At 69.3% G+C, this 55611-nt stretch carries 53 protein-coding genes, 1 tRNA gene and 2 pseudogenes (2 of these 56 running past the window's edge); 33 read left to right on the top strand and 23 right to left on the bottom strand.

The genetic code is table 11. The features are described 5' to 3' along the window. The 7 genes from sufD to ACIQCY_RS11890 form a co-directional block, all read left to right on the top strand. Nucleotides 1-1094: the 3' portion of a Fe-S cluster assembly protein SufD gene (gene sufD, locus ACIQCY_RS11920; protein WP_400484193.1), read on the top strand. It extends 199 nt beyond the left edge of the window; 1094 of the gene's 1293 nt are visible here — the last part of the coding sequence; its start codon lies beyond the left edge, outside the window; it ends in the stop codon at nucleotides 1092-1094. Then, nucleotides 1094-1453, top strand: a complete 360-nt coding sequence (locus ACIQCY_RS11915) for a non-heme iron oxygenase ferredoxin subunit (RefSeq protein WP_400484099.1) — start codon at nucleotides 1094-1096, stop codon at nucleotides 1451-1453. Before sufD ends, ACIQCY_RS11915 begins: the two co-directional genes overlap by 1 nt. Nucleotides 1454-1515: 62 nt before the next feature. Next, entirely contained in the window at nucleotides 1516-2283 is a 768-nt protein-coding gene (sufC, locus tag ACIQCY_RS11910; protein ID WP_400484098.1) for a Fe-S cluster assembly ATPase SufC, read from the top strand. Nucleotides 2284-2343: 60 nt separating this feature from the next. Then, complete coding sequence (locus tag ACIQCY_RS11905) at nucleotides 2344-2673, top strand: metal-sulfur cluster assembly factor (RefSeq protein ID WP_400484097.1); 330 nt, start codon at nucleotides 2344-2346, stop codon at nucleotides 2671-2673. Nucleotides 2674-2847: 174 nt separating this feature from the next. After that, on the top strand, nucleotides 2848-3789 hold the full coding sequence (locus ACIQCY_RS11900) for an ABC transporter ATP-binding protein (RefSeq protein WP_400484096.1): 942 nt from the start codon (nucleotides 2848-2850) through the stop codon (nucleotides 3787-3789). After that, nucleotides 3786-5522: an ABC transporter permease gene (locus ACIQCY_RS11895; RefSeq protein WP_400484095.1), complete on the top strand. Its 1737-nt coding sequence runs from the start codon at nucleotides 3786-3788 to the stop codon at nucleotides 5520-5522. Before ACIQCY_RS11900 ends, ACIQCY_RS11895 begins: the two co-directional genes overlap by 4 nt. Before the next feature lie 100 nt (nucleotides 5523-5622). Then, nucleotides 5623-7998, top strand: a complete 2376-nt coding sequence (locus tag ACIQCY_RS11890; RefSeq protein ID WP_400484094.1) for an HAD-IC family P-type ATPase — start codon at nucleotides 5623-5625, stop codon at nucleotides 7996-7998. Between the two features lie 40 nt (nucleotides 7999-8038). Here ACIQCY_RS11890 and ACIQCY_RS11885 read toward each other — a convergent pair whose 3' ends face one another. From ACIQCY_RS11885 to ACIQCY_RS11875, 3 genes are read right to left on the bottom strand one after another with little or no spacing between them, the layout of a single operon-like run. Next, nucleotides 8039-8692, bottom strand: a complete 654-nt coding sequence (locus ACIQCY_RS11885) for an energy-coupling factor transporter transmembrane component T family protein (RefSeq protein ID WP_400484093.1) — start codon at nucleotides 8690-8692, stop codon at nucleotides 8039-8041. Next, nucleotides 8689-9390 carry an energy-coupling factor ABC transporter ATP-binding protein gene (locus ACIQCY_RS11880; protein WP_400484092.1) on the bottom strand — a complete coding sequence of 234 codons (702 nt, stop codon included), beginning with the start codon at nucleotides 9388-9390 and terminating at the stop codon, nucleotides 8689-8691. Before ACIQCY_RS11880 ends, ACIQCY_RS11885 begins: the two co-directional genes overlap by 4 nt. Next, complete coding sequence (locus ACIQCY_RS11875; protein ID WP_400484091.1) at nucleotides 9387-10022, bottom strand: biotin transporter BioY; 636 nt, start codon at nucleotides 10020-10022, stop codon at nucleotides 9387-9389. Before ACIQCY_RS11875 ends, ACIQCY_RS11880 begins: the two co-directional genes overlap by 4 nt. Before the next feature lie 171 nt (nucleotides 10023-10193). On the opposite strand from ACIQCY_RS11875, the gene ACIQCY_RS11870 reads away from it, so the two are divergent. Beyond that, a complete protein-coding gene (locus ACIQCY_RS11870; protein WP_400484090.1) occupies nucleotides 10194-11792 on the top strand; it encodes an ABC-F family ATP-binding cassette domain-containing protein in 1599 nt (532 codons plus the stop codon). Between the two features lie 49 nt (nucleotides 11793-11841). On the opposite strand, the gene ACIQCY_RS11865 is transcribed toward ACIQCY_RS11870, so the two are convergent. From ACIQCY_RS11865 to ACIQCY_RS11840, 6 genes are all read right to left on the bottom strand, one after another. Beyond that, nucleotides 11842-13152, bottom strand: coding sequence for a glycosyltransferase family 2 protein (locus tag ACIQCY_RS11865; RefSeq protein ID WP_400484089.1), 1311 nt, complete (start codon nucleotides 13150-13152; stop codon nucleotides 11842-11844). Nucleotides 13153-13202: 50 nt separating this feature from the next. Then, a complete protein-coding gene (locus ACIQCY_RS11860; RefSeq protein WP_400484088.1) occupies nucleotides 13203-13964 on the bottom strand; it encodes a hypothetical protein in 762 nt (253 codons plus the stop codon). Nucleotides 13965-14029: 65 nt separating this feature from the next. After that, complete coding sequence (locus ACIQCY_RS11855) at nucleotides 14030-15415, bottom strand: polysaccharide deacetylase family protein (protein WP_400484087.1); 1386 nt, start codon at nucleotides 15413-15415, stop codon at nucleotides 14030-14032. 170 nt (nucleotides 15416-15585) lie between these two features. Further along, nucleotides 15586-16581, bottom strand: a complete 996-nt coding sequence (locus ACIQCY_RS11850) for an NAD-dependent epimerase/dehydratase family protein (protein ID WP_400484086.1) — start codon at nucleotides 16579-16581, stop codon at nucleotides 15586-15588. Nucleotides 16582-16631: 50 nt separating this feature from the next. Beyond that, the gene (locus ACIQCY_RS11845) at nucleotides 16632-18128 is read right to left on the bottom strand and encodes a nucleotide sugar dehydrogenase (RefSeq protein WP_400484085.1); all 1497 of its coding nucleotides are present in this window, start codon (nucleotides 18126-18128) and stop codon (nucleotides 16632-16634) included. Between the two features lie 289 nt (nucleotides 18129-18417). Further along, on the bottom strand, nucleotides 18418-19116 hold the full coding sequence (locus ACIQCY_RS11840) for a helix-turn-helix transcriptional regulator (protein WP_400484084.1): 699 nt from the start codon (nucleotides 19114-19116) through the stop codon (nucleotides 18418-18420). A 73-nt stretch (nucleotides 19117-19189) separates the two neighbouring features. Between ACIQCY_RS11840 and ACIQCY_RS11835 the strand changes: the two genes are divergently transcribed. Beyond that, nucleotides 19190-19912, top strand: a complete 723-nt coding sequence (locus ACIQCY_RS11835; RefSeq protein WP_400484083.1) for an alpha/beta fold hydrolase — start codon at nucleotides 19190-19192, stop codon at nucleotides 19910-19912. Nucleotides 19913-19962: 50 nt separating this feature from the next. Here ACIQCY_RS11835 and ACIQCY_RS11830 read toward each other — a convergent pair whose 3' ends face one another. The 3 genes from ACIQCY_RS11830 to ACIQCY_RS11820 are packed head-to-tail and all read right to left on the bottom strand — an operon-like array spanning nucleotide 19963 to nucleotide 21517. Beyond that, complete coding sequence (locus ACIQCY_RS11830; RefSeq protein ID WP_400484082.1) at nucleotides 19963-20790, bottom strand: SURF1 family protein; 828 nt, start codon at nucleotides 20788-20790, stop codon at nucleotides 19963-19965. After that, on the bottom strand, nucleotides 20791-21090 hold the full coding sequence (locus tag ACIQCY_RS11825; protein ID WP_400484081.1) for a hypothetical protein: 300 nt from the start codon (nucleotides 21088-21090) through the stop codon (nucleotides 20791-20793). Then, nucleotides 21083-21517 carry a DUF3099 domain-containing protein gene (locus ACIQCY_RS11820; protein ID WP_400484080.1) on the bottom strand — a complete coding sequence of 145 codons (435 nt, stop codon included), beginning with the start codon at nucleotides 21515-21517 and terminating at the stop codon, nucleotides 21083-21085. The genes ACIQCY_RS11825 and ACIQCY_RS11820 overlap by 8 nt, the downstream gene beginning before the upstream one ends. A 218-nt stretch (nucleotides 21518-21735) precedes the next feature. On the opposite strand from ACIQCY_RS11820, the gene fabG reads away from it, so the two are divergent. Further along, nucleotides 21736-22473 carry a 3-oxoacyl-ACP reductase FabG gene (gene fabG / locus ACIQCY_RS11815; RefSeq protein WP_400484079.1) on the top strand — a complete coding sequence of 246 codons (738 nt, stop codon included), beginning with the start codon at nucleotides 21736-21738 and terminating at the stop codon, nucleotides 22471-22473. A 62-nt stretch (nucleotides 22474-22535) separates the two neighbouring features. Beyond that, complete coding sequence (locus ACIQCY_RS11810) at nucleotides 22536-23285, top strand: SDR family oxidoreductase (protein WP_400484078.1); 750 nt, start codon at nucleotides 22536-22538, stop codon at nucleotides 23283-23285. A 158-nt stretch (nucleotides 23286-23443) separates the two neighbouring features. Here the strand turns inward: ACIQCY_RS11810 and serB are convergent, their stop codons facing one another. After that, the gene (serB, locus tag ACIQCY_RS11805) at nucleotides 23444-24328 is read right to left on the bottom strand and encodes a phosphoserine phosphatase SerB (protein ID WP_400484077.1); all 885 of its coding nucleotides are present in this window, start codon (nucleotides 24326-24328) and stop codon (nucleotides 23444-23446) included. 241 nt (nucleotides 24329-24569) lie between these two features. On the opposite strand from serB, the gene ACIQCY_RS11800 reads away from it, so the two are divergent. The 4 genes from ACIQCY_RS11800 to ACIQCY_RS11785 all read left to right on the top strand — a co-directional run bounded on the left by ACIQCY_RS11800 (nucleotide 24570) and on the right by ACIQCY_RS11785 (nucleotide 27812). Further along, nucleotides 24570-25355, top strand: coding sequence for an ABC transporter ATP-binding protein (locus ACIQCY_RS11800; protein ID WP_400484076.1), 786 nt, complete (start codon nucleotides 24570-24572; stop codon nucleotides 25353-25355). Between the two features lie 43 nt (nucleotides 25356-25398). Beyond that, nucleotides 25399-26223: a TrmH family RNA methyltransferase gene (locus ACIQCY_RS11795; RefSeq protein WP_400484075.1), complete on the top strand. Its 825-nt coding sequence runs from the start codon at nucleotides 25399-25401 to the stop codon at nucleotides 26221-26223. A gap of 100 nt (nucleotides 26224-26323) precedes the next feature. Further along, the gene (locus ACIQCY_RS11790; RefSeq protein ID WP_104051131.1) at nucleotides 26324-26581 is read left to right on the top strand and encodes a type B 50S ribosomal protein L31; all 258 of its coding nucleotides are present in this window, start codon (nucleotides 26324-26326) and stop codon (nucleotides 26579-26581) included. Between the two features lie 154 nt (nucleotides 26582-26735). After that, nucleotides 26736-27812 carry a lipoyl protein ligase domain-containing protein gene (locus ACIQCY_RS11785; protein ID WP_400484074.1) on the top strand — a complete coding sequence of 359 codons (1077 nt, stop codon included), beginning with the start codon at nucleotides 26736-26738 and terminating at the stop codon, nucleotides 27810-27812. Here ACIQCY_RS11785 and pepN read toward each other — a convergent pair. After that, nucleotides 27797-30406 (bottom strand): aminopeptidase N, encoded by a 2610-nt coding sequence (gene pepN / locus ACIQCY_RS11780; protein WP_400484073.1) that lies wholly within the window; start codon nucleotides 30404-30406, stop codon nucleotides 27797-27799. The genes ACIQCY_RS11785 and pepN overlap by 16 nt on opposite strands. Nucleotides 30407-30515: 109 nt before the next feature. Between pepN and ACIQCY_RS11775 the strand changes: the two genes are divergently transcribed. Genes ACIQCY_RS11775 through ACIQCY_RS11765 form a run of 3 tightly spaced genes read left to right on the top strand, consistent with a single transcriptional unit; the run spans nucleotide 30516 to nucleotide 33919 of the window. Beyond that, nucleotides 30516-32084, top strand: coding sequence for a circularly permuted type 2 ATP-grasp protein (locus ACIQCY_RS11775; protein ID WP_400484072.1), 1569 nt, complete (start codon nucleotides 30516-30518; stop codon nucleotides 32082-32084). A 60-nt stretch (nucleotides 32085-32144) separates the two neighbouring features. Then, nucleotides 32145-33071, top strand: a complete 927-nt coding sequence (locus tag ACIQCY_RS11770; RefSeq protein WP_400484071.1) for an alpha-E domain-containing protein — start codon at nucleotides 32145-32147, stop codon at nucleotides 33069-33071. Beyond that, on the top strand, nucleotides 33068-33919 hold the full coding sequence (locus ACIQCY_RS11765; protein ID WP_400484070.1) for a transglutaminase N-terminal domain-containing protein: 852 nt from the start codon (nucleotides 33068-33070) through the stop codon (nucleotides 33917-33919). Before ACIQCY_RS11770 ends, ACIQCY_RS11765 begins: the two co-directional genes overlap by 4 nt. Before the next feature lie 79 nt (nucleotides 33920-33998). Here ACIQCY_RS11765 and glgC read toward each other — a convergent pair whose 3' ends face one another. Further along, nucleotides 33999-35243, bottom strand: coding sequence for a glucose-1-phosphate adenylyltransferase (gene glgC, locus ACIQCY_RS11760; RefSeq protein WP_400484069.1), 1245 nt, complete (start codon nucleotides 35241-35243; stop codon nucleotides 33999-34001). A gap of 132 nt (nucleotides 35244-35375) precedes the next feature. Between glgC and glgA the strand changes: the two genes are divergently transcribed. Beyond that, nucleotides 35376-36569, top strand: a complete 1194-nt coding sequence (glgA, locus tag ACIQCY_RS11755) for a glycogen synthase (protein WP_400484068.1) — start codon at nucleotides 35376-35378, stop codon at nucleotides 36567-36569. 31 nt (nucleotides 36570-36600) lie between these two features. Here the strand turns inward: glgA and ACIQCY_RS11750 are convergent, their stop codons facing one another. Together ACIQCY_RS11750 and ACIQCY_RS11745 are read right to left on the bottom strand one after the other, a co-directional pair. Beyond that, on the bottom strand, nucleotides 36601-38721 hold the full coding sequence (locus ACIQCY_RS11750) for an acyl-CoA dehydrogenase (protein WP_400484067.1): 2121 nt from the start codon (nucleotides 38719-38721) through the stop codon (nucleotides 36601-36603). Further along, on the bottom strand, nucleotides 38718-39482 hold the full coding sequence (locus tag ACIQCY_RS11745; RefSeq protein ID WP_400484066.1) for a TetR/AcrR family transcriptional regulator: 765 nt from the start codon (nucleotides 39480-39482) through the stop codon (nucleotides 38718-38720). Before ACIQCY_RS11745 ends, ACIQCY_RS11750 begins: the two co-directional genes overlap by 4 nt. Before the next feature lie 64 nt (nucleotides 39483-39546). Here ACIQCY_RS11745 and ACIQCY_RS11740 point away from each other — a divergent pair, with 64 nt between their 5' ends. The 6 genes from ACIQCY_RS11740 (at nucleotide 39547) to ACIQCY_RS11715 (ending at nucleotide 46432) form a co-directional block, all read left to right on the top strand. Next, nucleotides 39547-40863, top strand: a complete 1317-nt coding sequence (locus ACIQCY_RS11740) for an acetyl-CoA C-acetyltransferase (RefSeq protein WP_400484065.1) — start codon at nucleotides 39547-39549, stop codon at nucleotides 40861-40863. Continuing rightward, the gene (locus ACIQCY_RS11735) at nucleotides 40863-42239 is read left to right on the top strand and encodes a 3-oxoacyl-ACP reductase (protein WP_400484064.1); all 1377 of its coding nucleotides are present in this window, start codon (nucleotides 40863-40865) and stop codon (nucleotides 42237-42239) included. The genes ACIQCY_RS11740 and ACIQCY_RS11735 overlap by 1 nt, the downstream gene beginning before the upstream one ends. Further along, complete coding sequence (locus ACIQCY_RS11730; protein ID WP_400484063.1) at nucleotides 42236-43141, top strand: MaoC family dehydratase; 906 nt, start codon at nucleotides 42236-42238, stop codon at nucleotides 43139-43141. The genes ACIQCY_RS11735 and ACIQCY_RS11730 overlap by 4 nt, the downstream gene beginning before the upstream one ends. Before the next feature lie 155 nt (nucleotides 43142-43296). Further along, complete coding sequence (locus ACIQCY_RS11725; protein ID WP_400484062.1) at nucleotides 43297-44268, top strand: trypsin-like serine peptidase; 972 nt, start codon at nucleotides 43297-43299, stop codon at nucleotides 44266-44268. Between the two features lie 129 nt (nucleotides 44269-44397). Beyond that, a complete protein-coding gene (locus ACIQCY_RS11720) occupies nucleotides 44398-45660 on the top strand; it encodes a kynureninase (RefSeq protein WP_400484061.1) in 1263 nt (420 codons plus the stop codon). A gap of 22 nt (nucleotides 45661-45682) precedes the next feature. Continuing rightward, entirely contained in the window at nucleotides 45683-46432 is a 750-nt protein-coding gene (locus tag ACIQCY_RS11715) for a M50 family metallopeptidase (RefSeq protein ID WP_400484060.1), read from the top strand. 4 nt (nucleotides 46433-46436) lie between these two features. On the opposite strand, the gene ACIQCY_RS11710 is transcribed toward ACIQCY_RS11715, so the two are convergent. Continuing rightward, on the bottom strand, nucleotides 46437-46712 hold the full coding sequence (locus ACIQCY_RS11710; protein WP_400484059.1) for a hypothetical protein: 276 nt from the start codon (nucleotides 46710-46712) through the stop codon (nucleotides 46437-46439). 289 nt (nucleotides 46713-47001) lie between these two features. On the opposite strand from ACIQCY_RS11710, the gene ACIQCY_RS11705 reads away from it, so the two are divergent. Further along, nucleotides 47002-47085 (top strand) — tRNA-Leu (locus ACIQCY_RS11705). Between the two features lie 279 nt (nucleotides 47086-47364). Here the strand turns inward: ACIQCY_RS11705 and ACIQCY_RS11700 are convergent. Next, complete coding sequence (locus tag ACIQCY_RS11700; protein ID WP_400484192.1) at nucleotides 47365-47688, bottom strand: M23 family metallopeptidase; 324 nt, start codon at nucleotides 47686-47688, stop codon at nucleotides 47365-47367. Between the two features lie 465 nt (nucleotides 47689-48153). Here ACIQCY_RS11700 and ACIQCY_RS11695 point away from each other — a divergent pair, with 465 nt between their 5' ends. The 3 genes and pseudogenes from ACIQCY_RS11695 to ACIQCY_RS11685 form a co-directional block, all read left to right on the top strand. After that, on the top strand, nucleotides 48154-48654 hold the full coding sequence (locus ACIQCY_RS11695; RefSeq protein ID WP_400484058.1) for a tetratricopeptide repeat protein: 501 nt from the start codon (nucleotides 48154-48156) through the stop codon (nucleotides 48652-48654). Nucleotides 48655-48743: 89 nt separating this feature from the next. Then, nucleotides 48744-49241 (top strand): tetratricopeptide repeat protein, encoded by a 498-nt coding sequence (locus tag ACIQCY_RS11690; protein WP_400484057.1) that lies wholly within the window; start codon nucleotides 48744-48746, stop codon nucleotides 49239-49241. Nucleotides 49242-49314: 73 nt separating this feature from the next. Then, a pseudogene (locus ACIQCY_RS11685) lies at nucleotides 49315-49596 on the top strand (VOC family protein); the annotation flags it as partial. Between the two features lie 25 nt (nucleotides 49597-49621). Here ACIQCY_RS11685 and ACIQCY_RS11680 read toward each other — a convergent pair. Together ACIQCY_RS11680 and ACIQCY_RS11675 are read right to left on the bottom strand one after the other, a co-directional pair. Next, nucleotides 49622-50023, bottom strand: coding sequence for a hypothetical protein (locus tag ACIQCY_RS11680; RefSeq protein WP_400484056.1), 402 nt, complete (start codon nucleotides 50021-50023; stop codon nucleotides 49622-49624). 218 nt (nucleotides 50024-50241) lie between these two features. Further along, nucleotides 50242-50546, bottom strand: a pseudogene (locus tag ACIQCY_RS11675) (DUF4193 domain-containing protein). A 178-nt stretch (nucleotides 50547-50724) separates the two neighbouring features. On the opposite strand from ACIQCY_RS11675, the gene ACIQCY_RS11670 reads away from it, so the two are divergent. The 3 genes from ACIQCY_RS11670 to ACIQCY_RS11660 all read left to right on the top strand — a co-directional run bounded on the left by ACIQCY_RS11670 (nucleotide 50725) and on the right by ACIQCY_RS11660 (nucleotide 54492). Beyond that, nucleotides 50725-51864 (top strand): hypothetical protein, encoded by a 1140-nt coding sequence (locus tag ACIQCY_RS11670; RefSeq protein WP_400484055.1) that lies wholly within the window; start codon nucleotides 50725-50727, stop codon nucleotides 51862-51864. Between the two features lie 137 nt (nucleotides 51865-52001). Continuing rightward, the gene (locus ACIQCY_RS11665; RefSeq protein ID WP_400484054.1) at nucleotides 52002-53303 is read left to right on the top strand and encodes a M20/M25/M40 family metallo-hydrolase; all 1302 of its coding nucleotides are present in this window, start codon (nucleotides 52002-52004) and stop codon (nucleotides 53301-53303) included. A 16-nt stretch (nucleotides 53304-53319) separates the two neighbouring features. After that, complete coding sequence (locus ACIQCY_RS11660; RefSeq protein ID WP_400484053.1) at nucleotides 53320-54492, top strand: acyl-CoA dehydrogenase family protein; 1173 nt, start codon at nucleotides 53320-53322, stop codon at nucleotides 54490-54492. A 68-nt stretch (nucleotides 54493-54560) separates the two neighbouring features. On the opposite strand, the gene ACIQCY_RS11655 is transcribed toward ACIQCY_RS11660, so the two are convergent. Further along, complete coding sequence (locus ACIQCY_RS11655) at nucleotides 54561-54794, bottom strand: DUF5703 family protein (RefSeq protein WP_400484052.1); 234 nt, start codon at nucleotides 54792-54794, stop codon at nucleotides 54561-54563. A 41-nt stretch (nucleotides 54795-54835) separates the two neighbouring features. Here ACIQCY_RS11655 and ACIQCY_RS11650 point away from each other — a divergent pair, with 41 nt between their 5' ends. Beyond that, on the top strand, nucleotides 54836-55141 hold the full coding sequence (locus ACIQCY_RS11650) for a hypothetical protein (RefSeq protein WP_400484051.1): 306 nt from the start codon (nucleotides 54836-54838) through the stop codon (nucleotides 55139-55141). 100 nt (nucleotides 55142-55241) lie between these two features. Here the strand turns inward: ACIQCY_RS11650 and ACIQCY_RS11645 are convergent, their stop codons facing one another. Beyond that, nucleotides 55242-55611, bottom strand: partial view of an aldo/keto reductase gene (locus ACIQCY_RS11645; RefSeq protein WP_400484050.1) — the 3' portion only. Its footprint extends 566 nt past the window's final position; the window shows 370 of its 936 coding nt (coding positions 567-936); its start codon lies off the right edge, out of view; the stop codon is at nucleotides 55242-55244.

Below are 55611 nucleotides of genomic sequence, written 5' to 3'. Positions count from 1 at the left end.
AGCGCCGCAGGTCCTTCGACCTCGCCGACTTCCCGACGCTGACCGGCCTGGAGGAGGACTGGCGGTTCACTCCGCTGAAGCGCCTGCGCGGCCTGCACACCGATGACCTGACGGGCGCAGCTCCCGTCGTCGAGGTCACGGGAGCGGGGAACGTCACCGTCGAGACGGTCGAGCGCGGCGATGCCCGCCTCGGCACCGCGGCGACGCCCGAGGACCGCGTCTCGGCCGCCGCCTGGAACGCCTTCACCACGGCGACCGTCATCACCATCCCCAGGGAGACGGTGGCCGACGGCGAGGTCATGGTCAGCGTCACCGGGTCCGCGTCCGAGGCATCGGCGCAGCACATCCTGATCCAGGCCGAGGCGTTCTCGAAGGCCGTCGTCGTGCTGGACCACTCCGGTTCCGCGACGCTCGCCCAGAACATCGAGATCATCGTCGGCGACGGTGCGGAGCTCACGGTCGTCAGCGTCCAGGAATGGGACGACGACGCCGTGCACGTGTCCTCGCAGCAGGCGAAAGTGGGCCGCGACGCCCGTTACAAGCACGTGGTCGTCAGCCTCGGCGGAGACCTGGTGCGTTTGACGCCGTCGTCGATCTTCACCGCCACCGGCGCGGAGGTCGAGATGTACGGACTGTACTTCGCCGACGCGGGCCAGCACCTCGAGCAGCGCCTCCTGGTGGACCACGCCGTCCCGAACTGCAAGTCCCGCGTGACCTACAAGGGCGCCCTGCAGGGCACCGACGCGCACACGGTGTGGGTCGGCGACGTCCTGATCCGCAAGGCCGCCGAGGGAACGGACACCTACGAGACCAACCGCAACCTGATCCTCACGGACGGCGCGCGCTCGGACTCCGTCCCGAACCTGGAGATCGAGACCGGCCTGATCGAGGGTGCCGGACACGCCAGCGCCACTGGACGGTTCGACGACGAGCACCTCTTCTACCTGATGGCGCGCGGCATCCCCGAGAAGGCCGCACGCCGCCTCGTGGTCCGCGGTTTCCTCACGGAGGTCATCCAGCAGATCAAGGTGCCCTCCCTCGAGGAGCGTCTCTCCGAATCCGTCGAGCGCGAACTCGCGGCGGGGAACCTCTGATGGCGGACGCTCCCCGCGGCGAGCTCATCTGCGATGTCGACGACATCCAGGTGAAGCAGGCGCTGCGCGTGCTGATCGACGACTATCCCGTCGTGATCGTCCGCGACTCCGACGGCGAGATCCACGCGCTCGGCGACACCTGCTCGCACGCGGACATCTCGCTGTCCGAGGGCGACGTCGAAGGATGCGCCATCGAGTGCTGGGGCCACGGCTCCCAGTTCGACCTGCGCAGCGGCCAGCCGCTCCAGCTCCCGGCGTACGAGCCCGTCCCGGTCTTCGCGCTCGAGATCCACGACGGCAGCGTCTATGTCGATATCACGACGGTCACCAACGGAGCCCCCGCCCCGCAGTTCGGCTAGCGCCGCCGTCCCCGCACTTCCTGCACATTTCCTGCACAGCAGGCGAAGGAGAAAAGAACACGATGTCCACACTTGAAATCAAGGACCTGCACGTCAGCATCGACACCGAGCAGGGCAACATCCCCATCCTCAAGGGCGTCACGCTGACGATCAACACCGGCGAGACCCACGCGATCATGGGCCCCAACGGTTCCGGCAAGTCCACCCTGGCGTCGACGATCGCCGGGCACCCCCGCTACAAGGTCGACAGCGGGTCGATCACCCTCGACGGCGAGGACGTCCTGTCCATGAGCGTCGACGAGCGTGCCCGCGCCGGTCTCTTCCTGGCCATGCAGTACCCGGTCGAGGTCCCCGGCGTCACGATGACCAACTTCCTGCGCACGGCGAAGACCGCCCTCGACGGCGAAGCGCCGAGCCTGCGGCACTGGACCAAGGACGTCAAGACGGCCATGGCGCAGCTGCGCATCGATGCCGATTTCGCCCAGCGCAACGTCAACGAAGGCTTCTCCGGCGGCGAGAAGAAGCGCGTCGAGATCCTCCAGCTCGAGCTCTTCCGCCCGAAGTTCGCGATCCTCGACGAGACCGACTCCGGCCTCGACGTCGACGCCCTCAAGGTCGTCTCCGAGGGAGTCAACCGCGAGCACTCGAAGGGCGAGATGGGCACGCTGCTCATCACGCACTACACGCGGATCCTGCGCTACATCAAGCCCGACTTCGTCCACGTGTTCGTCGCCGGGCGCATCGCCGAGGAGGGCGGACCGGAACTCGCCGACCGCCTCGAGGAAGAGGGCTACGATCGGTTCACGGCCCAGGCCGGAGCCGAAGCCTAGGACCATCCCGGCACGTGCGCGTGCCACCCCGTATGAAGGTCGCGTGAAAGGAAGAGTTCGATGAGTGATGTGCAGCAGGCGCAGACCGCGCTCGATGACATCGAGGAAGCGCTGCGGGACGTGATCGACCCGGAGCTCGGGGTGAACGTCGTCGACCTCGGGCTCCTCTACGGCCTGACGTATGCGGAGGACGGCGCCCTCCTGATCGACATGACCCTCACCACGGCGGCGTGCCCGCTGACCGACGTGCTCGAGGAGCAGGTGGGCCAGGCGCTGGACGGCGTGGTCGACGAGTGGCGGTTGAACTGGGTGTGGATGCCGCCGTGGGGTCCCGAGAAGATCACCGAGGACGGCCGCGACCAGATGCGGGCCCTCGGCTTCAACATCTGAGCGGTCCGGCAGCAGAACGGGAGGGTGGTTCCAGCGGCGGCTGGGACCGCCCTTCCGTCGTCTCAGGCTCAGGCTCAGGCTCAGGCTCCGGTTCCGAGGTGACCTTCGGCCCTGGTCGGCGTGCCCGTGTCGTCCTACCGTGGATCGCAGGCAACCGATCAGACGGGACACGCGATGGCCGCAGTAGAGGTCCGGGATCTCCGGAAGTCGTACGGCGACCTCACGGTGGTCGACGGGGTGTCCTTCACGGTGGAACCCGGTGAGGTCTTCGCGCTGCTCGGGCCGAACGGCGCCGGCAAGACGACGACGGTAGAGATCCTGGAGGGACACCGACGCGCTGATTCCGGCACGGTGTCGGTACTCGGGTCCGATCCGGCGATGCACGAGCGCGGGTTCCTCGAGCGGATCGGAATCGTGCTCCAGGATGCCGGCTTCGACGAGGACTTCACCGTCGCAGAGCTCCTGGTCCTGCAGCGCGGGCTGTATCCGCGCCGGTTGGCGGTGGATGCGCTGATCGGCCAGGTGGGGCTCGCCGAGAAGCGGAACGCGCGGGTGAAGACCCTCTCGGGCGGCCAGCGTCGCCGGCTCGATCTCGCGCTCGGCCTGGTCGGGGATCCCGAGATGCTCTTCCTCGACGAACCGACCACGGGTTTCGACCCGTCCGCACGGCACCACGCGTGGGGGCTGGTGGAGGGCCTGCGGGACCTGGGGAAGACCGTCCTCCTGACGACGCACTACCTCGACGAGGCGGAGCACCTCGCGGATCGCGTGGCCGTCATGGTCCAGGGCCGCATCGTGGCGATGGGGACACCGACGGAACTGACCTCCGCACAGCGCGGCGTCGTGGTCTCCTTCCGGATACCGCGGGGAGTTCCCGTGACGAGTCTTCCGGAACTCGGGTGCACGCCGGTCCCCGAGGGCGCGGGGTGGACCCTCTCCACGGTGCATCCTGCGGCGGTGCTCCATGCGCTCTCGGGCTGGGCGCTCGAACACGGGATCGAACTCCCGGCACTCGAAGTCCGCCGTCCCTCGCTCGAGGACGCCTACCTGGCGCTCGTCGGCCCCGCAGCCGGGGTGGAGCGGGAGGACGCCTCCGCCCCAGGGGGCCGGGCGTGATCGGCGGGGCCACGCGTGGCGCCGGTCGGGCGGGCGCCGTCCGGATCGCCCGTGACCAGCTGGTGCACGCCGTGCGCGCGCTGTGGCGGACGCAGGTGGTGCTGATCTTCACCTTCGCGATGCCACTGCTCTGGCTGCTCGTGGTCGGACTGCTCGCCGGCAACGACGCGGTGGGCGAGGACGGCGTGCGCGTCATGCAGTTCGCGGCACCGACCGCGATCGCGATGGGTACCTTCTACGCCACCCTGCCGCCGGTGGCGATCTCCGTGGCGGAGGCCCGGGAGAGCGGTGTGCTGAAGCGCCTGCGCGGAACGCCCCTGCCCGGCTGGTGCTATTTCTTCGGGCAGATCGGCGCCGCGCTGCTGTTCGCGCTGGGCTCACTCGTGGTGACGGTGCTGCTCGCCGTTCTGCTGTACGAGGTCCGCCTGCGCCCGGAGACGCTCCTCGCCGCGGCCGTCACCCTGGTCCTCGGCGGGATGGCGTTCTCGGCCGTCGGCCTCGCGATCGGCTCGCTGAGCCCGTCCGCTTCCATCGCCGAGGCCGCATCCATCGGGGCGGCCGTGGTGCTCTCCTTCATCTCGGGGCTCTTCTTCGTGGGTGGAGCCCTGCCGGCCTGGCTCGACGACGTCGCGTCCGTATTCCCGCTGAAACCCTACGCCGACTCCCTGCAGGACCAGTTCAACCCCTTCCTGCCTGGGAACGGCTGGCACCCTGCGAACCTCGCGGTCATCGCGGCCTGGCTCCTCGCCGGCACCCTGGTCAGCCTCCATGCCTTCCGATGGGAGGGCTCCCGTGCCACCGGCGCCCCTCGTCGGCCGTTCCGGGCGCCGTCGTCCGCCGGTTCGTCCGTTGGTTCGTCCGCCGGTCCGTCCGCTGGTCCGTCCGCGGGTTCGTCCGCGGGTTCGTCCGTTGGTTCGTCCGTTGGTCCGTCCGCCGGCCCGTCACCGGGCGGGTCCAGGACGAGCGAGGTCCGCCGGCCCTCAGCACTCGCGCTCCTCGAACGCCAGGCGGGCGCGGCGCTGCGCGGCACGGCGCGGCGGCCGGGTGATGTGTTCTTCTCGGTCGTCCTGCCGGTCGGCCTCTTCGCGCTGATGGTCACCGTCCAGCCGGGCGACACGACGGCCGACGGCCGACCTGCGGTACTGGCCATCGGTGCCAGCATGGTCACCTGGGGTGCGGGCGTCGCCATGTTCATGAACCTCTCGGAGGGTGTTGCCCGCGCGCGCGATTCCGGGCAGCTCAAGCGGATGCGGGGCACGCCGCTGACGGCCGTGGAATACCTTGCCGGGAGGACCGTCGCAGGATTCACGCTCACGGTGGTCATCCTTGCCGCCATCCTCCTGCTCGGAGCGGTGGCGTACGGCCTTCGGATCGGTCCGGCCGGGCTGCTGCTCGGGCTGGTGGTCCTCCTGCTGGGCGCCGTCTGCCTGGCGGCGTGCGGGTTCCTGCTGGCCACCCTGGTGCCGAACGCACGGGCCGTCGGCACCGTCGGCCTGGCCATCCTCTTCCTCCTCTCCTTCTTCTCGGACGTCTTCCTCAACGACGGACCGGAATGGATGGGCACCGTCGGGTCGCTCTTCCCGCTCAAGCACCTGCAGAACGGGCTGGTCGCGGCATGGGACACGGCGGGGGCCGAGGTGCCGTGGCCGGACCTCCTCGTGCTGGCGGTGTGGGCGGCCGCCGCCGGGTCACTCGCGGCGCGTCGGTTCCGCTGGGAGCCCGTGACCGCGTGAGCCGCCGACCGGCCGGGTGCAGCGCGCGATCGCCGGACGTGCGCCCGACGGGCAGGCCGGCCGGGCCCGATCGGCGGACCCGGCCGGGGGGAGCAGGCGCATGAGCGGATGGCATGGGCTGAGCACGGCCGACGTGCTGGACCGGAGGGCCCGGGGGCTCGTCAACACCCGCCCCGACACGACCGGGCGTTCGTTCGTCCGCATCCTGCAGGCCAATGTGCTCACCCTCTTCAACGCGGTCGTCGGTGGGTGCTTCCTGGCACTGCTGCTGCTCGGAGCGTGGCAGGACGCTCTCTTCGGGGTCTTCGTCGTCGCGAACACGCTCATCGGCGTCGTGCAGGAATTCACGGCCAGGCGTACCCTGATGCGCCTGGCCGTGCTCAATGCCCCGCGGGCGCTCGTGCGCCGCGACGGCGTCGACACCGAATGCGCGGTCGCCGCCGTCGTCCTCGACGACCTGCTCGTGCTGCGCCCCGGGGAGCAGGTGCCGGCGGACGCCGAGGTCGTCGACTGCCGCGAACTGGAGGTCGACGAGTCCCTGCTCACGGGCGAAGCAGTTCCCGTGCCCGCGCCGATCGGGCGTGAGGTGCTGAGTGGTTCGACGATCGCCGCCGGTGCGGGGCTGGCACGCGTCATCCGCGTCGGAGCCGATTCCTATGCTGCCCGGATCACCTCGGAGGCCCGGCAGTTCTCACTCGTGGACAGCGAGCTGCGGCGGTCGATCGGACGGGTCATCCGCTGGATCTCCATCGGCCTGGTCCCGATCGCGGCGATCGTGCTCAACGGCCAGCTGCAGGCCGTCGGCGGATGGTCCGCGGCACTCTCGAGCGGGGCGTGGCGCGAGGCCACGGTCGCAGCGGTTGCGAGCATCATCGCGATGGTGCCGGCCGGCCTGGTGTTCATGACATCCGTGGCGCTCGCCGTCGGCGCGGCCCGGCTGGCCCGGCGGCGGGTGCTGCTCCACGAACTCGCCGCCGTGGAGGGACTGGCACGCGTGGACGTGCTGTGCGTCGACAAGACCGGAACGCTGACGGAGGGCCTGTTCACCCTGGACAGGCTGGAACCGGTGGACGGGGCCCCCGACGGTTGGCAGCGGGCGCTCGCCTGGTTCGGCAGGGACCCGGCGGCGAACGCGACCGCGCTGGCCATCGGAGCAGGGGATCTCGGCGCAACGGCCGCAGGGGCACCTCCGGACGCCACGGTGCCGTTCTCGAGCCGCCACAAATGGAGCGGCGCGCACTTCCCGGACGGCAGCGTGCGTGGTTCCTGGATCCTCGGCGGAGCGGATGTGGTGCTGGGCGGGGCCGGCCGCGGGGACGGCATGGTCGCTCGGGCCGCCGCGACCGCCGCCTCGGGAGGCAGGACCCTGGTCCTGGCGCACTCGCCCCGGCCGTTTCCCCCGAGCGCCGATGCGAAGCAGCCGGTCCTGCCGGACGGCCTGCGGCCGGTCGCGCTGGTGGTCCTCCGTGAGCGTGTCCGCGCTGATGCCGCGGAGACGATCCGCTACTTCGGCGAGCAGGGCGTGCGGGTGATCATCATCTCCGGTGATGATCCCGGCACCGTCCTCGCGGTCGCCCGCGAGGTGCGGCTCCCCGGCGAGCTGAACGGTGTGGACGCACGGACGCTCCCCACCGAGCGGGACGCCCTCGCCGACATCCTCGGGACCGAGAGCGTCTTCGGCCGGGTCACCCCGGACCAGAAGAAGGCCATGGTGCTCGCGCTGCAGTCGCTCGGGCACACCGTGGCGATGACCGGGGACGGCATCAACGACACCCTGGCACTCAAGCACGCCGATCTGGGCATCGCCATGGGATCCGGCGCGCCGGCGGCGAGGGCCGTCGCCAACCTCGTGCTGCTCGATGGAGCCTTCTCGGGGCTTCCCGGCGTCGTGGCGGAGGGCAGGCAGGTGATCGCGAACGTCGAGCGGGTCGCCAAGCTGTTCCTGTCCAAGACCGTCTACGCGGTCCTGCTCGCCCTGGTCTTCGGAGCGCTGCTCTGGCCCTTCCCGTTCCTGCCGCGGCAGCTGTCCGTCGTCGACGGGCTCACCATCGGCCTCCCGGCCCTGGTGCTCGCCCTCCTGCCCAACGCCCCGCGGTACCGCTCCGGGTTCCTGCCGAGAGTCGCACGGTTGTGCGTGCCGTCCGGGGCCGTGGTGGCACTCGCCGTGATCGGAGCCGTCGCGTATGCCCATGCAGGGGCCGGGGCGCCGTTCGACGAGGTCCGGACGACGGCCGTCATCGCGCTCACGCTCAGCGCGATGTGGGTGCTCGTCGTCCTCGCCCGACCCTTCACCAGGATCACGGCGGGCATCGTGGTCGGAGCCTACGGCGGCTTCCTCCTGATCCTGTCCCTGCCAGCCGCCCGGACCTTCCTCGAACTCGCGGTGCCCTCGCCGGAACTGGTCTTCGTTGCCGTCGGCGTCTCCGTCGTCGCCAGCCTGGTGCTCGAGGTCGTGCACCGCAGCATCCGCTCCTGACACGCCTTCCGGCACCGCCACGCTCGCTTCGGGGCGCGCTCTACGCGTCCGGCGCGTCGGCGGGCTCGTCCACGTCGTGGTCGCCGAGGCCCCTCGCCGCAAGCGCCTCACCCGTCCGGTGTGCGTACGCGACCGCGCCGACGACCAGCGGGGTGACGGCCACGCGGGGGCTGCGCTCGAGTCCGCGCGCCCGTGCCGCCTCCCGGACGTCCACGAACAGTCCCGCCAGGTAGGGGATGCTCCTCAGCATGATCGACAGGGCGAGGGCGAACCGTTCCGGGTCGGCGCCGACCGCCCGGAAGGGACGGACGAGGCGGACGACGCCGTCGAGCAGGGCCTGCGTGGGAGTGGTGAGCGTCAGGGCCCGCGCTGCGAGCAGGCACGCGGCGATCCCCCCGACCACGACGAAGGCGCGCAGCCACCCCTGCGCGATGCCCTGGTAGAGCGCGAGGACACCGAGGACCGGCGCGGCCGGCAGCAGCATCCGCAGGATCCTGGCGGGAGGCACGTGCGCACCGGCCACCAGGCAGGCGAGGGCCACCACCAGGGCGACGGCCGTCGTCGGCGGGGAGCGCCAGGCGACCACGGCGACGGCACAGGCGAGGGAGGCACCCGCCTTGAGGGCCAGGGGCGTTCGGTACAGGAAGCCCCGGCCGGGTTCGTAGAGGCCGAGGGTGCTCCCGAACCCCCTCATGGGCGCTCCGGGCCGGGCACGGCAGCGAGGTCCCGGTACCGCGCAACGGCTTCGTGAGGTTCGCCGTCGAAGACGACCCTGCCGCCGTCGATCACGAGTGTCCGATCACTCTCGAGGGCGAACTCGAGGTTATGGGTGGTGAAGACCACCTGCTGGGGAAGCCCTGCGATGAGCGTCCGGACGCGCGCGTCGTTGCGCAGGTCGAGCAGCGTGGTCGGTTCGTCCGCGACGAGGACCCGCGGTTCCACCGCGAGGACGACGGCGAGGGCGAGGATCTGCCGTTCGCCACCGGAGAGGTCGTAGATGCTGCGGTCCGCGAGATGCTCGAGGCCGAAGCGATGCAGGAGGTCCTCGGCGCGCTGCCGGCGATCGGCCGCGGGCAGCCTCCTGGCACGGAGGGAGAGTTCCACGTCCTCGCGCCCGGTGGGCATGACGAGCTGCGACAGGGGATCCGTGAAGACGAAGCCGACGGTACGGCGCACGGCACTGCCCGCGGTCCTGGTGTCCCTGCCGAGAACCGCGACCGATCCGCTGGAGGGGATGAGGAGCCCGTTGACGAGTCGCAGAAGGGTGGACTTGCCGGATCCGTTGGGACCGATCACGGAGACCCGCTGCTCCGACAGGGTCAGCGTGAGTGGATGGAGGAGGGTCCGCGCGCCGTCGTCCGTACGGACCTCCGCATCCCGGAACTCGATCACGCAGTGGGCCGCTGCCCCGCAAGGAGCCGCGGGAAGGCACGGTGGACCGATACCGCGATCACCGCTGCGAGGACGTTCTTGAGGACGTCACCGGGGAGGTAGGCGGCGTCGATGACGATCGCGTCCCGGAGGGGCAGCCCCGCGTTGACCATGAGTCCCGCCACGCCCAGCGGATGGATGGTGAGCAGGCTCGCGGCGAGGCAGGCGAGGAAGAGGAGCCCGCTCCTGAACCGCGTCGCCCTGCGGACGACGACCACGGCCAGCAGCCCGGCGACGAGGGCCGCGAGGGGGAAGGCCACGAGGTAGCCGGCCGAGGGTCCGGCGAGGACCCCGACGCCTCCGCTGAAACCGCTGAAGACCGGCAGGCCGATCAGCCCGGCGACGAGGTACAGCAGGACGGCGGCCGCTCCACGCGCAGGGCCGAGCACGATGCCGGCGAGCATCACCCCCAGGGTCTGGAGGGTGATCGGCACTCCGAGCGGACCGACCGGGATACCGGGTAAGATTGCAAGGGCGGCAATGAGGGCGGCGAAGACCGCGACCAGCGAGAGATCGGTGGTATCCCACCGCTTTCTGGACGACGGCCGGCTGCTGCCGGTCGATCCGGCAAGGGTTTCCTCGGCTGGCTGCATGGCACACGCTCCTTCAGCAGCGGGCCGGAGTCGCACCGGCCGATCCGGTGATTTGTCGACTTCCTCCAGCTGTTACTGCTTCTGTACCGAGACTAGCGCCGGTCAACCGGGGATCCCTTGTGGGATTCCTACAACAAAACGCCGTCTCTGGCACCATCGAAAGGCCTCACCGTGATCAACGTATCGAACCTGGAGCTCCGGGCCGGCGCCCGCCTGCTCATGGACGAGGTGTCCTTCCGTGTGGACAAGGGCGACAAGATCGGACTCGTCGGGCGCAATGGCGCCGGCAAGACGACGCTCACCAAGGTACTGGCGGGGGAGTCGCTGCCGGCAGGCGGAAACGTGACCCGCTCGGGTGAGATCGGCTACCTGCCGCAGGACCCGCGCACGCCGAACATGGAGCAGCTCGCCCGCGACCGCATCCTCTCGGCACGCAACCTCGACGCCGTCGTCGGGGAGCTGCGCCAGGCGCAGGAGGACATGGCGAGCGAGAAGACCTCCGTCCGGAACAAGGCGATGGCGCGCTACGACCGCATCGAGGCCGCCTTCTTGGCCGGTGGTGGCTACGCTGCCGAGGCCGAGGCGGCGTCCATCTCCTCGAACCTCGCGCTGCCCGAGCGCATCCTCAACCAGCCCCTCAAGACCCTCTCCGGCGGCCAGCGCCGGCGCGTGGAGCTCGCCCGGATCCTCTTCTCGGGCGCGGAGACCATGCTCCTCGACGAGCCGACGAACCACCTCGACGCCGACTCCATCACCTGGCTTCGGGACTTCCTGAAGAACCACCAGGGCGGGCTGATCGTGATCAGCCACGACGTGGAGCTGCTCGAGGCCACGGTGAACAAGGTGTTCCAGCTGGATGCCAACCGCGCGACGATCGACATCTACAACATGGGCTGGAAGCGCTACCAGCTGCAGCGCGAGACGGACGAGCGGGCGCGCAAGCGTGAACGCACGAATGCCGAGAAGAAGGCGCAGGTCCTCATGGACCAGGCCAACAAGATGCGCGCGAAGGCCTCGAAGGCCGTCGCCGCGCAGAACATGGCCAAGCGTGCCGAACGCCTGCTCGGCGGGCTCGACGCCGTCCGTGCCTCGGATCGTGTGGCCGCCCTGCGCTTCCCCGAGCCGTCCCCTTGCGGCAAGACGCCGATGACGGCGGAGGGGCTCAGCAAGTCCTACGGCTCGCTCGAGATCTTCACCGACGTGGACCTCGCGATCGATCGCGGTTCCAAGGTGGTGATCCTCGGACTCAACGGTGCAGGGAAGACCACGCTGCTACGGATGCTGGCCGGCGTGGACAAGCCCGATACGGGGAAGGTCATCGCCGGGCACGGCCTCAAGGTCGGGTACTACGCGCAGGAGCACGAGACCCTGGACACCGAGCGCACGGTCCTCGAGAACATGAAGTCCTCGGCCCCGGACATGCAGGACGCGGAAGTCCGCGGCATCCTCGGTTCGTTCCTCTTCTCGGGCGACGACGTCAACAAGCCCGCAGGGGTGCTCTCCGGTGGGGAGAAGACCCGGTTGGCCCTCGCCACGATCGTCGCGTCCTCCGCCAACGTGCTGCTGCTCGACGAGCCCACGAACAACCTCGATCCGGCCAGCCGCGCCGAGATCCTCGGTGCGCTCAAGAACTACAGCGGCGCCGTGGTCATGGTCAGCCACGACGAGGGCGCCGTCGACGCCCTGGACCCGGAGCGGGTGGTCCTCCTGCCTGACGGCGTGGAGGACCTGTGGAACCAGGACTACCTGGAGCTCGTCACCCTGGCCTAGGTCCGGTGGCCCGGGCCGCCGGCCTACTCCGTCGTCACGCCCGATCGATCTATTCGAGCGCGTGCAGGGGACGCCTCCGCCCGTGGACGGCGGCCTCGCGGCGTCGTGGGCTGATCCAGATGCCGCTCGACCCGTCAGGAGCCCAGGCCTTCGGGATCTGGCTCAGGCAGATGGCTGCGTCCAGCATGCGCACGAAAGGAAAGATCAATCCGAAGACGAGGTACGCCGGACGCTTGAGGAGCACGGCGGCCAGTACCGACAGGAGGAAGTCGGGCACGAAGACACCCAGGAAGACGGCTTCCAGGGGTACGGCCTCGGCAAGCCACTCCACGGGCACGGGGAGTGACTGTGTCTGCGGGAGCGCGTCGACGATGAGGGACAGGGCCAGCAGCGGCAGGAGCGAGAGCAGGAGGATCCCGCTGACGACGAGCTCGACGATGTGGATGCACAGGTTGATCCAGAATTTCGTGAACCGGAACCGGTGCCGCCTGACGGTCTGCCAGAACCCGAGGTTCCATCGCCTGATCTGGCGCATGTAGTCGCCGAGGTTGTCGGGATCCTCCGTGTAGGCGACCGCAGCCGAGGGATGGAAGGCTATCCGCCCGAGCTTTCGCGCGTGCACGTCGAACGTCATGTTGAAGTCCTCGATCACGAGCCCCCGGCCCGCCACGTCGATGTGCTTGAGCACCGAGGTGCGATACATGCTCGCAAAACCCGGAACGATGTTCACGACGTTCGCTGGCTTGGCCGCCTGGCCGTACTTCAGAAGAAGCTGCACGACGAGATAGAGCCTGTCACGGTATGCCACCAGGAGACGGCCGATCAGCGGCCTGCGGCCGGTTCCGACGATCGACTTGGCGCGGCCGGCGACCGCGGCGACTCCCTGATCTGCGAAGAGCGGGAGCCCGGTCGTCAGGTAGTCCCTGGTGGGGCGGGTATCCGCATCCAGGATGAGCACCACTTCGAACCGTTCGCACAATTCGAAGTACCTGATCCCCTCGGCCAGCGCGCCTGCCTTTCCGCGGTTGACCTCGAGGTCCAGCACGTTGACCCCCATTCCCCGAGAGATCCGGACGGTCTCGTCGGTGGATCTGTCGGAGATCACATGGATGTTCGACGCCGGCACCAGGGCCGTCGCCGCGCTGATCGACTTCGCGATAGACGCCGCTTCGTTGTGTGCGGCGATCAGCACGGCGACCTCGCTGATCTCGGGCGTGCCCGGCAGGCGTGATGCGCCACGTGTGGACGGCGCGCGCCGGTACGCCTCGCCCACGCCGCGGCACGCGCCGGCGAGAGTCCAGAAGGTCGTGCTGAAACCCACCACCAGCAGGATCACGAGCATGAAAGTCAGGAAGTCCATGATTCTCCGATACCGTTACGCGAGCTTCTGGTGACCATTGCGCTGCCTCTTCATTGGACTTGGCTGGTGGTGACGATTCTTCGCCAGGGCCCGTCGGGGACATCCTCGGCATCGACGAACTGCCAGTCGACGCGGTCCTCCGCGCCGTCGAGGTTCTCGTAGCCGAGACAGCCGTTCAGGGCAGGCGATACGTCCAGGCCTGCGCCGTTGTACTCGGTGCTCGCAGGCCGCCGGTCGTCGCTCCCGAAGACATAGGCGCTGTCGTTGTACACGGCCGGGCCGGCGTCCTGGATCTGTCCGTAACACACGGCCGACCCCTTCTTCAGCTTCACCCACCGGTTCTTCATGAAACTGTGCCGATCACTGGTCAGCAGCGCCGGGTTGTCCGCGGCCTCCGCGGCGGCCCACGGGATGACCGTGCCACGGCGTGCGAAGGCCTCCGGGTTGTTGACGTCGTCGAAGGGCAGGTCCAGGTAGAACGGGTTCTGCAGAGGCGTCATGCTGCTGGGGAAATAGTCGTTCTCAGCCACGCGTCGCTCGGTCGCGCAACCGTCGGCGGTCAGGACGCCGTCGCACCCGCCATAGCTCTCCATCCAGCGCGAATCGTAGGTGGAGAACACCTGGCTGCCGTCCGAGGCCGAAGCATCGTGGATCTCACCGACCCAGAAGGTCGTCGAGACGATGTTCGTGTGCCACGGGTACTTCGAATCCTCCTGCGAGGCGACGATCGCCGTCGTCCCGGCGATGATCAGTGCGATGCCCATCACCGCGAACATGATCGAGGCCCTGGACGGTCGTCGGAGTAGTTCCACCGCAGTATCCTTCGTCCCTCTTCGTCGTCGATGATCACCGGTTGTTGCTCCTACTTCCCCAACGCTCACCACCATGACGTCAGCTCCTTCCACGACACTGCGATCGAACGCCACAGGAGCGCCCATGAGGCTTTCATCGCGCTGCTGGCGAAGTCGCGCCAGTCGATGTCGACCGTCTGGCTGTAGTCGTCCGTGATGAGCGTGCCCGCACGCATGAGGTTCAGGCCGAAGCTCAACCCGTCGACGCCGTCGGGAACGGGGGGTGTGGTGAAGGTCGCGTGCGTCCACTCGTCCGTCGGAGGGAACAGGGGACTCGAGGTCCAGTAGGTCCAGCTCCCGTCGGAGTGACGGATGTAGATCTCGAACTGGGTCTCCACGCTCGATTTGTACCAGGCACCGAGATCGTAGGCCTTGGTCGATTCCACGGGGGGAGAACAGGTGCCCAGGTCCATGGTCGGCAGGAGCTTCGCGTCGCCGTCGACATGCTTGGATATGTGCAACCGGTGGCTGGTGTCTCCCGTGTGGGCATCGCCCTGGAGCGTGAAGGAACGCCGGTTCTCCCCCCAGCCGGCGCGCTGCCAGCACTCGGGCGTCTCACCGTCGGGGGCACGTGTCTCGTAGCCCGGATTCCGGACGAGGTTGCCGGACGTCGCCCGGGCCGGTGGGTCGGCGGCGACCTGTTCGGACCCTCCGATCACCTCGTCCACGGTCTTCACCACCGTGCCGTGCTCGGCACGGGCCGCCAGCCACACCGAGAAAGCGTCGAACACCGACGGCGGAACGGAGAGGACGCCCCCGGTGTCGTCGACATGGTGGAAGGTCAACTGCAGCCATCCTCCGGTGGTCTCCGCGTTCGTGACGGTGCCCTGGAGGTCCGCGAGCGTCCAGGTGTTCTCCTGCTGATTCGGCGCCCTGGTCCTGAAGGCATTCGCGGGCGGCATCGTCTCTGCAACGGGACAGTTGTCGCAGGTGTTGGCCACACCGAGTACGTCCGGGCTCAGGAGATCGCCCAGGCCGCGCGCGCTGTTGTAGCCGCACCCGGCAGTGATCCGTTCGGTCTCATGAGTGGCCGCCCCGAAGGGGTACGCAAAACTGGTGATCCTCAACCCGAGGTCCATCAGATTGGTCCGGTCCTTGCAGACCTGTCGCTGGACCTCCTCCGGGCTCAGCGCCGCCAGGTCGGCATGGGAAACCGTGTGGCCGCCAATCTCGTGACCGCCGGCCTGAAGGGCCCGTACATCGGCGAGGGTCATCTTTTTCGTCCCTGGATCCCCGGGGGCATCCTCTTCGGCGATGAGGCCCGACGAGATGTAGAAGGTGCCCTTCAACCCAAGCCTGTCCATGATCCGGGAGGCTTCGAGCTGATCGTCATGGCCGTCATCGAACGTCAGGCTGACGACCGTCTGCCGAGCGGGCATGTCCGTCTCGGCGATGGTGTCGATACCCGTCATGGCCGGCGCCGGTGCCGACCCGTGGATCGACCCGGCGAGGAGGAGGAGGACCAGAAGGAGGGCCGACAGGATGTTCTGCAGCGCGGCTAGGGGCTCGTGCGCCTGGTCGCACGAGCCATCCGACGACGCCGGGCGAGGGGGACCTTTGGCCCTTCGTCGGCGGATCCGCTTCACCGAATGGCTCCCGCGTGCACCTCACCCGGAGCAGTCGAGAGCATCGCCTTGGCCACCCGGAGGATGATCGTGTCTACGGTCGTGGTCGGCTTGAAATGGACGAGTCGCCCGGCGAGGGAATTGTCGGGGACCCTGCGCCGCATGTCCTCATAGCCGGTGCCGTAGGCCTGATCGTAGGGGACCAGGGTGATCTCGCTGGTACTGCTGAGCAGCTTGATCGTGCGCTCGGCCAGCTCGATGATGGAGATCTCCTGCAGGCCTCCGAGATTGACGGCGAGGCCCCGGGTTGCCGGTTCCTCGGCGATGCGGACGATCGCGGGAATGACGTCCCCAACGTAGGAGAAGCAGCGGGTCTGCTGTCCGTCGCCGTGGACGGTGAGCGGTTCGCCGCGCAGTGCCTGTCCCACGAGGTTCGGCACGACCATGCCGTAGCGCCCGGTCTGGCGGGGTCCGACCGTATTGAAGAGACGCACGATGGAAACCTGCAAGCCGTACTCGCGCCAGTAGGCGTGGGCGAAGGCCTCGTCGATCCCCTTGGCCGCGGCGTAGGTCCACCGTGACTTGAGCGGTGAGCCGAGGATGCGATCCGCGTCTTCGGACAACCGGTCCGAGGTGTTCTTGCCGTAGATCTCGCTCGTAGAGGCCAGGAGGAGGTCCGCCCCTGCCTCCAGGCAGGCGTCGAGAACGACCTCCGTGCCATGGATGTTGGTGCGGAGGCTCTCGAGCGGATGGTCCACGATCAGGTGCACCCCCACGGCGGCAGCCAGGTGGAACACCCGGTCGGAGCCGCTGACCACCTGGCGGACCGCCTCGCGGTCCAGGATGCTGCCTTCGAGGAAGGTGAAGGCAGCGTGGTCCCAGCTTTCCTTCAGGTTCTCCAGCGATCCGGTGGACAGGTCGTCGAGCACCGTGACGCTGTCTCCGGCTTTCAGCAGGTATTCGGTCAGATGACTGCCGATGAAGCCGGCGCCGCCCGTGATTACAGTCTTCATTCGTGGTTCTCCCAGCAGGTTCGTCGTGAGGTGAAGGATGGCCGCCCCGTCTAGAGGTGGAGGATGTTTGCTCCGTGGGGGAGACGGAACGTCGAATCCAGCACCGAGACCTCGGGTGAGATCCAACTGGTATCGGTGTTGCTGTGCGCAGTATGCAGGAGCACCAGATCCGCTTCGAAGCCACCGGGATCCTGGTTGTGCTCCAGGACGGTGCCGTCGTCGAGACGCAGGGTCGGGATCAGGTGATCGTGATACCCGACGACAGTGCCCTCTTCGAGGAGGCTCCCGATGATCTCGAGGGCCGGCGATTCGCGCAGGTCTTCGACATCGGGCTTGTAGGCGACGCCGACAACCAGCACGCGGGCGGAATGCAGCCCCCTGTCGCTGTCCGACAGGATCTTGCGGATCCGGTCGACGACCCTGCCGGGGCGGGCCGCGATGGCGTTCATCGCCTGTTCGATCACCGGAGTCGACAAACGGAGCCTTCGCATCTGCCAGAGCAGATAGTGGGGGTCGCAGGGTATGCAGTGGCCGCCCACCCCCGGTCCGGGTGTGAAAGCCATGAACCCGTAAGGCTTTGTGGCCGCGGCATTGATCACCTCCATGACATCCAATTTCAGGGAATTCGCCATGTCCGCGAATTCGTTCGCCAATCCGATATTGACGGCTCGGAAAGTATTCTCGACGAGCTTTGTCATCTCGGCCGCATCCGCGGAACTCACGACGTGGATCAACCGGGTATAGGTACCGATAAGAGCCTCCGCCGCGGCAGTGCAACTATTCGTGATTCCGCCGACGACCCGCGGCACGTCCTCGTGTGCGAAACTCTCGGTTCCCGGATTGATGCGCTCAGGGCTGAAGGCCACATGGATATTGCTTCCGGCGATCAGCCCGCGCTTCGCCAGCGGAGTAGCGAGGAGATGACGCGTACTGCCGACATACGTGGTCGACGTCAGGAGGATCAGTTGGCCGCTGACGGCCTGCTCGACCACGGCCTGGCACGCGGAGTCGAGTATCCGGAGGTCGGGGACCAGATAGGCGTCCACCGGCGTGGGCACGCAGATGATGACCGCCGCAGCCCTGGAAAGGCGCGTCGGATCGGAGGTCAGCTCGAAGGATGGATCCGTGAGGGCCCGCGTGAGGCGCTCCCGGTCCGAATCCACCAGGTCCGCTCGCCCGCTCCTGATGACATCGAGTCGGTCGGAGCTGACGTCGACGCCGAGCACCCTCGCGCCGGCGGCGCTGAAAGCCAACGACGTGGGCAGGCCGACGTAGCCCATCCCGACGATCGCGACGTCGAAGTCGAAGGCGCGGGGCGCTTCATCCTGCGGCGCTTCGAACGTCGTGGGCAAAGGGTCCAGCAATTTCGTCGCCTTGCGCCTGCTCCACAATTTCGGACCAGCAACCAGATTTCCAGTCATAACTACATCCTTCTCTAACGACGATTCCGGTCCTGATTCGGAAGGCGACCTTTGAATGCCTGTGTGCGGTGTCCATGCACGGAGCCATGGCTGTATTGACAGGTTGCAGTGGATCCATCGCCGCAAACGTCACTCTATAAAGTGCTTTCTCCACGTGCACGAGTGAAATGCACGCGACTCCGACTCGGAACACTCGGAAGGACCACCTGCAATTCGGGACCGGCTACGTGCAAATCCCCACGCCATTACTGACACCGCAGGGGGATCGGGCCGCCGCAGCCGGCTGGGAGCCCCTGGATGCCTCCGGCCTATCCGGCAGGGGTCGGGAGAGGACCGCCGCCCGGCACCCCGACAGGAAGCACCGGAGCGGCGTGTAGTGCCTGGCTGTACTGATCGGAGAGGTTGACCGGGTGGTTCACTCGCCCCGACCGTGCACCGGTCTGGCGTTCGCTGGAGGTTCTCCGACCTCGTGGATGGTGTGGCCGCCGCAGGCCGTCCTGGTCGCCGTGGCCCGCTCGATGCGCGACACGGTGAACCATCGCATTGCGTCGCGCAGCCGGCACCACCCGACCAGGTACCACTGGCCGTTTCTGGAGGCGAACAGCACGGGTTCCACGTCGCGGGTGGTCGTGGTCCCGTCCCTCGCGGTGTAGCGAAGACGGATCACTCGCTGCTCGGCCATCGCCTCCTCCAGTGCCGACCTGGTTGCGCGTGACGAAGGGGGGAGCGCGTCGACCCAGACGCGGCCGGCCAGCTCGTGGGCCCGTGCCCGGGTCCTGGGATCGAGGACGTCCAGGATCTTGTGGATGCCGGCTGCTGCCAGATCGGCGTAGGGGGCATCGGACGCAGCGGACACGGCCGCCATGAGCGCCACGGCCTGCGCCGGGGACAGGCTGACAGGCGGCAGGGACGCACCCATGGCCAGGCCGTAGCCACCGCCCGGACCCGGGCGCGACCATACGGGCGCGCCGCTGTTCTCGAGCGCAGCGAGGTCCCTCTTGACCGTACGCACGGACACGCCGAACTCTCGTGCCAGCCGCTCGGCGGAGAAGCCCCGGGATCCGTTACGGCGCAGCATCTCGGACAGGGCATGGAGCCGCTCGGTCCGCTTCACGGTTCCGCCCGCAACCCATTCATGACACAAATAGTGACATGCACCTGCCTGCAGCGCCTACGAGGGTAGTGGCATGACAACTACTACGAGCAGTCCGACCATCCTTCTCATCGCCGGCCACTGGCTGGGCGCCTGGGCGTGGGACGAAGTCCTTGAACACCTGAGCACCGACCACTCCCGTGCCGTCGCGATGACGCTGCCCGGTCTCGACGGGGACGATCCCGAACGTGCGGCGAAGACTCTCGACGATCAGGCGGCAGCGGTCCTGGACGTCATCACTCGACTCGCGGTGGATCAGCCCGTGACGCTCGTCGCTCACAGTGGGGCGAACGCCCCCGTCAGCCTCGTCCTCGACCGGCATCCTGAGCTTGTTCATCGGGTGGTGTGGGTGGACTCCGGCCCTGTGGCGACGGGCAGCGTCTTCGCCCCGGACCTCCCCGAGGGTCTGGCGGAGCTTCCGCTGCCGTCCTTCGACGTCCTCGCACAGCAGGCGAGCCTCGAAGGCCTGAGCGCGGAGGTCCTCGAGCGTTTCCGGGCCCGGGCCGTCCCCGAGCCCGGCCCCGTGCTTCGCCAGCCCGTCGAGCTGACGAACGATGCCCGCCGCAGGGTCCGGACCACGCTGGTGTGCTGCTCCATCCCGGGCGCGCAGGTGCTGGAGCTGGCCCGCGCAGGCCATGCCATGTTCGCCGAGGTCGGGAACCTCGAGCACCTCGACGTCGTCGACCTCCCGACGGGCCATTGGCCCATGTGGAGCCGTCCCCGCGACCTGGCCGCGGTCATCCGGTCAGCGGAGTAGGCTCCTCGCCGAACAGGACCACGACCGATCGACGTGTCCGGTCGGTACACCTAGCGGATGCCCTGCGCATCGAGGATGGCGTCCTCTTCCTCTTCCGAGGACGGACGACGGCGCTGCCGGGCCGGACGCTCGGGAGCGGTCCCGTCCTGTTCGGCATTGCTCCTGCGCTGCTGTCGCGCGGCGTAGCCCAGCCCCACGAACGCCAGCACGCCGAACGCGAACCACTGCATGGAGTAGGAGAGGTGCGGCCCCTCATCGACGGAGGGCTTGGGCGCGGCGACCGGCGTCTGCGCCGCCGCCGGTCGCTCGAGCGCCAGGAGGCCGTAAGCGGCATCCTGCAGCGGGTAGTCCAATCGGTCCGCGAGTGACGGGAGGTCGATCGACGCGACCTGGCCCTCCGGCGCGCCGCGGTTGACCGCGGGCTCGCCCGGCTTCATCCGGGCCGTGACCTCGACCCGGCCCGCGGGAGGTGCCGGGATCTCGTCCGGCCGTCCCGCTTCGACATTGCCGATGGGCAACCAGCCGCGGTCGATCACGACCGCCGTACCGTCGTCGAGCCTGAGCGGCGTGAGTACCTCGTAGCCGGGCTGGCCGTTCATCGGCCGGTTCCGCACCACGACCTGCTGCGCGACGTCGTACGTCCCGGTGAAGGTGACGGGCGTCCATTCGCGGGCCGGGTCGTACGTGTCGAAGCCGTTCACGCCCGGCACGTAACGCTCGGGCGAGGCGTCGTAGTTCGCCTCGATGCGGTGGATGTTCTCCACGACCGCCTCACGGCGGTCCAGTTGCCAGCGCCCGAGGCCGACGCAGCCGGCGGCCAGGACCAGGACCATGGCGAGCCAGCCGAGCCAACGGGCGGAGAAGAGGAAGCGGTACACCTAGCGGGTCTCCATCGGTCGATCGGCGGTCAGGGGGAGCGTCTCCTTCCAGAGTCCGCGGTTCCGCAGGTACTCCTCGAACCACTCGACGTGGTCCGGACACGATGCCCACGCCTTCCTGCGCTCCGGGGTGTGGATGCGGGGGTTGTTCCACAGCACCTGCCACTGGGCGTCGCTCCGGCAGCCCTTGCGCGAGCACACGGGACTCCCGCCCCGTCCGCCCTGCGGCGTCGCGAACAGTCCGAGACCCGCGGGCGGCAGGCCGATCGCGGGTCCCGGAACCGGTGGGACGTCAGGCATCGGCGTTGGAGGACCTTCCCCGGGCGGCTGCATGCGAACCGTGCTGCGCCGGATGGGCCGGCTCGGTGTCGTCCAGGATCTCTCCGCTGAGGACGTCGTCGCCGTCGTCCGGCTCGGAGTCCACCACCCTTGCCTCGATCTCACGAACCGGGGCGCGGTCGATCAGGGCATCGCTGTGTCGGATGTTGCTGGTGTCGCTGCCGCCGTTGGCGACGATCACGGCGAAGTACGGCAGGAATACCGCTCCGGCGATCATCACCCATTGCAGCCATACGTAGGGCACGACGAAGACCAGGACGAAACAGACGAGGCGGATGCTCATCGAGACGGTGTACCGGATCATTCGTGTGCGCATTTCCTCGCTGTGTGATTCACGAGCGTCGGAGATGCTGTGGACGTCTGTGTTGTGCTTCGATTGTTTACTCATCACACTCCAAAAAGACTCCCTCCATTGTCTCACTCCGGGTCCCGTTCCCGAAGTTGAGGGATGCGCCGCTAGGATCGTCGGGATAGTTTGACGGGTAGCCGCGGACAGGGTCCGAGGGGCGGTTGCGCCCCCGCCGGATCGTCCGCCGGATCGCCGGGCTCGAACTGGACATCGAACAACGTGGACCCCTTCCGGCCCGCAGACAGAGGAGTTTCCCCTTGGCATCTGGTGCAGACAGCACGACGACGGCGTCCGGCCGCAGCGTCCTCATTACGGGAGGCAACCGGGGTATCGGCCTTGCCATCGCCAAGGTATTCGTAGCCAACGGCGACAAGGTTGCCATCACCTACCGAAGTGGCGACGTCCCCGACGGGATGCTCGGCGTCAAGGCCGACGTCACGAGCGAAGAGCAGATCGACGCGGCGTTCTCGCGGGTCGAGGCGGAGCACGGGCCCGTGGAGGTCCTCGTCGCGAACGCGGGCATCACGCGGGACACGCTGCTCATGCGCATGACCGAGAGCGACTTCACCGACGTCATCGACACCAACCTCACGGGCGCGTTCCGCGTGGTCAAGCGGGCATCCCGCGGGATGATCAGGATGAAGCGCGGCCGCGTCATCCTGATCTCGAGCGTCACGGGCCTGTACGGAGCACCGGGGCAGATCAACTACTCCGCTTCGAAGGCAGGGCTCGTGGGTATCGCCCGCTCGCTGACGCGCGAGCTCGGCTCGCGCGGCATCACGGCCAACGTCGTGGCCCCGGGGTTCATCGACACCGACATGACCGCGGAGCTGCCGGAGGACACCCGCAAGAGCTACCTCGCCACCATCCCCGCCGGTCGCTTCGCCTCGCCGGAGGAGGTCGCCGGTGTCGTCTCCTGGCTGGCCGGTGACGCCGCCGGGTACATCTCCGGTGCGGTCATCCCCGTAGACGGCGGCCTCGGGATGGGGCACTGAGGTCAGGCCAGCAGCACCCCGCCAGCACGCAGCACCATCCAGTCCTGAATAGAAGGAGCACCATGGCCACCCTCGAGGGAACCACAGCAATCGTCACCGGCTCGTCCCGCGGCATCGGCGCGGACGTCGCGCAGCAGCTCGCCGCGCAGGGGGCCGCCGTCGTCGTCAACTACCGGCAGAAGGCCCCGCGCGCCAACAGGGTCGTCGCGGGGATCGAAGCGGCGGGTGGCCGGGCCGTCGCCGTCGGTGCCGACCTGACCACACCCGAGGGACCTGCGGCCCTGGTCGACGCCGCCGTGTCCACGTTCGGCGGACTCGACCTGCTGGTGCTCAACGCCTCGGGCGGCATGGAGACCGGCATGGGGGAGGACTACGCACTCAAGCTCAACCGTGATGCGCAGGTCGCCATGCTCACCGCCGCCGTCGAGGTCATGCCGGCGGGGTCGCGCGTCGTGTTCATCACGAGCCACCAGGCGCACTTCATCGAGAAGGTGGAGACCATGGACGCCTACGAGCCCGTGGCGCGCAGCAAGCGGGCCGGCGAGGACGCCCTGCGCGCCCTCATCCCGCAGCTCGACGAGAAGGGGATCTCCCTCGTCGTCGTCTCCGGCGACATGATCGAGGGCACCGTCACGGCGACCCTGCTCGACCGCGCGACCCCCGGCGCCATCGAGGCGCGCCGCCAGGAGGCGGGCCGCCTCTACTCGGTGGCCGAATTCGCCACCGAGATCGTCCGCATGGCGACGGCTGACGTCCGCACGGGCCACACCGAGTACGTGGGCGGCGCCGAGGACTTCCTCGCCAAGAGCTGATCCGCGGTCGGGGGCAGTCGCCGCGGCGCCGCGTGAAGGAATACGGCCGCGCCGCGTGAAGGAACAGGGCCGCGCCGCGTGAAGGAACAGGGGCCCGCCGCGTGATCGCGGCGGGCCCCACCTGCACGGGAGGCCCGCGGCCCGTCGAGGCGGGCCCGTTACAGGCCGGCGAGGTGGCGGACGACGTCGAGGTCCGGAAGGTCCAGCGCCGCATCCGCCGCCGCGCGGACGGCGGGCTTCGCGTTGAAGGCGACGCCGAGACCCGCCGCGGCCAGCATGTCGAGGTCGTTCGCGCCGTCACCCACGGCGAGGGTCGCCGCCAGGGGCACGCCCGACCGCGAGGCCTCGGCCCGCAGCACACGTTCCTTCTCATGGCGGTCGACGACGGGCCCGGCCACGCGTCCGGTCAACGTCCCGTCGACGATCTCGAGGTCGTTCGCGCGGGCGAAGGAGAGCCCGAGGCGCTCCGCGAGCGGCGCGAGGACCTGGGAGAAGCCGCCCGAGACGACGCCGGCCCGGTGACCGGCGGACAGGTAGGCCGCGACGAGGTGTTCCGCACCGTCGCTCAGTTCGATCCGGCCGACGACCTCGTCGATCACGGTGGCAGGCAGCCCCTCCAGCGCGCGCACCCGGTGGTGGAGGGACTGGGCGAAGTCCAGTTCGCCCCGCATCGCGGCCTCCGTGACCGCCGCCACCTCGGCTTCCCGGCCGGCATGGGCCGCGAGCAGTTCGATGACCTCCTGCTTGATCAGGGTCGAGTCGACGTCCATGATCAGCAGCTTCGGCCCGGGCGCGTACACGGGCTGCCCCACGAGGGCCGCCCCGATGCCCGACGCCGCCGACCACCGGGACAGCCCGGCCCGCACGGGTGCGGGATCGGCGGGGAGGGCGACGTCGAACGTCAGGACCTCGTAGGTCGGCGTCCCGGCGGCCCGCACGTCCTCGACGTCGGCGCCGAGGGTCCGCAGGGTGCCCGCCAGCTCCTCACGGTGACCGTCGTCGAACCGCCGCCCGTAGGCGACCACCCTGGCCTTGTCCGCCATATGCCTTCTCCTGTCCGCGCCGATGCCGGCGTCGCCGTCGTGTGTCCGTGCCCGTCGCCGTCGTGCCCGTCGTGTGTCCGTGCCCCTCGCGCGGGGGCGCCGTCGGCGTGCAGCCCCGGGTTCCCTACCGCAGGGCATCGCCGGGGCCGCCCGTGACGCGGCACGCCCCGCCGGGACAACCAGGCGCGGGAGGACGCGCGGTTTCGCCACGGAGCCGCTCCTTAGCCTAGTGTCTAGGACCATGAGTGACGTTCTGGAACTGGCGGGAGTGAGCCTCGTCAGGGGCGGCAAGACCCTCCTGGCCGACATCGACTGGCAGGTCAGCGAGGGCGAGCGCTGGGTGGTGATGGGCCCCAACGGAGCAGGCAAGACCACGCTGCTGCAGCTCGCAGGGGCGCGCCTGCATCCGACGCGCGGCGTGGTCGGCATCCTCGACGAGGTCATGGGCGCCGTCGACGTCTTCGAACTGCGGCCGCGCATCGGCCTGGCGTCGGCGTCCCTCGCGTCGCAGGTCCCGGATCACGAGACCGTCCTGAACGTCGTCGTCACGGCGTCCTACGGTGTCACCGGGCGGTGGCGCGAACAGTACGAGCGCCTCGACGAGCGCCGGGCGTTCCGCCTGCTCGACGCCTGGGGCATGTCCCGCTTCATGAACCGCACCTTCGGCTCCCTCAGCGAGGGCGAGCGCAAGCGCGTCCAGATCGCGCGCGCACTCATGGCGGATCCGGAACTGCTGCTGCTCGACGAGCCCGCGGCCGGGCTCGACCTCGCCGGCCGCGAGGACCTCGTGAAGCGGCTCTCGGAACTGGCCCGGGACGAGGACGCCCCGGCGATGGTGCTGGTGACCCACCACCTCGAGGAGGTTCCTCCGGGTTTCACGCATGCGCTGCTCCTGCGCGACGGCGCGGTGGTGTCCGCCGGGCCGATCGCCGGCGTCCTGACCGAGGAGAACCTGAGCGCGGCGTTCGACCTCCCCCTCAAGGTGATCGAGGACAGCGGCCGCTACAGCGCGGTCGCCAGGGCGTGAGCCGGCCGGGCGCCGACCGCCCTGCGGGTCCGACGGGACCCTGATGCCGCTCATCGACCTCGACAGCATCGACGACCCCCGGCTCTCGGACTTCCGGAACCTGACCGACGTGCAGCTGCGGCTCGTGAAGGAGCCCGCGGAGGGCCTCTACATCGCCGAGAGCTCGAAGGTCCTGCGCCGCGCCCTCGACGCCGGCCATGCACCGCGGTCCTTCCTGCTGGCCCCCAAGTGGGTCCCGGACCTGGCGGACGTGCTCGACCGGTTCCCGTCCGTCCCCGCGTTCGTGGCTCCCGAGGCCACGCTGGAGGCGATCACGGGCTTCCATCTCCACCGCGGCGCCCTGGCGGCGATGCACCGGCCCGAGCCGCTTCCGCTCGCGGACGTCCTGGCCTCCGCCCGCCGGGTCGCGGTGATCGAGGACATGGTGGACCACACCAACCTCGGGGCCGTGTTCCGTTCCGCGGCCGCCCTCGGCATCGACGCCGTCCTCGTGAGCCCGCGCAGCGCAGATCCGCTGTACCGGCGGGCGGTGCGCGTGAGCATGGGCAGCGTCTTCCAGGTGCCCTGGGTGAGGCTCGACTCCTGGCCGGGCGGCCTCGCCACCATCCGGAGCGCCGGCTTCACGGTCGCGGCCCTGGCCCTGGTGCCCGGCGCCGTGGCCCTCGGCGCCTTCGCTGCACGGGAGCACGAGCGCCTGGCACTCCTCCTGGGCACGGAGGGTGACGGCCTGAGCACAGGTGCGCTCGCCGAGGCCGACGTCGCGCTGACCATCCCCATGCACGGCGGCGTCGACTCGCTCAACGTCGCGGCCGCAGCGGCCGTCGCCTTCTGGGAGTGCCGGTACGACGACGCCCGGCCGGTACTTTAGCGTCGGGACGCCTCCTGCGTTAGTATTACTAGCTGGCGCCATCGCCAACTCAATTTTCCCGTGCCTGGCAAAATCCAGGCAACCAGAGAAGGTAGTCCCCGTGAAGTCTGATATCCACCCCAAGTACCAGTCGGTCGTGTTCCGCGACCTGGCCTCCGACAAGGCGTTCCTGACCAAGTCGACGGTCGGCTCGGCCAAGACCATCGAGTGGGAAGACGGCAACACCTACCCCCTCATCGAGGTCGAGATCTCCTCGGAGTCGCACCCGTTCTACACGGGCAAGCAGCGCATCATGGACTCCGCCGGACGCGTCGAGCGCTTCAACGCCCGCTTCAAGGGCTTCGGCGCCAAGAAGTAGTCCCGCTCCCCGCGAGCATCGGACCGACGGCCCCGTGCCCTCCGTCCCCGAAGAGAAGCCACGCCGGATCGGCGTGGCTTCTCTTCGGTTAACGGCACCCGTACCAGCATCATCACCGGCCCCCTACAGGGCCACCACCGAGGAGGTCCCCATCATGGCGCACGCATCGGACACCAGCCGCCTGCACGGCGAATTCAAGACGCCGGGTGGCAAGCTCACGGCCGTGGACCTCGAGGTCCGGAACGGGCACCTCGCCGACGTATCGGTGAACGGCGACTTCTTCCTCGAACCGGACGAGGCCCTCCTCGACATCAATGCCGCGCTCGAGGGCCTTCCCGCCGACACCACGCCCGGGGAGCTGGCCGCCGCCGTGACGGCACGCCTGGATCCCTCGGCGGTCCTCTTCGGGTTCTCGCCCGAGGCCATCGCCACCGCCGTCCGCAGGGCCCTGGGCAGGGCCACGGGCTTCGCGGACCACCAGTGGGAGATCATCCCGCCGACCCCGCTGTCCACGGCCATGCACGTCGCCCTGGACGAGGTCCTGACCCACGACGTCGGCACGGGTGCCCGCAACCCGACGCTCCGGTTCTGGGAATGGCAGTCGCCGTCCGTGGTGATCGGCAGCTTCCAGTCGATGCGCAACGAGGTGGACCCCGAGGGCGCCGACCGGCACGGGGTGACGGTAGTGCGCAGGATCAGCGGCGGCGGTGCCATGTTCATGGAGCACGGCAACGCCATCACCTACTCCATCTACGTCCCGCAGTCGCTCGTGGACGGGATGAGCTTCGCCGAGTCCTACCCGTTCCTCGACGCGTGGGTCATGGACGCCCTGCAGAAGCTGGGCATCGAAGCCTGGTACCAGCCCCTGAACGACATCGCCACCGATCTCGGCAAGATCGGCGGCGCGGCGCAGAAGCGGCTCGCCAACGGTGGCATGCTGCACCACGTCACCATGAGCTACGACATCGACGCCGACAAGATGCTCGAGGTGCTGCGCATCGGCAAGGAGAAGATGTCGGACAAGGGCACGAGGAGCGCGAAGAAGCGCGTGGACCCGCTGCGGCGGCAGACCGGCCGGACGCGCGAGGAGATCATCGACGTGATGATGTCCACCTTCCGGCAGCGCTACGGCGCGGTCGACGCCACCTTGTCCGACGACGAGCTACGGCGCGCCGGTGAGCTCGTGGACAGCAAGTTCGGCACCGACGGGTGGCTCTACCGCGTGCCCTGAGCCTGCGCCCGCAGGGAGCGCAGCAGATGGTCCCGCTCCTCGACGACGATACGGCGGAGCGCGGCGGGGGCGTCGGCGTTCGCCTCCAGCCACGCGTCGGTCCTCGCGATCACCGGATGGCGTTCGGGAGCGCCGTCGAGGTCCTGGTGGGCCGGGAACAGCCCGCGGACGATCCTGCTCGCCATCTCGATGCCACGGGATTCCCAGACTCCGCGCAGCGCCTCGAAGTACGGCTCCTCGTACCGGCCGAGCAGGTCGTGCGGACCGAGCTGGAAGCCCTCGATCGCCGCGCTGAGCAGTTCGTTGGACAGCCGCTCGCCGTGCACCGCCTCCTCCCACGTCGCCTTCTTGATGGCGGCGTCGGGAATGGCGGCGGAGGCCAGGGTGAAACCCACCCGCCCTGACGCCGTCGCATCCGCGGCCCGTTCGGCTTCCAGCTCGCCGGGGAGTACGCGCTGCTGGGCGGCCAGCGCCTGGAGGAACAGCCAGCGCAGTTCGGGATCGAGGGGAAGCCCGGGGATCCTCTCCTCGCCGTCGAGCACTGCCCGGACCGCGTCCGCCGTACGGGCCGAGCTCCGGGCGGCGGAGGCCAGCGCGCGGGCCCAGGCGAGCTGCAGGTCCGAACCCGCTTGCGCCGCGGACAGCCCGGTCCAGAGGAAGGCACCGACGCGGTCGCGCAGGGCGGGACGCTGGTGCGCCGGGGCGAAGCTCTCGATCGCGGTCCGTGCATTGGCCAGCAGGACCTGCAGGACGCCCACCCCGCTCTCGGCGGGAGCGGCGAGCAGCACGGCGTCGAGGTAGGAGCCCACCGGCAGGCGCGCATCCCGCGTGCTGGACCAGAGGGCGGTCAGGGACGTCGCCCGGGCGAGCGGGTCCTGGAGCCTGTGCACCGACGTCAGCAGGGTCGCCAGTGACCGTTCGTCGAAGGAGAGCTTCGCGTAGGTGAGGTCGTCGTCGTTCACCAGGAGGAGATCGGGCTGGGCCGCTCCCACGAGCGCAGGCACGCGCGTGCGTCGGCCCTCCACCGTGACGGCCTCTGCCCGGGTGCGGACGAGCCGGCCCTCCGGATCGAACGAGTACAGGCCGAGGCGGATGCGGTGGGGCCTCGGTTCCTCGCGCTTCGTCACCGGATCCCGTGCGTCCTGCACGATGGTGACGTCGGTGAACACGCCGTCCTCGACGGCGACGTCCGCCCGCAGTGCCGGGACGCCCGAGGTCTGCAGCCACGAGCGCGACCACGCGGCGAGGTCCCGACCGGTCGAGGCGGCGAGCACGTCGAGGAGGTCGGCGAGGGTCGTGTTCCCGTACTCGTGCTTCCGGAAGTACTGCCGGGCGGCATCGGTGAAGGCTTCGCGGCCCACGAAGGCCACGAGCTGCTTCAGGACGGAGGCACCCTTGGCGTAGGTGATGCCGTCGAAGTTCTGCTTCGCGGCCTCGAGGTCGGGGATGTCCGCGACGATCGGGTGCGTCGTCGGGAGCTGGTCCTGCACGTAGGCCCAGGACTTCCGGCGGTTGGCGAAGCTGACCCAGGACGTGCTCCAGCGCGTGGCCTCCGCCACCGCGAGCGCGCCCATGTAGTCCGCGAAGGACTCCTTGAGCCACAGGTCGTCCCACCACCGCATCGTCACGAGGTCGCCGAACCACATGTGCGCCATCTCGTGCATGATCGTGTTCGCCCGCGCCTCGCGCTGCGCCTCCGTGGCGGCGGAGCGGAACACGTAGTTCTCGGTGAAGGTCACGAGCCCCGGGTTCTCCATGGCACCGAGGTTGTACTCGGGCACGAACGCCTGGTCGTACTTGCCGAAGGGGTACGGGTAGTCGAACAGGTCGTGGAAGAAGTCGAGGCCGCGCCGGGTGGTGTCGAAGATCTCGGGTGCGTCGAAGGACGGCGCGAGGGAGCGGCGGCAGAACAGGGCGAGCGGTACCTCGAGGCCTTCCGCTGCCGTCCCTGCCGCGCCGGTCCAGGTGTCCGTCTCCCGGTGGTAGGGGCCGGCCAGCACGGTGGTGATGTAGGTGGAGATCCGGCGCGTCGGCTCGAACGTCCACCGCGCGGTGCCGGTACCGGTGTCCTGGAGGGGTACCACCTGCTGCTCGGCCCCGTTCGAGGCCACGATCCAGTCCGCCGGCGCGACCACGCTGAAGGAGAAGGATGCCTTCAGGTCCGGCTGCTCGAAGTTCGCGAAGACGCGGCGGGCGTCCGCCGGTTCGTACTGCGTGTAGAGGTAGGTCTCGCCGTCCGCGGGATCCACGAACCGGTGGAGTCCCTCACCGCTCGTGCTGAACAGGGACCGCCCGTCCACCCTCACGGTGTTGTGCTCGGCGAGGTCGTCGAGCACGATCCGCGCGCCGTCGCTGGCGACCGCGGGATCCAGGCTCCTCCCGTTCAGCTCCAGCTCCGTGACCTCGCCGATGAAGTCGAGGAAGGTCGAGCTCCCCGGCTGCCGGCACGAGAAGACCACGGTGGTGGTGCTCCGGTACGTGGGCTCGGAGGCATCCCTGGCTTCCGAGAGGTCCAGTTCGACGGCATAGCTCTCGGTCTCCAGCAGGGCCGAACGGGCGGCGGCCTCGTCGCGGCGCAGGTTCTCGTTCTCCATCCGGTCATTCAATCACGCACCCAGCACGCTTCGTTTCGGGCACGTTAACGATGTGTGCACCGGCGTGTGCGGCTGTGTACCGGGGCGTGCTCCATGGCACTGTTGTCCCATGTCCGAGCTCTTCGCTGACTATGCAGCCGCCGCCCGCAAGACGCCCGCCTTCGACGAGATGTTCGACGCCGGGCACCTGCCGCGCGCCGAGTACGGGCAGGTCGCGGCCGCCCTGGACGAGCTCAACCTGGCCGCGGTGACGGCCCGGGCCGACTCGATGGCGCGCACCTTCCTCGACCGCGGCGTCACCTTCGATTTCGCGGGGGAGGAGCGGCCGTTCCCGCTCGACATCGTGCCCCGCGTCATCGCCGGCAGCGACTGGGAGGTCCTCGAGCGCGGCGTCGCGCAGCGCGTGAAGGCGCTCGAGGCGTTCCTCGGCGACGTCTACGACAAGATGGCCGTGGTATCCGACGGCGTCATCCCGCGCCGCCTGATCACCTCCAGCGCGCATTTCCACCGGGAGGTGGCCGGGTTCGCCCCTGCGGGCGGCGTGCGCGTCCACATCTCCGGGATCGACGTCGTCCGTGACCAGCAGGGGACCTTCCGCGTGCTCGAGGACAACGTCCGGGTGCCCAGTGGCGTCAGTTATGTCCTGGAGAACCGCCGTGCCATGGCCAAGGGACTTCCCGAGGCGTTCGGCCAGCAGCACATCCGGCCCGTGGAGGAGTACCCCCGCCGGCTGCTCGCCGCGCTCCGCAAGACCGCGCCTCCCGGCGTCGAGGACCCCACCGTCGTCGTCCTGACCCCGGGCGTGTTCAACTCCGCGTACTTCGAGCACACGCTGCTCGCCGGGCTCATGGGCGTGGAGCTCGTCGAGGGGCGCGACCTGATCGTCCGCGGGAACCGCGTCTACATGCGGACGACGGCGGGCGAGCAGCGCGTCGACGTCATCTACAAGCGCATCGACGACGAGTTCCTCGACCCCCTGCAGTTCCGGGCCGACTCGGTGCTCGGGTGCCCGGGGATCGTCAACGCGGCGCGTGCCGGCATGGTGACGATCGCCAATGCGGTCGGCAACGGCGTCGCCGACGACAAACTCGTCTACACCTACGTCCCGGACCTGATCCGGTACTACCTGGGCGAGGACCCGATCATCGCCAACGTCGACACCTACCGCCTCGAGGACGCGGACGCGCGCGAGGAGGTGCTCGACCGCCTCGACGAACTGGTCGTGAAGCCGGTGGACGGCTCCGGCGGCAAGGGCCTCGTGATCGGCCCGGACGCCACGAGGGCGGAGCTCGACGTCCTCCGCGCGAAGGTCCTGGAGGACCCCCGCGGCTGGATCGCCCAGCCGGTCCTGCAGCTCTCCACGGTGCCCACCATGTCCGGCGGGCAGTTCAGCCCCCGCCACGTGGACCTGCGGCCCTTCGCGGTGAACGACGGCGAGGAGGTCTGGGTGCTGCCCGGCGGGCTCACGCGCGTGGCCATGAAGGAAGGCTCGCTGATCGTGAACTCGAGCCAGGGCGGAGGATCGAAGGACACCTGGGTCGTGGACGGCGAAGTCCGCGGGACCCCCGACGACGCCGTGCCCCAGGAACGCGCGGTGGTCGCGGTCCGTGAGCACACCAGCGTGTGGCCGATCGAGACCAACTGGCAGGACAAGCAGTCGGAGCAGCAGCAGCAATGAGCGCCGGCATCCCGACCCCCTGTACGGCATCCGCGACCACCGCCACGAAAGGCAGGCCCCATGCTCAGCCGCATCGCTGAATCCCTCTTCTGGATCGGCCGCTACGTCGAGCGGGCCGACGGTACGGCGCGCATCCTGGACGTCCACCTGGAACGCCTCAACCAGATGCCGCTGGCCCAGCAGCGGGAGACCTCGCGCCAGCTGCTCGGCGTCATGGGCAGCAGGCCGGAGAAGGACGCGATCGACCTCTCGGACCTCCTGCAGGCCCTGGCCTATGACCGGTCCAGCGCAACGTCCATCGCCGGTGCCCTCGGAGCCGCCCGGGAGAATGCCCGCCGTGCCCGGGAGACCGTCTCCAGCAGTGTCTGGGAGAGCCTGAACACCACCTGGTACGGCCTCACCCAGCACCGCAAGGACGTCGTCGGGACCTACCGCTTCTGCCACTGGGTGGTGGAGCGTACGGCGATGGTGCGGGGACTCTCGGACACCACCATGAGCCACGACGAGTCCTGGCAGTTCCTCGTGCTCGGCCGGAGCCTGGAGCGCGCCGACATGACGGCGCGGATGCTCTCGACCCACGACGTGCACGCCGCGGGCCTGTCCTGGGTCAACATGCTCCGGTGTGCCGGGGCCTACGAATCCTTCCTGCGCACGCGCAGGGCATCCTTCGGGGATCAGCAGGCGGCGGAGTTCCTGCTGCTGGACCGGCTGTTCCCCCGCTCGATCGTCTACGCCCTGAGCGACGCCGAGAAATGCCTCACCCAGCTCAATCCCGCCTACCAGCGCGTCGGGTTCATCAACGACGCGAGCCGGATCGTGGGCCAGGCGAGGACGTTCCTGGAGTTCCACCAGACCCAGGACCTGATGTCCGAGCTGCCCGAGCACATGGAGCGCGTCCAGAAGGCCTGCGCGAGAGCCTCGGACGCCGTATCCCGCACGTACTTTTCCCAGGCGGACGAGCTGTCCTGGGTCGGAGAGGTCTCATGACACGCCTGCTGATCGAGCACCGCACCGGCTACGACTACCCCCGCCGCGTCCTGCTGTCCTACAACGAGGCCCGCATGACCCCGCTCACCGACCCCCAGCAGGTAGTCCTCGAGTCCACGCTGAAGGTGAACCCCTCGAGCGCGGCGGTCTCGACCTACCGCGACTACTGGGGGACCCGCGTGACGTCCTTCGACGTCCATGCGCCGCACGAGCACCTCGAGGTCACGGCGGTCTCCACGGTGGAGGTGAGCAGGGTGGAGCGTGTGCCCGGCGAGGACGAGATCCTCACCTGGCAGGAGCTCGCGGCCCCGGCCCTGACCGACGAGTTCGCCGACTGGCTGAGCCAGACCGGCCTCAGCGAACCCGGGGAGGAGGTACGCGCGCTCGTCGCCGGGCTCGTCCGCGACCGCAACCCCCACCAGGCGGCACGGGCCGTCTTCGACTGGCTGAGGACCCAGATGGACTACGTGCAGGGGGCCACCGGCGTCCAGACCAACGCGCAGGACGCCTGGGCCGAGCGCAAGGGCGTCTGCCAGGACCTCGCGCACGTCGCCATCGGCGCCCTCCGGAGCCTCGGCATCCCCGCGCGGTACATCTCCGGCTACCTGCACCCGCGGCGCAGCGCGGGGATCGGCGAGACCGTCGCCGGGCAGTCGCACGCCTGGGTGGAGTGGTACGACGGCGAGTGGCGCGGGTGGGACCCGACCAACAGCAGCCCGGTCAGCGACTTCCACGTCTCCGTGGCGCGGGGCCGCGACTACCGCGACGTCTCGCCGCTCAAGGGCATCCTGTCCGGTGGCGGGGGGTCCACGCTCAACGTGACGGTCGCCATCACACGGGTGGCCTAGCGCCTCCTACGTCCCGGCCGGGCAAGACAGGGAAGAGGCCCCGGCAGCCGCCGGGGCCTCGCCGTCTACGCCCGCCCGGTCAGGCGGGTGAGACGAGCTGGCCCTTGCTGACGATCGTCAGACCGGAATCCGTGACGGCGAAGCCACGGCGGCGGTCCAGCTCCGGGTCCACCCCGATCTGCGCCCCCGCGGGGATCCGCACGTTCTTGTCGATGATGGCGCGGCGCACCACGGCTCCGGGCCCGACATTGACCTTGTCGAGGAGGACGGACCCGGTGACCTCGGCCGCCTCGTCGATGAACACGTCCGTCGCGAGGATGGAGGTGTCCACGGTGCCGCCGGAGACGACGACTCCCGCGGAGACGATCGAATCGTGCGCCTCGCCGGAGCGGCCGGAGGCGCTGCGGACGAACTTCGCCGGCGGCGAGACGCTCTGGCGCGTGTAGATGGGCCACTGCAGGTTGTAGAGGTTGAACAGCGGCAGGGGCGAGATGAGGTCCATGTTCGCGTCGTAGTACGAGTCCATGGTCCCGACATCGCGCCAGTACTGGCGGTCGCGATCGGTGGCGCCCGGGATGTCGTTCTGCGTGAAGTCGTACACCGCGGCGTCGTTGCGCTCCACGAAGTAGGGGATGATGTCCCCGCCCATGTCGTGCTTCGTGTCCAGGCGCGCCGCGTCGTCCTCGAGCGCCTTCACGAGGGCCTCGGTGGTGAAGACGTAGTTGCCCATGGAGGCGAGGAAGCTGTCGGGATCGTCGGGCAGCCCCGGCGTGGTCTTCGGCTTCTCGACGAAGGCCGCGATCCGCCCGCGGTCGTCCTGGTCCACCTCGATCACGCCGAACTGGTCGACGAGGTTCATGGGCTGGCGGACGGCGGCGACGCTCACCGACGCGCCACTCCGCACGTGGGCGTCGACCATCTGCTCGAAGTCCATGCGGTAGACGTGGTCCGCGCCGATCACGACGACGATGTCCGGCTGGGCGTCGTGGATGAGGTTCAGGGACTGGTAGATGGCATTCGCGCTGCCGAGGAACCAGCTCTTGCCGCGCCGCTGCTGCGCGGGCACGGAGGCGATGTACTGCTGGAGCTGGGTGGACATGCGCCAGGTCTCGGAGATGTGCCGGTCGAGGCTGTGGGACTTGTACTGCGTCAGCACCACGATCTGGAGGTAGCCGGAGTTCACGAGGTTCGACAGGGCGAAGTCGATGAGCCGGTAGCTGCCGGCGAACGGTACGGCCGGCTTGGCCCTGTCCGCGGTCAGCGGCATCAGCCGTTTGCCTTCTCCGCCTGCCAATACGACGGCAAGTACTTTCTTCGGTGCCACTTCTGACCCCCCGCTCTTCCTTGAGTGTTCTGCAAGCTCGATTGGTCGTCGATCAAGCGTAGGTCCACATCCCGGAACCCTTCCGGTCACTTCACACTAGAGGACTCCGACACACTGCACTACGTTGATCTAGTGCGAGTAGACATTGTGACCAAGGAATTCCCGCCCGAGATCTACGGTGGCGCGGGGGTGCATGTAGCCGAGCTCAGCCGCGTCCTGGCGCCGCAGGTGGACCTCCGGGTCCACGCGTTCGGTGCGCCGCGGCCCGAGGACTACCACGGTGCCTCGGTGCTGTCCTACGGAGTCCCGGAGGGCCTCGCCGGAGCCAACGCGGCGGTCCAGACCCTCGGCACGGACCTCCAGATGCTGGGCGCGATCGGAGGAGCGGACCTCGTTCACTCGCACACCTGGTACGCGAACATGGCCGGGCACCTCGCCTCGCTCCTGCATGGCATCCCGCACGTCCTGAGTGCCCACAGCCTCGAACCGCTCCGGCCCTGGAAGGCCGAGCAGCTCGGCGGAGGCTACGCGCTCTCGTCCTGGGTGGAGAAGACCTCCTACGAGGCGGCGGCTGCGGTGATCGCCGTCTCGGCGGGCATGCGGGCGGACATCCTCCGCAGCTACCCCGACGTCGATCCCGCCAGGGTGCACGTGGTCCACAACGGGATCGACGTCGCCCTGTGGTCGCGGAACGAGGACGACGACGCCCTCCGGGCCCACGGCATCGACCCGGACAGGCCGAGCGTGGTCTTCGTGGGTCGCAACACCCGCCAGAAGGGCGTCCCGTACCTGCTCCGTGCGGCAGCGCACCTGCCCGCCGACGTGCAGCTCGTCCTCTGCCTCGGTGCCGCCGACACACCCGAGCTGGCGGCCGAGACGGAGGTGCTCATCTCGGACCTGCGCGAGCGGCGCGGCTCCGTGGTGCTGATCGAGAAGATGCTGCCGCGCCGCGAGGTCGTCCAGATCCTCAGCCACGCCACCGTGTTCGCGTGCCCCTCCATCTACGAACCCCTCGGGATCGTCAATCTCGAGGCCATGGCGTGCGGCGCCGCCGTCGTCGCCTCCGCCACCGGGGGGATCCCGGAGGTCATCGACGACGGCGTCACCGGCACCCTCGTGCCCCTGGAGCAGGTCCAGGACGGCACCGGGACCCCGCTGGACCCCGAGAAGTTCGTGGCCGACTTCGCTGCCGCACTGAACGCGCTCGTCGGCGACCCGGAGAAGGCGTCCGCCATGGGAGCCGCGGGCCGCCAGCGGGCGGAGCGGAACTTCGACTGGGGCTCGATCGCCGAGACCACCCTGGGCGTGTACCGCAGCGTCCTCTGACGATCGGGCCGACCGTCAGAGGCCCACGCCGCTAGCGCTTCACGCGGACCTTGGCGGCTTTCCTGGTCTTCTTCGCCTTGGCCTCGCGGGCCAGGAGCGTCTTCTCGTCGATGGGAGCGTCACCGCTGGCACGGCGGCGGCGCGTGTAGTCCGCCGCTTCCTCCTGCCGCTGCTGCTCCGCCCCGCCGGCGATGGCCGAGCGCAGGTGCTCCGGGCCGTAGCCGAAGGCCTCCACGAGGTCGAGTACGTGGGGTCGGATCTTGACCAGGAGGCGGTTGATGTAGCCGTCGAGGGTCCGGGCGCGCTGCGAGGAGAGGCGCCCGTTCATGAGGAACCAGGCCAGGTCCTTCTCGATCAGGCACAGTCCGAAGAGGTCGCGCAGGCGCGTGAGGACCTCCCTGGTCCCGGGATCCTGGATCTTTCCGAGCCCGCGCGTGAACGCCTCCCACTGCAGGAGCTCCGCGTGGGCGTGGGCCACCTCGATGAGCTCGTTCTGGTGCTCGTTGAAGAGGGCGGCCGACTTCTCCTGGGACATGCCCTTCGCGCCCCGGAGCACGGCGGCGAGGTCCGCGACCCGCGACTGCACGCGGTCCGAGAGCAACTCGCGCTGCGTGTCCTCGTCGCGCAGCGCGAGCGCGGACTTCTTCCCGGACCCGGAGTCCGCGACGGTCTGGGCCACCCGGCGGAGACCCGACCGGTGCAGCGTCCTCCCGGCGGCCTGCGAGACCGCGTAGCGCGCCAGCACGCCGAAATCGACTCCCTTGAACTCCTTGGCGTAGTCCGTGAGGAGGCGCTTGGCGACGAGCTGCAGGAGGACGTTGTTGTCCCCCTCGAAGGTGACGTAGACATCGAGGTCGGCACGCAGCGACGCGAAGCGGTTCTCGATCAGGAAGCCCTGGCCGCCCGTGGCTTCGCGGCACTCCTGCAGCGTGTCGAGGGCCAACCAGGTGCTGAGCGGCTTGAGGGCGGCGGCGAACGTCTCGAGGTCCTGCCGGTCCTCGTCGGTGTCGTGCTCCCCGGAGAAGACGTCGTCGAACTTCTCGAGGAGTTCCTCGTGCGCGAAGGACGCCGCGTAGGTCGCGGCGAGGCGCGGGAGGAGCCGGCGCTGGTGCCGCTGGTAGTCCATCAGCACCTCTTCCCTGAGGTCCGAGGACGCGTTGAACTGGCGGCGCTGGGTCGAGTAGGTGATGGCGGCGGTCAGCGCGAGCTTGCTCGCGGCCACGGCTGCGCCGTCGAGCGAGACGCGGCCCTGCACCAGGGTGCCGAGCATGGTGAAGAAGCGGCGGCCGGGGGACGCGATGGGTGAGGTGTAGGTGCCGTCCGGGGCGACGTCGCCGTAGCGGTTGAGCAGGTTGGTGCGCGGCACGCGGACGGCGGTGAAGTGCAGGCGGCCGTTGTCGATGCCGTTGAGGCCACCCTTGATGCCGTCGTCCTCGCCGCCCACACCGGGTTTGAACGTGCCGTCGGCGTCGCGCAGTTCCACGTAGAGCCCGTGCACACCGTGGTTCACGCCGTTGGTGATCAGCTGCGCGAAGACGACGGCGGCGCGGCCGTCGATGGCGCCGTTGCCGATGTAGTCCTTCCAGGCGGCGCGGAAGGGCGTGTCGATGACGAATTCGTCGGTGGCCGGGTCGAAGGTCGCCGTGGTGGCGATGCTCGCGACGTCGCTGCCGTGGCCGGTCTCGGTCATCGCGAAGCAGCCGGGGATCTCCATGTTCATGATGCCCGGCAGCCACGCCTCGTGGTGCTTGTCCGTGCCGAGGTGCAGAACGGCGGAGCCGAAGAGGCCCCACTGCACGCCGGCCTTGATCTGGAGCGAGGGGTCGGCGACCACGAGCTCCTCGAAGCCGGCGATGTTGCCCCCGTGGTCGTCGTCCCCGCCGAAGGCCTTCGGGAAGGCACGGTGCACGGCCTGCTGCTCCACGAGGTAGTGGAGCTGGTCGAAGCAGCGCAGGCGGTGGTCCCTGTGCGTCAGGCCCTCGATCTTCTGCACCTCGGGACGGCCGGCGAGGTCGCGGGCGATGCGCCGCACGTGCGCCCACCTGCCCAGGAGCAGCTCGCCGAGCTCGGCGGTGTCCACGGTCGCGCCCTCGTCGTCCCGGATGTCCGCCGTGGCGGGAATCTGCTGGGGTCGGGAGATGGTCTGGGTCATGGCGTGTCCTTCGCTGATGGGCGGATAGGGGTGGAGAGTGCGTCGGTGGACGGCACGAGGGCCTCGAACCGGCTGATCCCGTCGAAGAGCCATCCGGAGATGTGCCGGGCCATCTGCTCCTCCGTCGGCTTCCCGGGTCCGTCGGGAGTTGCGAGCCATTGCTCGCCGGCTGCCCGGACCATTCCGATGGCTGCAGCAGGCCAGTACTCGGGCGCGGCGTCGTCGGGGCCGGCCGGGCGGTCGGGGGAGAGGAGGTAGGCGCGCATCGGCCGCGAGATCATCTCCGTGATCGCGGCGAGGAAGTGGGCGAGGGTGTCCTGGTCGCCGTCCTCGGCCGCGCTGGTCTCGGCGATGCCGACGCGGGTGACGAAGGCGTAGACGTTCGGCGAGGTCTGCGCCATCTGCAGGTAGGCCAGCACCATGGAGTGCAGCCCTTCGCGGGGGGTGGCAGCTGCCTTCGCCGCGTCGATCACCTTCTGCTGCATCTGGCCGATGACCACTTCGGCCATGGCCCGCTGCAGTCCGGTCTTGTCGCCGAAGTAGCGGTAGTACACCGATTTCGAGGTGTCGGCCGCGGCGGCGATGTCCTCCATCGACGCCTTCGGGCCGAGGGAGCTGACGGCGCGCCTCGCGGCCTTGATGAGCTGTCGGCGCCGTTCCGCCCGGTGCTCCTCCCAACGGCTCGAGCGTCCGTCCGGAGCGGCGGCTGCGCCGTCGGCCGCCTTGGGGGAGGCGCTCTTCAGGACTTGCGCAAGCTTCATGATACCCAGCGTATCAGGTACGCTAGGTATCGGTAATCCACCCTCTCGTACCAGGAGTCCTTCCATGACAGATCAGGCCGGGGCGCAGAACGCTGCCCAGTCACCCCGCACGGCAGTCGTCATCGGCGGCAACCGCATCCCGTTCGCCCGCTCCGGCGGCGCGTACGCCTACTCGTCCAACAAGGACATGCTGATCGCGGCCCTCGACGGACTCGTGGCACGCTTCGGCCTGCAGGGGGAGCGGATCGGCGAGGTCGCGGCAGGAGCCGTCCTCAAGCACTCCCGCGACTTCAACCTGACGCGCGAGGCGGTCCTCGGTTCCGCGCTGTCCGCGAAGACGCCCGCCTACGACCTGCAGCAGGCATGCGCCACCGGACTCGAGACCGTGGTGGGGCTGTCGAACAAGATCAAGCTCGGCCAGATCGAATCGGGCATCGCAGGCGGCGTCGACTCCGCCTCGGATGCGCCCATCGCCGTCAGCGAGGGGCTGCGCCGCGTGCTGCTCGACCTCTCGCGCGCCAGGACCACCCAGCAGAAGATCAGGACCCTCGGCAAGCTCCGCCCGAAGGACCTCTCACCGAACGCCCCCACCACGGGAGAGCCCCGCACGGGGCTGTCCATGGGCGAGCACCAGGCGCTCACGACGGCGGCATGGCAGATCACCCGGGAGGCACAGGACGAACTCGCCTACCGCAGCCACTCCAACCTCGCGGCAGCCTACGAGCGCGGCTTCTTCTCCGACCTCATGACGCCGTACCGCGGCCTCACGAAGGATGCCAACCTCCGCGCCGACACGTCCCTGGAGAAGCTGGGGGCGCTCAAGCCCGTGTTCGGCAAGTCACTCGACACTCCTGCGACGATGACCGCAGGCAACTCGACGCCCCTGACCGACGGCGCCGCCCTCGTCCTGCTCGGCAGCGAGGAATACGCCACCGCCAACAACCTGCCGATGCTCGCGAACATCGTCGACGCCGAAGCGGCGGCAGTGGACTTCGTGCACGGCGAGGAAGGCCTGCTCATGGCGGGCGTCCACGCCGTGCCCCGCCTGCTGGAGCGCAACGGGCTCACCTTCGACGACTTCGACTTCTTCGAGATCCACGAGGCCTTCGCCGGGACGGTCCTCAGCGCGCTGGCCGCCTGGGAGGACGCGGACTACTGCAAGCGGGTCCTGGGGCTCGACGGCGCCCTCGGCAGCATCGACCCCTCCAAGCTCAACGTCAACGGCTCCTCGCTCGCGGCCGGACACCCCTTCGCCGCGACCGGCGGCCGCATCGTCGCATCGCTCGCCAAGACGCTCTCGGAGCAGGGCGGTCGGGGCCTCATCTCCATCTGCGCCGCCGGGGGCCAGGGCGTCGCCGCGATCCTCGAGGCGCGCAACTGATGGCCGACAAGTACCTGGACCTGGTCAACACCCCGCTGCCGGGGAGACTCGCCAAGGCCCTCGGGCTGCCGCGACCCTCGGTCCTCCGCCGCTACACGCCGGGCGAGGCCATCGCAACCCGGCCGGTCCTGGTCGCGGGCTCCGGCTCCGGGGCGGATGCGCTCGCCGAGGTGCTCCTGGGCTGGGACGTCGAAGTACGGCGCCATGTCCTGCCCGGCGAGAAGCTGAGCGCCGCCGTCGTCGTGCTCGACGCCGTGGCCGCGCCGGCGGACCTGGCTGGCCCCATGCTGGAGCTCGGGCAGGCGGTGAAGCTGCTGGTGCCGGGCGGACGCGTCGTCGCGCTGTTCCGCTCGTCCGCGGACACCACCGATCCCGCCGAAGCCGCCGCCCGGCAGGGCATCGACGGCGCCATCCGATCGGTGGCGCACGAGGTGCGCTGGGGTGCGACGGCCAACGGCATCATCCTCCGCGGCGACGCGGCGACCACCGACCCCACCACCCTCGGCGCCCTCCGCTTCTTCCTCTCCGGCAAGAGCGCCTACGTGGACGGCCAGTTCGTCGAGGTGTCCGCCACTCCCGCCGGGAGCATCGCCGGCCTCGCCGCCGCGACGACCGCGGAGGGGGAGGGCGTGCCCGACCAGCCGCTGGCCGGCAGGACCGCGGTGGTCACCGGAGCCGCGCGCGGAATCGGCGCCAAGATCGCCGAGGTCCTCGCCCGTGACGGAGCCCGCGTGGTGGCGCTCGACGTTCCGGCGGCCGGCGAGCAGCTCGCCCAGGTGGCCAACAGGGTCGGTGGCACGGCACTCCAGCTCGACATCACCGCTCCCGACGCCGCCGCCCGGATCCTCGAGCACGCCGGGCAGCGCTTCGGCATGCTCGACATCGTGGTGCACAACGCGGGCATCACCCGGGACAAGCTCCTGGCGAACATGGACGCATCCCGGTGGGACTCCGTCATCGCCGTGAACATCGCCTCCCAGCTGCGCATGAACGAGGAGTTCCTCGCCTCGCCGGTCTTCTCCGACACCGGCCGGATCATCAGCCTGGCGTCGACGAGCGGCATCGCGGGCAACCGCGGGCAGAGCAACTACGCGGCGTCCAAGGCCGGCGTGATCGGCATGGTCCGCGCGCAGGCCGCGGCGTTCGACGGCGTGGGCCGCACCATCAACGCGGTGGCCCCCGGATTCATCGAGACCGACATGACGGCGAAGATCCCGCCGCTGACGCGCCAGGTCGCCCGCCGACTGAGCAGCCTGCAGCAGGGCGGCCTCCCCGTGGACGTGGCCGAGACCATCGCCTTCCTCGCCTCCGACGCCGCTGCCGGGATCAACGGGCAGGTGGTCCGGGTGTGCGGCCAGAACCTGGTGGGGGCGTGAGCACGACGCCTCCGGACGACGTGACGCTGCCCGGCGTCCCGGCCCTTCCCGGGCTGTACCGCCAGGCCCTCGCGCTCGCCGTACGCCGCAGGATCGGGCGGGCGAGCACACCGTCCGTGCTGCCCGACGTCCGGCACCGGGCCCGCGGAGTCTCCGTCGGCCTCGAAGCCCTTGGCCGGTACCAGCAGTTGCTCGGATCCGCCGGGCGGGACCAGGTCCCCTCGGCCTACCTCCACACGCTCGCGTTCCCCGTGGCCATGAGCGTGCTCGCCCGGGAGGACTTCCCGTTGCCGCTGCTGGGCATGGTGCACCTGAGCAACGAGGTGCACCAGGAGCGGCAGGTGAGCGCGTTCGAGGAACTCGACGTCGTGGCCTGGGCGGAGGACCTTCGTTCCCACCCGGCCGGCACGCAGGTCGACCTCGTGACGGAGGTCGGCATCGGTGGCGAGCGCGTGTGGACAGGCCGCTCGGTCTACCTGGCGAGGGGTGTCAGGCTCCCCTCGGCGGACGGGGAGCGCCACACCGAGGACCGCCCGGCGTTCTCGGCGCCCCCGCCGACGGGCGTCTGGCGGCTCGACGCCGGGACGGGACGCCGCTACGCAGCGGTGTCGGGGGACTGGAACCCCATCCACCTCAGCGGGCCGACGGCGAAGGCGCTCGGCATGAAGACGGCGATCGCCCACGGCATGTACCTCGCCGCGCGCATGGTCGACCAGGCCGTGCCGGCCCCGTCCGGCGGCCTGCACTGGCGGATCGAGTTCGCCGCGCCGGTCCTGCTGCCCGGCGTCGTGGCGACATCGTTCACCCGCACCCGGGACGACTCGGGCGACCGCGTCGACGTCGTCGGCTGGTCCGCCGAGCGACAGCGGCCGCACTTCACGGGGTGGGTGCGCGCGGAATAGTTCCATGCCGTGAAGGCCCTGTCCAGAGAGGCGATGGTATTCGGGGGAGTTTCACCCCAGGTCGCCATTTCCGCTGGGCAGGGCCTTCGCCGTCGGGGCAGACTCCAGGCACCAGCCGACCACGGCTGGCCCCACTGTATGGAAAGAGGAGTCTCGTGAACTCTAGAGGTCTCACAGCCGGCATGATCGCCGCTTCGGCCCTGCTGGCATCGGCGCTGATGGCAGCAGGTCCCGTCCAGGCCGCACCCTCCGCGGGAGCGGTCGGAACCGCCGTCGCGGGCACCACCGCGTCCCATGCGCAGGACGAGAGCCAGGCGGCGCTCGACGCCTACTGGACGGAGGACAGGATGAGGGGGGCCAAGCCCGCCAACACCATCAACTCCGGCTGGGCCGCGGAAGGCCGCTCGATCATGCCCAAGGCTGGGCAGGAGTCAATCACCAAGGCTCCCAGGGAACCGGTCGTCGAAGCCCGCGCCACCGCGCAGGCACCGGTCTCCCGCATCGGCAAGGTGTTCTTCACCATGGACGGCCAGAACTACGTCTGCTCCGGCAACTCGGTCCAGAGCGGGAACCAGAGCACCGTCGCCACCGCGGGCCACTGCACGCACGACCTCGCCTCCGGCTGGGCCACGAACTTCGTCTTCGTCCCCGCCTACAGCAACGGTGCCGCTCCCTACGGCAAGTGGACCGCGCGCTCACTGCACGCTGCCGCCGAGTGGGTCGCGCGCAACGACATCAACTACGACGGCGCCTTCGCCGTGGTGAACACGCTCAACGGCAAAACCCTCTCCGCGACCGTCGGTGCCTCGAGCATCGGGTTCAACATGGCGCGCAGCCTCACCTACAGCGCCTACGGGTACCCCGCCGCATCCCCCTTCAACGGCGAGCGGCTCTACAGCTGCTACGGCACCGCCTCCGCCGACAGGATCGGCGGCACGCAGTCGCAGGGCATCCCCTGTGACATGACCGGCGGCTCCTCGGGAGGTCCCTGGTTCGTCGGCTCGGGCGCAGCGGGCACGCAGAACTCGGTCAACAGCTTCGGCTACAGCAGCCAGAAGAACGTCATGTACGGCCCGTACTTCGGCAGTTCCATCCAGTCGGCCTACTCCACGGCGGCCGGCCGGTAGCCTCCGCAGGTCGTTCTCGGCCGATCGCCACCGGGTGGCGGTGCGCGGGCGGTTCCCTCCACGGGGACCGCCCGCCTCGTGCCGAGGCCGGTCCGGCGTCGCCCGCGACCACCGCCCTAGACTGGGGCCATGAGCGCCTCCACCCTCCACGACCGCGCGGCCGACCTGGACGCCGCGGATCCCCTCGCCCAGCACCGCACGCTCTTCCTCGGCACCGCCGAGGGGACCGTGCGGTCCTACCTCGACGGCAATTCACTCGGCCGTCCGCTCGCGACGACGGTGGAGAGCCTCACCTCGTTCGTCCAGGACCAGTGGGGCGGGCGCCTGATCCGCGGGTGGGACGAGGGCTGGCTCGGCCTGCCCGGGCAGATCGGCGACCAGCTGGGCCGGGTGGCACTCGGGGCTGCCGCGGGGCAGTGCATCGTGGCGGACTCGACGAGCGTCCTGCTCTACAAGCTCGCGCGTGCGGCGGTCGCTGCGCGGCCGGAGCGCACCGAGATCGTGGTGGACCGCGACAACTTCCCCACGGACCGATTCATCGTCGAGGGCATCGCGCGCGAGCGCGGACTGACGCTGCGCTGGATCGACGTGGCCTACGACGGCGGTGCCACGCCCGCCGACGTCGCTGCCGTCGTCGGCCCACGGACCGCGCTCGTCCTGCTCAGCCACGTCGCGTACCGCTCGGGCTTCATCGCGGACGTCCCGGGAATCACGAAGATCGCCCACGACGCCGGGGCCCTCGTCCTGTGGGACCTCAGCCACTCCGTCGGCTCCGTACCCGCGGAGCTGGACGCGTGGGGCGTCGACTACGCCGCCGGCTGCAGTTACAAGTACCTGAACGGCGGGCCCGGCGCGCCGGCCTGGGCATACGTGGCGGAGCGGCACCTGCCGACCCTCGAGCAGCCGATCCTCGGGTGGCTGGGAAGCGCCGATCCGTTCGCGATGGGCGCCGACTACCAGCCGGCGGAGGGCATCCGGCGCCTGGTGTCGGGCACGCCGCCGATCGTGGGCATGCTGGCCATGCGCGAGATGCTGGCGCTCATCGAGCAGGTAGGCATGGCTGCGGTGCGTGCGAAATCCGAGCTCCTCACGGGCTTCGCCGTCGAAGCGGTCGACGCGGTGCTCGCTCCGTACGGGGTCGCGCTCGCCTCGCCCCGGGACCCATCCGCCCGGGGCGGCCACATCACGATCGACCATCAGGCGTTCGCGGGAATGGTCCCGGAACTGTGGGAGGAGGGTGTCATTCCCGACTACCGCAACCCGAACGGGATCCGGCTGGGCCTCTCACCGCTGTCGACGTCGTTCCACGAGGTCGCGGTGGCCATCGAGGCCATCGCAGCGCGACTGCCCCGCAGCGGGAACCGGACGGCGGATCAGCCATGGACCGGATGATGCACCGCTCGCTGGGCTCCTGATGCAGGATGCGCTGGGCCAGTTCTGGGAACGGCTCATGGACGGCCTGGTCCGGGCGTCGCCTCCCGTGATCGGCGTCACCGGGCTGGTGGCCATCGTGGCGGTGGCCGTCGCGCTGTCGGTGCCCCGGCGCTCGTGGCGGTTCTTCGGCCTCTTCGTCACCGTGGTCCACGAACTCGGCCACGCGGCCGCTGCCCTCCTGACCCTGCAGCGTGTCACCGGGATCACGCTGCGCCTCGACCATTCGGGCACCACGACGAGCCTCGGCCCGCGCGGGTGGCGGGCCGCCTTCACGACCTTCTGGGGCTATCCCGTGCCCTCCGCCGTCGGTGCGGCTCTCGTGTGGAGTGCCGCCTACGGCTGGGCGCCCGCCGCGCTGTCCGTCGGCGCGCTGGCCCTCATGGCCGCGCTCGTCCTCATCCGGAACCTCCAGGGCGTCCTCATCCTGGGGATCACTGCAGCCGTGTCGCTGGCTCTCGTCCGGTTCGGTGGACCGGCGTCCGCCGGGTACGCCTGCCTGGTCCTCGGGATCGCCCTGCTGGTGGGCGCCTGCCGGGACTGGGGGAAGGTGGTGCGGGTCCACGTCCGACGGCGGAATCTCGCCTCGTCCGACGCCTACCTGCTGGCGGGGACGACACGCATCCCCGCTCCCGTCTGGCTCGGGCTGTTCGCGCTCTCCATCCTCGGAGCGCTGGTCCTGTCCGTGCACCCACTGGCCGTCATCGCGCAGGGTGCAGTCCCGGTCCGGTGACTGCTCAGTCGCTGCAGCGCCGGACGTGGCCCGAACTGTAGGGCGCCCCCTGCTGCCGGCACAGGTCGTCGAACAGTTCGTTGACGGCCTGGGCGATGCAGTCCCGCTCGTGTTCGGGCAGGTCGATCAAGCCGTGCAGGTACGCGTTGACCTCGTACTCGTCCACTCCGCCGCCCATGCTGAAGTAATGGAGCCAGAGCTCACCCGTCGAGATGTTCGCGCGCTTCATGGCCTCGTACGTCAGGGCGTACTGCTCCTGGTCGGGATTCGTGTGGTCCACGTCATCCATTCCCTGCACTTGGGGGCACCTCCGTGGTAGGGGTGGCTGGTGAGGACAGCATACGCAGGCCGGCTGTTCCCGTGGGGTTGCTCGCGTGCAGTTGCCCGCCCGTCCGGATCCCGTGTAGGAAGCCCGCATCACCTGTGCCGAAGCGGGGGCCCGGGCGGCGTCGGGGCGGGGTCGGGGCGGGGTCGGAACCGGCGCGGACCTGCCGATTCAACAACTCGGGCGATCTCGTGGTAGTGTTTCTCTCGTTGCTTTCGCCGGTTTCTACGGTGAAAAACCACCCGCGCGGGTGGCGGAATGGCAGACGCGCTAGCTTGAGGTGCTAGTCCTCTTATTGAGGGTGGGGGTTCAAGTCCCCCTCCGCGCACAAAGAAAACCCCGGTTCGCCGGGGTTTTTTTGTGCCCTCGACCAGGCGAAGGGCCATCCTGACCAGGCAGGTGCGGAGATCCACCAGCCCGCCGCAGCATGGGCATGCCGCTCCTGCCGGCAGGGCAACCCGCTGCTGGCCGTGGCCGCCACCAGCGGCCCGTAGGGGGCGTCTCGGCGTCCCGCCTTCGACCCGGCGGCCGCGGAACCGGTGCGTCGGGAGACCCTCCCGTTGCGTGCTCGCCGCCGTGTTTCTCGTCGAAGGAGAGCTCGCCCTGCTCAGGACACGAAGATGATCTGTGACTCGGATGGAAGCTCAACGCCCATCGGGCTCTCGAATGCAATGGGCATTCCCCGCGCCCGTGACCAGTGAGTGCTGTCGGTAGCCTGCACGTGCGCGTGCGGCTGGGTACTGTTCCCCGAGTTCCCGACCTGACCGATCATCTGCCCGGCTTCGACCACGTCACCGACGTCGACACAGACAGAATCCCTGCGCAAGTGGGCGACCGCCACGAACGGCCCTTCCCGGCGAAGAGCTATCACGACGTGATTGCCGGCTATCGCGCCTGCGCCGCGCCTGATGCGCCGTGCCTGCCCCGCCATGTAGGAGAAGAGCGTCAGTTGCGATCTTCGAGCCTCATGATCGTCTTCACCGTCATGAGCTATGACCACGGTTCCGGTGCAAGGTGCCACGACAGTCGCCCCGAATCCGACGAACCGCTCCGGTGGTTCCGTCCCCACCACTGCCCGCCAGCTCCAGGGAGCTGATCTTCCCCGAAGGTCCACGGGTACGAAGTCGATGGCGAAGGTGGTACCCATCCGATGCGTACCATGACTCGGCACCCGGCGCGCGGGACTGTTCCGCGCTTGGAACCTACCCGCCAGCGGGTACTTCACCACGAGTGGACGGCTGTCGTCCGGCAGCGGGATCATGCGTCCCATTCTCATGCTCGTACTGCACGGAAGCCAGGCCACACCAGCCCATGAGCGAGTGTGGACGCAGGTGGTGCCTGCCACATCCCCACCGGCATGCGGGCACCGGTCGGTGGCCTGTGCGAGAGTGGCGCCATGACCCTGGGTGATGAACTCGACCTGATCTTCGAGCGTCGAGACCGCGACGACATGCAACCGACCATCGATGCCTTGCTTCCCCACTACGCTTCCCACCCTGAGAATGCGCGCGTGCTCTACGAGATCGGCGGGGCCTATGACACCGCGGGGCAGGAAGGCATCGCGCGGGGGTTCTACGAGAAGGCCCTTGCTGCCGGGCTCGACGGTGATCTGCTCCGCCGGTGCTACGTCCAGTACGGCTCGACGCTCCGGAACCTGGGCGAGTACGAGAAGTCGCTGGAGGTCTTCGAAGCAGCTCGCGCAACCTTTCCCGATTCCCCGGCACTCGGGGCCTTCGAGGCCATCACCCTGCATGCGGCGGGCCGATCGCATGCAGCCGTCGCGTCGTTGCTCGATGTGGTGGTGGACTTCGTCCGCGCTTCGGACATCGAGCGGTACAAGGCAGCCATCAGCGGCAACGCGTCCTCCATCCGCGCTCTCGACGGCGAACAGTCGTGACGGGATGTCCCCGGGAAGGGGACCCTCACGCGCCCGACAGCGGCGTGCCTGGTCGAACTCCCCGCCAGACTCCGTGGGAGGCTGGCGAGGTGACAGACACAGCGTGGCACCAGGCAGTCGACCGCTACTACGAGCAGGACTTCGACGACGACGATCCGCAGGGCTCCATCGCGAGAATGCGCGATCTCCTCTCCGCTCGGCCGGAGGGCGACCCGGAGGCTCTGTTCGAGCTGGCCGGAGTGCACGACGCCCTGGGGCTGGAAGACGAAGCGATCCCGCTGTACAGGCGGGCGATCAGCGGCGGACTCGAGGGTACGAGCGGGTTACGCGCGTCCATCCAGCTCGCCAGTAGCCTCCGCAACCTCGGCGACTCGGCCGAGGCCGTGTCGATCCTCGAATCGATGCCGGACGCAGGTATCGACGAAGGAGCACGCCAAGCCTTCCTCGCCCTGGCGCTGCATGACGAAGGCAGACACGGGGACGCGTTGAGGACAGCGCTACTGGCCCTCATCCCCACGCTCGACGGCTACAGACGATCCCTCACGGGCTACGCCGCGGACCTGCCCGGCTCCGTCACGACGACCTGAATCCTCTCCCGCGGCGCACCGGTGACGGCCCGCACCGTTCGGGGTCCCGACCGCAGATTCAGGGCCCCGGGGCCGCCGCAGCTTGGGGACGCCGGACGGCAACGGGCGCCTCGAGCTGTTCGAGTACCGTCACCCCGACGCGATCGAGACGGAACCCACCCGGCCCGACGAGATCGGCATGCACCGGGTCGCCTTCTCCGTCGACGACATCGACGAATCCCTCGAGATCGCCGCTCGCCACGGATGCCACCCGCTGCGCGGCGTGGCGACGTACGGGGACGCCTACAGGCTCACCTATATCCAGGGCCCCAGCGGCATCATCGTCATGCTCGCCGAGGAACTCAACAGGAGCTGACCGGTGCTTGACCTTCCGCCGGTGTTCACTCGTGCGGGTCGGTGTCCGGGGTGTACCAGCGGACCTGGGTGCCGGCATGGTGCGCCCGGATCAGGGCCTGGTGCAGTGAATCGGCATGCTGGAGTGCCGTCTGGAGTTCGAACGCCGCTTCCAGCACGCCGTCGACGCTCTGCCTCTGATCGGCGAAGTCCGTGCCCGCCTGGACCTGCTGGTGCCACTGGCACAACCCCTGCAGAACGTTCATCAGGTGCTGCTGCACTTCGATCAGCTCCCCCAGGGTGGCGTGGGACTCCGAAGGCTGGACGAATCTCGCCCTGCAGTGGGACAGGTCGATGGCTGCGGCATGCAGGGCCGCTGCAGCCCGATACGTGTCGGGCGGCCTTTTGTTCGGGCCTTCCTGCGGACCTCCCTCCGGGATGTCCCTCATGATTCTTCCTCCTCCACGGGGCGGCGGGACCTACCTGCGTAGACGGTAGGTCCTGCCCGTGGTGGTCACCCCAGAAGCCCTCACGGGCCAGTCCGACCATGATCCCAGTCCGCGGCGGTCGGCGACATCACCACTTCCATCTCCCTGCGCGAGGTCACAGGTGCAGCAGAAGGGGTAGCCTGCGGCCGTTCCGCCTGTCAGCGCTGTCGCCGGCGCGCCTAGCCTTCGCACTCGGCGCAGTACTTGTCGCCGTTCTTCTCGCAGGGGCGAGCTGCGTGCGGTGGCGGACCAGGAAGCAGGACATGCAGGTGAACTCGTCCGCCTGGATGGGGACGACCTGGACCTGCAGCTCTTCGTCGAGGATCGCACCGGGCAGGTCGAAGCCTTCGGCGGTGTCGACGTCCTCGGTGTCGATGGCGGCCGTCTGCGTGGTGGAGCTGCGCTGGGCCTGGATGGCCTCGAGGGATTCGTTGGCGGGCTCGTCTTCGGCTCGGACGCGCGGGGCGTCGTAGTCGGTTGCCATGGGTTTCTCGGTCTCTCTGTCGTGGGGGCGTCGCAACAGGCTACCTGCGACGGCAATGCCTTGGTGGGCGCTGCATCGAAGCCCACGCCGACGGCGCTCGATGTATCGTGTCCGGGGTCCGTACCCGCTCTTCTCCGTCGGGCGCTGCTACTCTGGCGCCACCGGACCGAGGAGCGCAGTGGCAGAGTCGATCGACCCGCAGAACCTCACGCCCGGGCAGATCGCGCTGATCAACGAAGGCCGCAAGCTCGAGGGCATCGACCTGACGCTGTTCGGCTACTTCGGCGGCCCCGAACTGCAGGGTGCGTGCATCGGCCGGATGCAGCTCGATGAGGACGGCCGGCTCCCGGCATACAACTACGACTCGCCCGAGGACCGGCTGGAAGCCCTGGTGATCGCGCAACTCCTCCGCGGAGCCCTGCGCCAGGCGATCCCGCTCGTTCTGGACGGAGTCTTCGACGACGTCTTCGCGATGCGCACGCTCGAGGCCGCGGAAGGTGACGTCCAGGAGTTCATCACCTCGGCCGGGGCGCAGGTGGTCGACCTCCTGCCGCCGGCGTACCGGCGTTCCTACACTGCGGGATTCCTGCAACGCTTCGCCGTCGTCGTCGCCGAGGTGTCCTCGGAGTTCGAGTCGGGCTGGCACGGTGCCCGCACCTTCGCGCACGAACTCGCCGCGTACTGCATCGCCAAGAAAGGCATCCGGCACGCGGATACCGAGTACGGTGCCAGTCTGGGGGCCATCGACCTCGACCGCGCGACGGTAGGCCTCCTCGGGGACAGCTCCGTACTCGAGGGGGCCTACCGCGCGGCCCCCGACCGTGAACAGCCCGACCCGCAGGGCTGGTTCGTGCCCTACGATCCGGCGTGCCGCGTCAACGCCTTCCTCTACCCCGAAGGCATGCCCACCACGGAGCAGGTCGACCTCCTCGAACACCAGCTCACGAGCGAGGTACCGGAGAAGTACCCAGGACCGGCCCGCCGGCAGGCGCTTTCCAGCGGGCACCTGCAGGACATCAGCCCGTATGCCTCCCGCCACTACTTCCTGTGCCCGGTCGCCGTCGAGCAGGCGGTCGTGGATGCGCTCGGTTTCTCCCAGCTCCCGGCGGAGGCCGAATGGGAGGACATACTGCTGCAGATCGCCTGGCACGGCGCCGCCGAGCACCCCACCTGGAAGAGCTACGACTATATCGCCCCCGGTTTCGGTGGCGAGCACGCGTACGTCGCGCTCGTCGCCGGCACCGACGAGAGGGAATCCCCGGTGCTGACCATCCAGTACCTCGGTGAGGTCGTCGACGACCCGGAACCCGCGGAGTGACGGCGCGCGGGCGGAGCCGGCGGGCGGATCCGCCCGAGATGCTACCGGCAGCAGCCGGACAGTGCCCCGGAGACCTGGCCATGCCCGGCACGGTCTCTCGGTAGGCTGGAGGCGCAACCGCTACCGAGGAGGACCACGTGGGCATTTCACCCGAAGATGAAGTCGTCAGGATCTGCCAGGAACTGATCCGCATCGATACCTCGAACTTCGGGGACAACGTGGGCCCGGGGGAGCGGAAAGCCGCCGAGTACACCGCCGGGCTGATCGAGGAGGTGGGGCTCTCCACGCAGCTCTTCGAGGCTGCGCCCGGCCGCACGTCCGTCGTCGCCCGCATGGAGGGCTCGGATTCCTCGCTGCCGGCACTCGTGGTGCACGGCCACCTCGACGTCGTCCCCGCGCAGAAGGAGGACTGGACCGTCGATCCCTTCGGCGGCGAGGAGAAGGACGGCCTGATCTGGGGGCGCGGTGCCGTGGACATGAAGGACATGGACGCCATGATCCTGTCCGTCCTGCGCTCGATGCAGCGGAACGGCCTTCGACCGAAGCGGGACCTCATCTTCGGGTTCTTCGCCGACGAGGAGGCGGGCGGTACCTACGGTGCCTCCTGGCTCGTCGACAACAAGCCGGAGGTGTTCGACGGCGCCACCGAGGCCATCTCCGAGGTCGGCGGCTTCTCGGCCACCATCGGGGGCCAGCGCACGTACCTCCTGCAGACCGCGGAGAAGGGTATCTCCTGGCTCCGTCTCGTCGCTCACGGCCGCGCAGGCCACGGCTCGCAGATCAATACCGACAACGCGGTCACCGCCCTGGCCCGAGCCGTCACGCGCATCGGCGACCACCACTGGCCCATCGAGCTGACGCCCACCACGCGGCAGTTCCTCGACGGCGTCACCGAGCTCACCGGCGTCGAGTTCGATCCCGACAACCCGGACATCATCCTGAAGGAACTGGGCACCGTGGCGCGGTTCGTAGGAGCGACCCTCCAGAACACGGCCAACCCGACCGTCCTGAAGAGCGGCTACAAGCACAACGTGATCCCCGGCACCGCCGAGGCCCTGATCGACGTCCGCACGCTGCCGGGTCAGCAGGACCAGGTCCTGGAGATCATCCGGGGGCTGGCGGGCGAGGGGGTGGACGTGACCTACGAGCACAAGGACACCTCGCTCGAGGTGCCCTTCGCGGGCAACCTCGTGGACTCCATGATCGATGCGCTGCACGCGGAGGATCCGGGCGCGAAGGTCCTGCCCTACACGCTCTCCGGGGGCACGGACAACAAATCGCTGAGCCGGCTCGGGATCACGGGGTACGGCTTCGCACCCCTGCAGCTGCCCGAGGAGCTCGACTTCACCGGCATGTTCCACGGCGTCGACGAGCGGGTACCGGCGGAATCGCTCCGTTTCGGCGCGAAGGTGCTCACCCGCCTGCTGACCACCTACTGAGCGGCGGGCATCGGCCATGGCGACGACGTCGGAAGGGCCCTCCGGGCAGCTCCTGCCGGACGGGATGCTCGAGCGCTTCCGGGACAGGGCCGCGGGGTACGACGCCGCAAACACCTTCTTCGCCGAGGACTTCGATGAGCTGAGGGCGGCCGGCTACCTCCGGATGCTGGCGGAGGTACCACCCGGTGATGCAGGGGGGATGAAACGGGCGTCAGGGGCGCAGCGGCTGCTGGCCGCGGCCGCTCCGGCAACCGCCCTCGGGGTCAACATGCATCTGGTCTGGACGGCGGTCGCCGGCCTCCTCGCGGACCGCGGCGATGCCTCGCTCCGTTTCGTCCTCGACGACGCAGCACGGGGCGAGGTCTTCGCCTTCGGCGTCTCGGAGCCGGGCAATGACGCGGTCCTGTTCGATTCGCTGACGCGGGTGGACCGTCTGCCCGGCGGTGGCTACAGCTACACGGGTACGAAGGCGTTCACGAGCCTCTCGCCCGTCTGGACCCGGCTCGGCATCTTCGGCAAGCTCGCGGGGGAGGGCGGCGAGGATGATGCGATCCTGCACGCGTTCGTTCCCCGCGGCACGCCGGGTGTGGAGACGGTCGAGGACTGGAACCCGCTCGGGATGCGCGCCACGCGGTCCAACACCACCCGGCTCTGCGGGGTGCAGGTGCCGCCGGAGGCCGTCTTACGGCGGGTTCCCGTAGGTCCCAGCGCGGACCTGCTGGTCTTCGGGATCTTCGCTTCGTTCGAAAGCCTGATCGCCTCGGTCTACCTCGGTATCGCGGACCGGGCGCTCGATCTCGCGGCACAGGCCCTGACCCGGCGTCGCAGCCATGTGGCGGACCGCCCGCTGTCCGACGATCCGGTCCTGAGGAACCTCCTGGCCGGAGCGGGCATGAAGCGGACGGGGGCGGAGGCAGAACTCCGGGCCGTGACGGAAGACCTCGACGCCCGGGCCGATGCCGGTTCCGGCTGGTTCTCGCGGCTGGTGACGCTCAAGACCCACGCGGTCGACGCCGCGGTCGCGGCGACGTCGGCTGCGCTCCATGTGGGGGGCGGCTCCGGCTTCTCGGCATCGTCCGAGGTGGTGCGACTCCACCGCGATGCGCTGGCGGGCCAGTTCCACCCCTCCACCGAGGAGTCGGCCCGGGCCACGGTCGCCACGGCCCTGCTCGGTCCGCCGTCGCGCTGAATGCCCCCGCAGGGCTCCTGCGGTGCTTGTCGGCCTCCCTGGTCACCCGGAGGAGTGCACGCGGATGCTCAGGCGGTGCGCTCGACGCGCAGGACCCTTCGCCTCAGCCAGTACCGCCTGCTGCCGCCCATATAGATGCAGCTGCGCTCCAATTCCCACTTGCCGTATTCGGCGTGTTCGGTGATGAGTTTCCGGGCCGCCGGCAAAGGCTCGCCGGCATGGACGGTGAGCACCAGGTACTCGTACTGACGCCCGTAGTCGCGCTCCCGGACCGCCGTTGCATTCAGAAAATGTTCTCGCATATCCCTCCAATTCCGACCACTTTACCGATAACGTCTAGGCCATGAGCATAGATCCGCGTGTCGCGCTCCAGTCCCTCGTGACGGCCCTGGAAGAGCATCTTGCAGCCTCGTCCGCACGACGGCGGGAGGATGATCCGGCGGTGGAAGCGGCGTATCTCGCCATCGCGGACGCCTTCGAGGTCTATGAGGAGGCCCTGTACGACGCCTTCGGGGAAGTGACTCCGCTCGAGATCTACGAGGAGTCCGACGACGAGGACGACGACGAGGGTGCGGAGGACGAAAGTCCCGAGGATGACGAGGACGCCGAGTACGCCTCCGACCTGATGGAGGCCGAAGTAGAGCGCTGACCGCGTAGGACACCGACCGCGTCGCGGCTCCACGGAGCCGTCACGCGCCCGGGACGGCGGATCCAGGCGGGACCGGCCTGTGCGGCCGGTGCAGGAACCGTTACGGGGCCAGTTCCGAGACCTCGTCCAGGACTTCCGCGATGGGCCCGGCCACCGGAGCACCGCTGGTCTGCAGGATCTCCTTGAGTTGCTGGGGCGTCCGCGCGCCGACGATCGCCGAAGCCACCCCTGGTCGGTGCAGGAGCCAGCGCAGCGCGAGTTCGTGCGGCTGGAGGTCGAGCCCCCTCGACGCGGTGCACAGCGCTTCCGTGATGCGCTGGGGCTTGCCCGAGAGGTACGGCTCGACGTACGGCGCCCAGACGTCCGATGCCCCCCGTGATTCGGCGGGGATCCTGCCGCGGTACTTGCCCGTCAGCACACCCCTGCCCAGGGGACCCCAGGCCAGGATGGCCGCGCCGAAGGCCTCGGTG

Origin of the sequence: Arthrobacter sp. NPDC092385 (genome assembly GCF_044755105.1) — a bacterium.
Classification (GTDB): Bacteria; Actinomycetota; Actinomycetes; order Actinomycetales; family Micrococcaceae; genus Arthrobacter_D.
This window is presented reverse-complemented; position numbering and strand designations above follow the sequence as displayed.

Bases quoted from the DNA above. Each gene is read 5' to 3' on its own strand.
- ACIQCY_RS11915 (WP_400484099.1), top strand. From the start codon at position 1,094: ATGGCGGACGCTCCCCGCGGCGAGCTCATCTGCGATGTCGACGACATC.
- sufC (WP_400484098.1), top strand. From the start codon at position 1,516: ATGTCCACACTTGAAATCAAGGACCTGCACGTCAGCATCGACACCGAG.
- ACIQCY_RS11905 (WP_400484097.1), top strand. From the start codon at position 2,344: ATGAGTGATGTGCAGCAGGCGCAGACCGCGCTCGATGACATCGAGGAA.
- ACIQCY_RS11900 (WP_400484096.1), top strand. From the start codon at position 2,848: ATGGCCGCAGTAGAGGTCCGGGATCTCCGGAAGTCGTACGGCGACCTC.
- ACIQCY_RS11890 (WP_400484094.1), top strand. From the start codon at position 5,623: ATGAGCGGATGGCATGGGCTGAGCACGGCCGACGTGCTGGACCGGAGG.
- ACIQCY_RS11885 (WP_400484093.1), bottom strand. From the start codon at position 8,692: ATGAGGGGGTTCGGGAGCACCCTCGGCCTCTACGAACCCGGCCGGGGC.
- ACIQCY_RS11875 (WP_400484091.1), bottom strand. From the start codon at position 10,022: ATGCAGCCAGCCGAGGAAACCCTTGCCGGATCGACCGGCAGCAGCCGG.
- ACIQCY_RS11865 (WP_400484089.1), bottom strand. From the start codon at position 13,152: ATGGACTTCCTGACTTTCATGCTCGTGATCCTGCTGGTGGTGGGTTTC.
- ACIQCY_RS11855 (WP_400484087.1), bottom strand. From the start codon at position 15,415: ATGACGGGTATCGACACCATCGCCGAGACGGACATGCCCGCTCGGCAG.
- ACIQCY_RS11850 (WP_400484086.1), bottom strand. From the start codon at position 16,581: ATGAAGACTGTAATCACGGGCGGCGCCGGCTTCATCGGCAGTCATCTG.
- ACIQCY_RS11835 (WP_400484083.1), top strand. From the start codon at position 19,190: ATGACAACTACTACGAGCAGTCCGACCATCCTTCTCATCGCCGGCCAC.
- ACIQCY_RS11825 (WP_400484081.1), bottom strand. From the start codon at position 21,090: ATGCCTGACGTCCCACCGGTTCCGGGACCCGCGATCGGCCTGCCGCCC.
- ACIQCY_RS11820 (WP_400484080.1), bottom strand. From the start codon at position 21,517: ATGAGTAAACAATCGAAGCACAACACAGACGTCCACAGCATCTCCGAC.
- ACIQCY_RS11810 (WP_400484078.1), top strand. From the start codon at position 22,536: ATGGCCACCCTCGAGGGAACCACAGCAATCGTCACCGGCTCGTCCCGC.
- serB (WP_400484077.1), bottom strand. From the start codon at position 24,328: ATGGCGGACAAGGCCAGGGTGGTCGCCTACGGGCGGCGGTTCGACGAC.
- ACIQCY_RS11800 (WP_400484076.1), top strand. From the start codon at position 24,570: ATGAGTGACGTTCTGGAACTGGCGGGAGTGAGCCTCGTCAGGGGCGGC.
- ACIQCY_RS11795 (WP_400484075.1), top strand. From the start codon at position 25,399: ATGCCGCTCATCGACCTCGACAGCATCGACGACCCCCGGCTCTCGGAC.
- ACIQCY_RS11785 (WP_400484074.1), top strand. From the start codon at position 26,736: ATGGCGCACGCATCGGACACCAGCCGCCTGCACGGCGAATTCAAGACG.
- pepN (WP_400484073.1), bottom strand. From the start codon at position 30,406: ATGGAGAACGAGAACCTGCGCCGCGACGAGGCCGCCGCCCGTTCGGCC.
- ACIQCY_RS11775 (WP_400484072.1), top strand. From the start codon at position 30,516: ATGTCCGAGCTCTTCGCTGACTATGCAGCCGCCGCCCGCAAGACGCCC.
- ACIQCY_RS11770 (WP_400484071.1), top strand. From the start codon at position 32,145: ATGCTCAGCCGCATCGCTGAATCCCTCTTCTGGATCGGCCGCTACGTC.
- ACIQCY_RS11765 (WP_400484070.1), top strand. From the start codon at position 33,068: ATGACACGCCTGCTGATCGAGCACCGCACCGGCTACGACTACCCCCGC.
- ACIQCY_RS11750 (WP_400484067.1), bottom strand. From the start codon at position 38,721: ATGACCCAGACCATCTCCCGACCCCAGCAGATTCCCGCCACGGCGGAC.
- ACIQCY_RS11745 (WP_400484066.1), bottom strand. From the start codon at position 39,482: ATGAAGCTTGCGCAAGTCCTGAAGAGCGCCTCCCCCAAGGCGGCCGAC.
- ACIQCY_RS11740 (WP_400484065.1), top strand. From the start codon at position 39,547: ATGACAGATCAGGCCGGGGCGCAGAACGCTGCCCAGTCACCCCGCACG.
- ACIQCY_RS11735 (WP_400484064.1), top strand. From the start codon at position 40,863: ATGGCCGACAAGTACCTGGACCTGGTCAACACCCCGCTGCCGGGGAGA.
- ACIQCY_RS11720 (WP_400484061.1), top strand. From the start codon at position 44,398: ATGAGCGCCTCCACCCTCCACGACCGCGCGGCCGACCTGGACGCCGCG.
- ACIQCY_RS11715 (WP_400484060.1), top strand. From the start codon at position 45,683: ATGCAGGATGCGCTGGGCCAGTTCTGGGAACGGCTCATGGACGGCCTG.
- ACIQCY_RS11700 (WP_400484192.1), bottom strand. From the start codon at position 47,688: ATGGCGGGGCAGGCACGGCGCATCAGGCGCGGCGCAGGCGCGATAGCC.
- ACIQCY_RS11695 (WP_400484058.1), top strand. From the start codon at position 48,154: ATGACCCTGGGTGATGAACTCGACCTGATCTTCGAGCGTCGAGACCGC.
- ACIQCY_RS11680 (WP_400484056.1), bottom strand. From the start codon at position 50,023: ATGAGGGACATCCCGGAGGGAGGTCCGCAGGAAGGCCCGAACAAAAGG.
- ACIQCY_RS11660 (WP_400484053.1), top strand. From the start codon at position 53,320: ATGGCGACGACGTCGGAAGGGCCCTCCGGGCAGCTCCTGCCGGACGGG.
- ACIQCY_RS11655 (WP_400484052.1), bottom strand. From the start codon at position 54,794: ATGCGAGAACATTTTCTGAATGCAACGGCGGTCCGGGAGCGCGACTAC.
- ACIQCY_RS11650 (WP_400484051.1), top strand. From the start codon at position 54,836: ATGAGCATAGATCCGCGTGTCGCGCTCCAGTCCCTCGTGACGGCCCTG.